55 protein-coding genes (1 of these 55 only partly in view) are annotated in these 55,440 nt (G+C 72.8%); 32 read left to right on the top strand and 23 right to left on the bottom strand.

Annotation, left to right across the window (positions count from 1 at the left end):
• Positions 1-558, top strand: partial view of an ATP-dependent Clp protease ATP-binding subunit gene (locus tag ACEZDG_RS15335; protein ID WP_380508730.1) — the end only. Its footprint begins 1,959 nt before the window's first position; the window shows 558 of its 2,517 coding nt (coding positions 1,960-2,517); the start codon falls outside the window, past its left edge; it ends in the stop codon at positions 556-558.
• Positions 559-648: 90 nt separating this feature from the next.
• Here ACEZDG_RS15335 and ACEZDG_RS15330 read toward each other — a convergent pair whose 3' ends face one another.
• Both ACEZDG_RS15330 and ACEZDG_RS15325 read right to left on the bottom strand, forming a co-directional pair.
• Positions 649-3,891, bottom strand: a complete 3,243-nt coding sequence (locus ACEZDG_RS15330; RefSeq protein ID WP_380508727.1) for an NACHT domain-containing protein — start codon at positions 3,889-3,891, stop codon at positions 649-651.
• A 10-nt stretch (positions 3,892-3,901) separates the two neighbouring features.
• Positions 3,902-4,243, bottom strand: coding sequence for a trypco2 family protein (locus ACEZDG_RS15325; protein WP_380508724.1), 342 nt, complete (start codon positions 4,241-4,243; stop codon positions 3,902-3,904).
• A 118-nt stretch (positions 4,244-4,361) separates the two neighbouring features.
• On the opposite strand from ACEZDG_RS15325, the gene ACEZDG_RS15320 reads away from it, so the two are divergent.
• On the top strand, positions 4,362-4,823 hold the full coding sequence (locus ACEZDG_RS15320; RefSeq protein WP_380508721.1) for a GNAT family N-acetyltransferase: 462 nt from the start codon (positions 4,362-4,364) through the stop codon (positions 4,821-4,823).
• Here ACEZDG_RS15320 and ACEZDG_RS15315 read toward each other — a convergent pair.
• The 3 genes from ACEZDG_RS15315 to ACEZDG_RS15305 all read right to left on the bottom strand — a co-directional run bounded on the left by ACEZDG_RS15315 (position 4,789) and on the right by ACEZDG_RS15305 (position 8,572).
• On the bottom strand, positions 4,789-5,736 hold the full coding sequence (locus ACEZDG_RS15315) for a type IV toxin-antitoxin system AbiEi family antitoxin domain-containing protein (RefSeq protein WP_380508717.1): 948 nt from the start codon (positions 5,734-5,736) through the stop codon (positions 4,789-4,791). The genes ACEZDG_RS15320 and ACEZDG_RS15315 overlap by 35 nt on opposite strands.
• Before the next feature lie 76 nt (positions 5,737-5,812).
• A complete protein-coding gene (locus ACEZDG_RS15310) occupies positions 5,813-6,925 on the bottom strand; it encodes a ferritin-like domain-containing protein (protein ID WP_380508714.1) in 1,113 nt (370 codons plus the stop codon).
• A gap of 99 nt (positions 6,926-7,024) precedes the next feature.
• Positions 7,025-8,572 carry an aldehyde dehydrogenase family protein gene (locus tag ACEZDG_RS15305; RefSeq protein WP_380508711.1) on the bottom strand — a complete coding sequence of 516 codons (1,548 nt, stop codon included), beginning with the start codon at positions 8,570-8,572 and terminating at the stop codon, positions 7,025-7,027.
• Positions 8,573-8,964: 392 nt separating this feature from the next.
• Here ACEZDG_RS15305 and ACEZDG_RS15300 point away from each other — a divergent pair, with 392 nt between their 5' ends.
• Complete coding sequence (locus ACEZDG_RS15300; RefSeq protein ID WP_380508708.1) at positions 8,965-9,732, top strand: M23 family metallopeptidase; 768 nt, start codon at positions 8,965-8,967, stop codon at positions 9,730-9,732.
• A gap of 24 nt (positions 9,733-9,756) precedes the next feature.
• On the opposite strand, the gene ACEZDG_RS15295 is transcribed toward ACEZDG_RS15300, so the two are convergent.
• On the bottom strand, positions 9,757-10,362 hold the full coding sequence (locus tag ACEZDG_RS15295) for a TetR/AcrR family transcriptional regulator (RefSeq protein ID WP_380508705.1): 606 nt from the start codon (positions 10,360-10,362) through the stop codon (positions 9,757-9,759).
• 196 nt (positions 10,363-10,558) lie between these two features.
• On the opposite strand from ACEZDG_RS15295, the gene ACEZDG_RS15290 reads away from it, so the two are divergent.
• Positions 10,559-12,184: an MDR family MFS transporter gene (locus tag ACEZDG_RS15290; protein ID WP_380508702.1), complete on the top strand. Its 1,626-nt coding sequence runs from the start codon at positions 10,559-10,561 to the stop codon at positions 12,182-12,184.
• A 2-nt stretch (positions 12,185-12,186) separates the two neighbouring features.
• Here ACEZDG_RS15290 and ACEZDG_RS15285 read toward each other — a convergent pair whose 3' ends face one another.
• Positions 12,187-13,071 carry an A/G-specific adenine glycosylase gene (locus ACEZDG_RS15285; RefSeq protein WP_380508698.1) on the bottom strand — a complete coding sequence of 295 codons (885 nt, stop codon included), beginning with the start codon at positions 13,069-13,071 and terminating at the stop codon, positions 12,187-12,189.
• A gap of 160 nt (positions 13,072-13,231) precedes the next feature.
• Between ACEZDG_RS15285 and ACEZDG_RS15280 the strand changes: the two genes are divergently transcribed.
• Positions 13,232-14,122 carry a hypothetical protein gene (locus tag ACEZDG_RS15280; RefSeq protein WP_380508696.1) on the top strand — a complete coding sequence of 297 codons (891 nt, stop codon included), beginning with the start codon at positions 13,232-13,234 and terminating at the stop codon, positions 14,120-14,122.
• Positions 14,123-14,124: 2 nt separating this feature from the next.
• Here ACEZDG_RS15280 and disA read toward each other — a convergent pair whose 3' ends face one another.
• Both disA and radA read right to left on the bottom strand, forming a co-directional pair.
• Positions 14,125-15,231 (bottom strand): DNA integrity scanning diadenylate cyclase DisA, encoded by a 1,107-nt coding sequence (gene disA / locus ACEZDG_RS15275; RefSeq protein WP_380508693.1) that lies wholly within the window; start codon positions 15,229-15,231, stop codon positions 14,125-14,127.
• A gap of 98 nt (positions 15,232-15,329) precedes the next feature.
• Positions 15,330-16,859, bottom strand: a complete 1,530-nt coding sequence (gene radA, locus ACEZDG_RS15270; RefSeq protein WP_380508690.1) for a DNA repair protein RadA — start codon at positions 16,857-16,859, stop codon at positions 15,330-15,332.
• Between the two features lie 108 nt (positions 16,860-16,967).
• On the opposite strand from radA, the gene ACEZDG_RS15265 reads away from it, so the two are divergent.
• The 3 genes from ACEZDG_RS15265 (at position 16,968) to ACEZDG_RS15255 (ending at position 20,270) form a co-directional block, all read left to right on the top strand.
• A complete protein-coding gene (locus ACEZDG_RS15265) occupies positions 16,968-18,716 on the top strand; it encodes a BACON domain-containing protein (RefSeq protein WP_380508687.1) in 1,749 nt (582 codons plus the stop codon).
• A gap of 103 nt (positions 18,717-18,819) precedes the next feature.
• A complete protein-coding gene (locus ACEZDG_RS15260) occupies positions 18,820-19,377 on the top strand; it encodes a SigE family RNA polymerase sigma factor (protein ID WP_380508684.1) in 558 nt (185 codons plus the stop codon).
• Positions 19,374-20,270: a hypothetical protein gene (locus tag ACEZDG_RS15255; protein ID WP_380508681.1), complete on the top strand. Its 897-nt coding sequence runs from the start codon at positions 19,374-19,376 to the stop codon at positions 20,268-20,270. The genes ACEZDG_RS15260 and ACEZDG_RS15255 overlap by 4 nt, the downstream gene beginning before the upstream one ends.
• Positions 20,271-20,277: 7 nt before the next feature.
• On the opposite strand, the gene ACEZDG_RS15250 is transcribed toward ACEZDG_RS15255, so the two are convergent.
• Together ACEZDG_RS15250 and ACEZDG_RS15245 are read right to left on the bottom strand one after the other, a co-directional pair.
• Positions 20,278-21,006, bottom strand: coding sequence for a hypothetical protein (locus ACEZDG_RS15250; protein ID WP_380509800.1), 729 nt, complete (start codon positions 21,004-21,006; stop codon positions 20,278-20,280).
• Positions 21,007-21,142: 136 nt separating this feature from the next.
• Positions 21,143-21,952 carry an AIM24 family protein gene (locus ACEZDG_RS15245; RefSeq protein WP_380508678.1) on the bottom strand — a complete coding sequence of 270 codons (810 nt, stop codon included), beginning with the start codon at positions 21,950-21,952 and terminating at the stop codon, positions 21,143-21,145.
• Between the two features lie 111 nt (positions 21,953-22,063).
• Between ACEZDG_RS15245 and ACEZDG_RS15240 the strand changes: the two genes are divergently transcribed.
• From ACEZDG_RS15240 to ACEZDG_RS15220, 5 genes are all read left to right on the top strand, one after another.
• Positions 22,064-22,999: a Ppx/GppA phosphatase family protein gene (locus tag ACEZDG_RS15240; RefSeq protein ID WP_380508675.1), complete on the top strand. Its 936-nt coding sequence runs from the start codon at positions 22,064-22,066 to the stop codon at positions 22,997-22,999.
• A gap of 260 nt (positions 23,000-23,259) precedes the next feature.
• Positions 23,260-24,075: a sugar phosphate isomerase/epimerase family protein gene (locus tag ACEZDG_RS15235; RefSeq protein WP_380509797.1), complete on the top strand. Its 816-nt coding sequence runs from the start codon at positions 23,260-23,262 to the stop codon at positions 24,073-24,075.
• Between the two features lie 32 nt (positions 24,076-24,107).
• On the top strand, positions 24,108-24,869 hold the full coding sequence (locus ACEZDG_RS15230; RefSeq protein WP_380508672.1) for a class I SAM-dependent methyltransferase: 762 nt from the start codon (positions 24,108-24,110) through the stop codon (positions 24,867-24,869).
• Between the two features lie 102 nt (positions 24,870-24,971).
• Positions 24,972-26,816 (top strand): dihydroxy-acid dehydratase, encoded by a 1,845-nt coding sequence (gene ilvD / locus ACEZDG_RS15225; RefSeq protein WP_380508669.1) that lies wholly within the window; start codon positions 24,972-24,974, stop codon positions 26,814-26,816.
• 99 nt (positions 26,817-26,915) lie between these two features.
• Complete coding sequence (locus ACEZDG_RS15220) at positions 26,916-27,413, top strand: hypothetical protein (RefSeq protein ID WP_380508666.1); 498 nt, start codon at positions 26,916-26,918, stop codon at positions 27,411-27,413.
• Between the two features lie 7 nt (positions 27,414-27,420).
• Here ACEZDG_RS15220 and ACEZDG_RS15215 read toward each other — a convergent pair whose 3' ends face one another.
• Both ACEZDG_RS15215 and ACEZDG_RS15210 read right to left on the bottom strand, forming a co-directional pair.
• Positions 27,421-28,617, bottom strand: a complete 1,197-nt coding sequence (locus tag ACEZDG_RS15215; protein WP_380508663.1) for an SCO2583/SCO2584 N-terminal domain-containing protein — start codon at positions 28,615-28,617, stop codon at positions 27,421-27,423.
• A 58-nt stretch (positions 28,618-28,675) separates the two neighbouring features.
• Complete coding sequence (locus tag ACEZDG_RS15210) at positions 28,676-29,131, bottom strand: hypothetical protein (RefSeq protein ID WP_380508660.1); 456 nt, start codon at positions 29,129-29,131, stop codon at positions 28,676-28,678.
• Positions 29,132-29,241: 110 nt separating this feature from the next.
• Here ACEZDG_RS15210 and ACEZDG_RS15205 point away from each other — a divergent pair, with 110 nt between their 5' ends.
• From ACEZDG_RS15205 to ACEZDG_RS15195, 3 genes are all read left to right on the top strand, one after another.
• Positions 29,242-30,168: a proline dehydrogenase family protein gene (locus tag ACEZDG_RS15205; RefSeq protein ID WP_380509795.1), complete on the top strand. Its 927-nt coding sequence runs from the start codon at positions 29,242-29,244 to the stop codon at positions 30,166-30,168.
• Between the two features lie 102 nt (positions 30,169-30,270).
• Positions 30,271-31,080: a pyrroline-5-carboxylate reductase gene (gene proC, locus ACEZDG_RS15200; protein ID WP_380508657.1), complete on the top strand. Its 810-nt coding sequence runs from the start codon at positions 30,271-30,273 to the stop codon at positions 31,078-31,080.
• A gap of 27 nt (positions 31,081-31,107) precedes the next feature.
• Entirely contained in the window at positions 31,108-31,758 is a 651-nt protein-coding gene (locus ACEZDG_RS15195; protein WP_380508654.1) for an HAD family hydrolase, read from the top strand.
• An 18-nt stretch (positions 31,759-31,776) separates the two neighbouring features.
• On the opposite strand, the gene ACEZDG_RS15190 is transcribed toward ACEZDG_RS15195, so the two are convergent.
• Entirely contained in the window at positions 31,777-33,933 is a 2,157-nt protein-coding gene (locus ACEZDG_RS15190; RefSeq protein ID WP_380508651.1) for a peptidoglycan DD-metalloendopeptidase family protein, read from the bottom strand.
• 174 nt (positions 33,934-34,107) lie between these two features.
• Here ACEZDG_RS15190 and ACEZDG_RS15185 point away from each other — a divergent pair, with 174 nt between their 5' ends.
• The 7 genes from ACEZDG_RS15185 to ACEZDG_RS15155 all read left to right on the top strand — a co-directional run bounded on the left by ACEZDG_RS15185 (position 34,108) and on the right by ACEZDG_RS15155 (position 40,437).
• On the top strand, positions 34,108-35,319 hold the full coding sequence (locus ACEZDG_RS15185; protein WP_380508648.1) for an MFS transporter: 1,212 nt from the start codon (positions 34,108-34,110) through the stop codon (positions 35,317-35,319).
• The gene (locus ACEZDG_RS15180) at positions 35,316-36,494 is read left to right on the top strand and encodes an acetoin utilization protein AcuC (RefSeq protein ID WP_380508645.1); all 1,179 of its coding nucleotides are present in this window, start codon (positions 35,316-35,318) and stop codon (positions 36,492-36,494) included. The genes ACEZDG_RS15185 and ACEZDG_RS15180 overlap by 4 nt, the downstream gene beginning before the upstream one ends.
• Positions 36,495-36,567: 73 nt before the next feature.
• On the top strand, positions 36,568-37,428 hold the full coding sequence (locus ACEZDG_RS15175) for a phosphatase (protein ID WP_380508642.1): 861 nt from the start codon (positions 36,568-36,570) through the stop codon (positions 37,426-37,428).
• 125 nt (positions 37,429-37,553) lie between these two features.
• Positions 37,554-37,763, top strand: a complete 210-nt coding sequence (locus ACEZDG_RS15170) for a helix-turn-helix domain-containing protein (RefSeq protein ID WP_030261033.1) — start codon at positions 37,554-37,556, stop codon at positions 37,761-37,763.
• A 218-nt stretch (positions 37,764-37,981) separates the two neighbouring features.
• On the top strand, positions 37,982-38,080 hold the full coding sequence (locus tag ACEZDG_RS15165; protein WP_003948845.1) for a 30S ribosomal protein bS22: 99 nt from the start codon (positions 37,982-37,984) through the stop codon (positions 38,078-38,080).
• A 141-nt stretch (positions 38,081-38,221) separates the two neighbouring features.
• On the top strand, positions 38,222-39,295 hold the full coding sequence (locus ACEZDG_RS15160; protein ID WP_380508636.1) for an NAD-dependent epimerase/dehydratase family protein: 1,074 nt from the start codon (positions 38,222-38,224) through the stop codon (positions 39,293-39,295).
• Positions 39,292-40,437 (top strand): lysophospholipid acyltransferase family protein, encoded by a 1,146-nt coding sequence (locus ACEZDG_RS15155; RefSeq protein WP_380508633.1) that lies wholly within the window; start codon positions 39,292-39,294, stop codon positions 40,435-40,437. Before ACEZDG_RS15160 ends, ACEZDG_RS15155 begins: the two co-directional genes overlap by 4 nt.
• Positions 40,438-40,493: 56 nt before the next feature.
• Here ACEZDG_RS15155 and ACEZDG_RS15150 read toward each other — a convergent pair whose 3' ends face one another.
• From ACEZDG_RS15150 to ACEZDG_RS15140, 3 genes are all read right to left on the bottom strand, one after another.
• Positions 40,494-41,696, bottom strand: coding sequence for a DUF5667 domain-containing protein (locus ACEZDG_RS15150; RefSeq protein ID WP_380508631.1), 1,203 nt, complete (start codon positions 41,694-41,696; stop codon positions 40,494-40,496).
• 191 nt (positions 41,697-41,887) lie between these two features.
• Positions 41,888-42,697 (bottom strand): ECF subfamily RNA polymerase sigma factor, BldN family, encoded by an 810-nt coding sequence (locus tag ACEZDG_RS15145; protein WP_380508628.1) that lies wholly within the window; start codon positions 42,695-42,697, stop codon positions 41,888-41,890.
• A gap of 334 nt (positions 42,698-43,031) precedes the next feature.
• Positions 43,032-43,928: an HAD family hydrolase gene (locus tag ACEZDG_RS15140; RefSeq protein ID WP_380508625.1), complete on the bottom strand. Its 897-nt coding sequence runs from the start codon at positions 43,926-43,928 to the stop codon at positions 43,032-43,034.
• 61 nt (positions 43,929-43,989) lie between these two features.
• On the opposite strand from ACEZDG_RS15140, the gene ACEZDG_RS15135 reads away from it, so the two are divergent.
• The 7 genes from ACEZDG_RS15135 to hemB all read left to right on the top strand — a co-directional run bounded on the left by ACEZDG_RS15135 (position 43,990) and on the right by hemB (position 51,627).
• A complete protein-coding gene (locus tag ACEZDG_RS15135; protein ID WP_380508622.1) occupies positions 43,990-44,268 on the top strand; it encodes a glutaredoxin family protein in 279 nt (92 codons plus the stop codon).
• Between the two features lie 170 nt (positions 44,269-44,438).
• Entirely contained in the window at positions 44,439-45,161 is a 723-nt protein-coding gene (locus tag ACEZDG_RS15130) for a 3'-5' exonuclease (protein WP_380508619.1), read from the top strand.
• A 194-nt stretch (positions 45,162-45,355) separates the two neighbouring features.
• Positions 45,356-46,222 carry a redox-sensing transcriptional repressor Rex gene (locus tag ACEZDG_RS15125; RefSeq protein WP_380508616.1) on the top strand — a complete coding sequence of 289 codons (867 nt, stop codon included), beginning with the start codon at positions 45,356-45,358 and terminating at the stop codon, positions 46,220-46,222.
• A 40-nt stretch (positions 46,223-46,262) separates the two neighbouring features.
• A complete protein-coding gene (locus ACEZDG_RS15120) occupies positions 46,263-47,624 on the top strand; it encodes a glutamyl-tRNA reductase (RefSeq protein WP_380508613.1) in 1,362 nt (453 codons plus the stop codon).
• Between the two features lie 170 nt (positions 47,625-47,794).
• Positions 47,795-48,826 carry a hydroxymethylbilane synthase gene (hemC, locus tag ACEZDG_RS15115; RefSeq protein ID WP_380508610.1) on the top strand — a complete coding sequence of 344 codons (1,032 nt, stop codon included), beginning with the start codon at positions 47,795-47,797 and terminating at the stop codon, positions 48,824-48,826.
• Positions 48,823-50,499 (top strand): bifunctional uroporphyrinogen-III C-methyltransferase/uroporphyrinogen-III synthase, encoded by a 1,677-nt coding sequence (locus ACEZDG_RS15110; RefSeq protein WP_380508606.1) that lies wholly within the window; start codon positions 48,823-48,825, stop codon positions 50,497-50,499. Before hemC ends, ACEZDG_RS15110 begins: the two co-directional genes overlap by 4 nt.
• 144 nt (positions 50,500-50,643) lie before the next feature.
• The gene (gene hemB, locus ACEZDG_RS15105; protein WP_380508604.1) at positions 50,644-51,627 is read left to right on the top strand and encodes a porphobilinogen synthase; all 984 of its coding nucleotides are present in this window, start codon (positions 50,644-50,646) and stop codon (positions 51,625-51,627) included.
• 108 nt (positions 51,628-51,735) lie between these two features.
• Here hemB and ACEZDG_RS15100 read toward each other — a convergent pair whose 3' ends face one another.
• From ACEZDG_RS15100 to ACEZDG_RS15090, 3 genes are read right to left on the bottom strand one after another with little or no spacing between them, the layout of a single operon-like run.
• Complete coding sequence (locus ACEZDG_RS15100) at positions 51,736-52,074, bottom strand: rodlet layer protein (protein WP_380508601.1); 339 nt, start codon at positions 52,072-52,074, stop codon at positions 51,736-51,738.
• Positions 52,075-52,112: 38 nt separating this feature from the next.
• Positions 52,113-52,451 (bottom strand): rodlet layer protein, encoded by a 339-nt coding sequence (locus tag ACEZDG_RS15095; RefSeq protein WP_380508598.1) that lies wholly within the window; start codon positions 52,449-52,451, stop codon positions 52,113-52,115.
• Positions 52,452-52,492: 41 nt separating this feature from the next.
• Entirely contained in the window at positions 52,493-52,831 is a 339-nt protein-coding gene (locus tag ACEZDG_RS15090; protein WP_380508595.1) for a rodlet layer protein, read from the bottom strand.
• Positions 52,832-53,128: 297 nt separating this feature from the next.
• On the opposite strand from ACEZDG_RS15090, the gene ACEZDG_RS15085 reads away from it, so the two are divergent.
• Positions 53,129-53,767 carry a hypothetical protein gene (locus ACEZDG_RS15085; protein WP_380508592.1) on the top strand — a complete coding sequence of 213 codons (639 nt, stop codon included), beginning with the start codon at positions 53,129-53,131 and terminating at the stop codon, positions 53,765-53,767.
• 74 nt (positions 53,768-53,841) lie between these two features.
• Here ACEZDG_RS15085 and ACEZDG_RS15080 read toward each other — a convergent pair whose 3' ends face one another.
• The 3 genes from ACEZDG_RS15080 to ACEZDG_RS15070 form a co-directional block, all read right to left on the bottom strand.
• A complete protein-coding gene (locus tag ACEZDG_RS15080; RefSeq protein ID WP_380508589.1) occupies positions 53,842-54,231 on the bottom strand; it encodes a hypothetical protein in 390 nt (129 codons plus the stop codon).
• 121 nt (positions 54,232-54,352) lie between these two features.
• A complete protein-coding gene (locus tag ACEZDG_RS15075; RefSeq protein WP_380508586.1) occupies positions 54,353-54,601 on the bottom strand; it encodes a chaplin in 249 nt (82 codons plus the stop codon).
• Positions 54,602-54,661: 60 nt separating this feature from the next.
• Complete coding sequence (locus ACEZDG_RS15070; protein ID WP_380509793.1) at positions 54,662-54,892, bottom strand: chaplin; 231 nt, start codon at positions 54,890-54,892, stop codon at positions 54,662-54,664.
• Positions 54,893-55,128: 236 nt separating this feature from the next.
• Between ACEZDG_RS15070 and ACEZDG_RS15065 the strand changes: the two genes are divergently transcribed.
• On the top strand, positions 55,129-55,371 hold the full coding sequence (locus tag ACEZDG_RS15065; protein WP_380508583.1) for a chaplin: 243 nt from the start codon (positions 55,129-55,131) through the stop codon (positions 55,369-55,371).
• Positions 55,372-55,440: the final 69 nt, after the last annotated feature.

Below are 55,440 nucleotides of genomic sequence, written 5' to 3'. Positions count from 1 at the left end.
GACTTCAAGAACACGGTCATCATCATGACCACCAACCTCGGCACCCGTGACATCTCCAAGGGCTTCAACCTGGGCTTCTCGGCCCAGGGCGACCTGGCGAGCGGGTACGAGCGGATGAAGACCAAGGTCGGCGAGGAGCTCAAGCAGCACTTCCGCCCCGAGTTCCTCAACCGCGTCGACGACATCGTCGTCTTCCACCAGCTGCCCGAGGAGGACATCCTCCAGATCGTCGACCTCATGGCGGCGAAGGTGGACGGCCGGCTGCAGGACCGCGACATGGGTCTGGAACTGACCCCGGCCGCCAAGTCGCTGCTGGCCAAGCGCGGCTACGACCCGATCCTGGGCGCCCGTCCGCTGCGTCGGACCATCCAGCGGGAGATCGAGGACGTGCTGTCCGAGAAGATCCTCTTCGGCGAGCTGCGCAGCGGCCACATCGTGGTCGTGGACGTCGAGGGCGACGGCAAGTCGGCGAAGTTCACCTTCACCGGCAACGACAAGGTCGCGGTGGCGGACGCTCCGCCGGTCGCGGCCTCCGGCCCGGACCTCAGCAAGGGCTGACGCCGTACCGAGCGAGTGAAGGGCCCGGTCTCCCGCCAGGGAGGCCGGGCCCTTTCGGCGTACCGGTCGGGGGCAGGGCCGGGGTCAGGGTCAGGGGATGCCGAAGCCGGTGACGACGGGGCGGTGGCTCTTGCCGATCCCGAAGATGTTGGGGGTCACCGGGGCGTGGTGGCGGTGGATCCTGACCTCGCAGCCGTGCAGCCCGGCCAGCTGCTCCAGGACCTGCTCCTCGACGCCGTCAAGCCCCGGCGCCTCGATCCGCAGGGTGCGTAGGCCCGGATAGGCCCGGGCCACCTCGCGCAGCGCGCCGAGTCCGTCCGGGAGCAGCAGCTGCAGCTCGGTGACCTGGGGCAGCGGCTGCTGGTCGCGCAGGTCGTCGAGGTGCTCGTTGATGGTCCTGACCGTGCGCAGCCGGGCCAGGCCCTCCAGCGCGCCGCGCCAGACCACGGGGAGCCGCCGGGCGTCGAAGGAGAGCAGCTCCAGGGCGGTGACCGTGCCCAGCAGCCCGGCCAGCCTCGGCCGGGAGGCCTCGAACTGGCCGATGTGCAGCTCCCGCAGCCCGGCCGGGAGGCGCAGTCCGGGCAGCGACGACTCCGGGGTGGTGGCCGCCGCGAAGGTGCGCAGGCCCTGCGCGTCCGCGAGCGCCTCCGGGTGGGTCAGCTGCGGATTCCAGTGCAGGTACAGCTGCTCCACTGCGGTCCCGGCGAGCGGGGCCAGGCTGACCACCTCGTGGCAGTTGCTGATCCACAGCTCGGCGGGCGACGAGCGGCGCAGCAGCGGACCCAGGTCGAACGGGTAGGGGTTGTCGTGGATCCGCAGCTCGACGAGGCCGGGGGGCAGCGTGAGCAGGTCGTCGGCGGTCAGCGGCCCGGAGACCTGCAGCCGGGAACGGCCGCCGAGGGCGGTGAGGAAGTCCAGCTGCTCGCGTGACTGGGCGACGAAGTGCAGCGAGTCCCCGTGGGTGAGCCGGGCGATCACCTGCTCGCCGTACTCGCGCAGGTCGAAGCGGTCCCAGGCCCAGGCGAGCTGGTCCCGGACGCCGACCGAGGCGTGGTCGGTGTACTGCCGGAGCAGCGGGACCGCCCGGCTGTCGGCCAGCGTGGTCGCGGTGATCACCACGGCCCTGGCGGTGGCGTCGTCGAGGCCCTCCGGCCCGGGGAGCAGGTCCAGCACCACGGGACCGGCGGTGGCCAGCTCCTTGGCGTCTTCGTCGTTCCGGGGCGGGACCAGCCGGGCGGCGGCCGAGGTCACCTCCTGACGGACCACCGGGTCCAGCTCGGTGGCGTGCTCCAGCGAGGCGGCGGCCAGCAGCCAGAGCCGGGCCCGGTGGGCCGGCTCCTGCTCGGCCTGGGCGAGCAGGGCGCGCAGCAGCTGGGCGCGCTCGCGCGGGCGGCCGTGGCCGACCGCCATCCGCAGCACGTCCTCCCACTGGTCGTCATGGGCGTTGCGGGCCAGCAGTCCCAGGCTCTCGTCCTCGACCGCGGCCTTGGCCGCCAGGTAGTCCTGGAAGGTCCGGTGCACGAAGTCGACGGTCTCGGTGGTCGGTCGGCGGAGCAGCCCGCTGCGGACCAGCAGGTGGTGCAGCACCTCCTCGGGGGTGCCGGTGACGGCCGGCATGGCCGGCAGGACGGTGCCGAGGATCTTCACCGCGAGCTCGTGCCCGATCTCGGCCCGGCCGTTGGTGGCCAGCCAGTAGGCCAGCCGCTGCAGCAGCTGGATCTGCTGCTCGGCCGACAGGTCCAGGCCGTCGGGACCGGTGATCCCGCGCTCGCGGTCCCGGCGGACCAGCAGCATCTCCAGCGCCGCCGCGTACAGCTCCATCCGGCCCTCGGGCAGGTAGCCGCGGCGGTCCCGGTTCAGGGCGCAGATCAGCCCGCACATCAGCGGGCTGGTGGCCAGCCGTCCCAGGTCCTGCTTGCTGACCACGGCCGCGGTGAGCAGCTCCCGCCACTGCGCGTACTGCTCGCCGGACCCGGCGGCGGTGTGCCAGCGGGCGATGAACGCGGCCACGTCGGCCCGGCTCATCGGCAGCAGCTCCAGCTCGGTGAAGCCCGCCCGCGCCAACCAGCCCTCGCGGACCGCGGAGGGACGGGTGGTGACCACGTAGCGGACGTCGGGGTAGGCGTCCATCAGCTCGGTGAGCCAGGCACGGGTCCGTTCCCGGTCGGCCTCGGGGACCTCGTCCACGCCGTCCACCAGCAGCAGGATCCGGCCGCGCTCCATCTGCTCGGTCACCCAGCCGGCGGCCCTGGCGTGCCCGGCCAGTGGTTTGGCGACCGCGGCCAGGAACTCCTCGGGCGAGGGCAGCTCCTCGCGCCGGGCGACGGCCCGCAGCCGGATCAGCAGCGGGACGCAGTCGGCCAGGTCCGCCAGGGACTCCGGCAGCTCCCGCCGGGCGGCGGCGGTCGCCAGCCACTGCAGCAGGGTGGTCTTCCCGGATCCGGCGGAGCCGCGGACCAGGATCCGCCGGTGGCCGGACAGCGCCTGTTCGGCCCGCTGGGCGACCGGGGCGAGGGCGTCCGCGTCCTGGGCCGGGACGCCGCCGAGCAGTTCCAGACTGAGGTAGCCGGCGTCCAGCGACCAGGACTCGGCGTCCTCGCCGCCCCGGTTCAGGCCGATGATCTGCAGCGTGCCGAGCTGCGCGACCAGGTAGGAGCGCAGCCGCTCCTCGAAGCCGTCGCCGTGCGGGGACGCGGCGACGGCCGAGCCGAGCGGGCCGCAGGCACGGACGAAGTCGGCGGAGGCCAGCAGCGCGGCGGAGGGGGTGAGCGCCACCCGACCGTGCTGCCACTGGGTCGGGTCGGACCGGACGACGCCGACGATCCGCCCCTCCAGGAACACCGCGGCGCCGGAGAACCCGGCCCAGGGGGAGCCGCCGTCGGAGCGGGCCGGTGGCGGCTGGTGCTGGCTGTCCAGCACCTGACGGCCGGTCAGCACGCCGGTTCCGGGTTTGAGGGTGCCGCTCAGCTGCTCGCTGTCCAGCTCACCCGCCGCGTCCCGCTGGACCTGCGGATAGCCGATGGCGAAGGCGCCCGGCCTGGGCGCCAGGTCGGCCAGCTCCAGCCAGCCCGGTCCGGGGCCGCCGTCCGGCAAGCCGGTCGGGGACCCGGTCAGCGGCTGCTCCGGCCGCAGCAGGGCCGCGTCGACGGCGTCGTCATGGCGGGACCACAGCACCTGGCAGCGGACCCGGCCGTGGCCGCCGGGGACCACGACCTCGGGCGGCTCGTCCCCCAGCAGGTGGGCCGCGGTCAGCACCAGGCTGCCGGAGAGCAGGTAGCCGCTGCCCTGGCTCCGGCCGAAGACGGCGGCTATGCGTTCACGCCGGGGATGCACACCCCGCATCTCAGCTGCCCGCGCCCGCGGCGCCGAAGTGGGCGGTGCCGCCGTCCGGGGTGTTGCCGATCTCCAGGTCGTGGCCGGTGGCGCCGTCCTTGGGGGTCAGCGTGAAGGAGACCCGGTGGGTCGTGCCCCGGGACGCCTTCGCCTCGGCGTCGGCGCTGACCACCCAGGCCTTCACTCCGCCCTTGACCCCGGCCTCGCGGTGGATCTCCACCGCGAAGTCCATCTGGATCGGGCCGACCTGGAAGCGGACCGGCGATCCGGCTCCCTCCGCGGCGGCCAGCGCGAGCTGCTCGCGCACCGCGCGCACCGCGGCTGAGAGTTCGATCTCCTCGAAGTCGGACATGCGGGTTCGCTCCCATGGGTGTGGCGGGTCTGGCCGGTCGGGTCACAGCTGATCCGAAGGTACGACAGCTGCCAAGCTGATGAGCAGTCATCCGGGGAAAGAGGGAAGGGGATTCACCATGATCAGGATCAGCCGGGCCGGCACGGTCGCCGAGGTCGTCGCCGCCGAGGGGCTCTACGACGGACCGGCCCGCAAGGACGCGGCCGAGCGCTTTCTGGCGTCGGACGACCACCACCTCCTGCTCGCCCATGACGAGGACGAGGAGGACGAGGACGATGGCGGCGGCAGTCCGAAACCGGTGGGGTTCGTGAGCGGAGTGGAGGTGACCCACCCCGACAAGGGCACCGAGATGTTCCTCTACGAACTGGCGGTCGACCCCGCCCACCACCGCCGGGGAATCGGCCGCGCCCTGGTCGCCGCGCTGGCCGAACTGGCCCGCGAGCGGGGCCTGTACGGCATGTGGGTGCTGACCGACCGGGGCAATCCCGCGGCGCTGGCGACCTACCGCTCGGCCGGGGCCGAGGCCGAGGAGGACTGTGTGATGCTCACCTGGACCTGGCCGGCCGCGGACGGATCCTGAGCTCCTCCAGCGCGGTGCGGACCAGGCCGGCCACCCGGCCCGGCTCGCTGGCGTCGGCCCAGGTGAAGCGCAGCAGCCGGTAGTCGCCCGGCGGCAGCCGCCGTCCGCCGCTGCTGCCCCCGCCGCCGCGTCCGTCCGCGTCGCCGAGCAGCGGTCGGCGCAGCCCCCGGTGCCAGCAGAAGTCGGTACGCGCCAGCTGCCGCCCGCGCCCGTCCAGCAGCCGGTACTTGAGGTCGTCCGGTGGGACCCCGCCGCGGATGCAGTCCAGCCGGGAGACCGACTCCAGCGCGGACGCCGCCCGGCCGTCGGCGAGCGGCAGCAGGCAGCGGGCCCGGTCGGCGCCGGGCCGGTAGCGGACCGCCCGGTCCACCTCGGCGAGGTCGGGCAGCACGCCCTGGTGCAGCGCGGAGTCCAGCAGGCTGAGCGCCTGGTCCTCCGGGATCCGCAGCAGCAGGTCGGCCAGGGTGCGGGCGGGAGCGGTGACCGGGAGCCCGCGCAGCCGGACCACCTCGCCCGGGGCGAGCGCGGCGATGTGCAGCCGCAGCCGCAGGTCCGGCCGGGGATGCCGGCCGCGCGGGAGCAGCACGTCCACATACGGCATCTCCGGGGGCAGACCGGCCAGGCGCTGCACCCGGGCGGCGGCGCCCAGGGCGATGACGCTGCTGGGACCGCAGCGCAGATGCGCAGCCCAGAGCCGGGCGAGCAGCGGTGGCGGCCGGTCCGGGGCGAAGCCGCCGGTGAGGTAGACGCCCTGGTGCAGGGCCTGCCAGCGGCCCCGCTGGACCAGGCCGCGGACCTGGTCCCGGGTCAGCCCGGCCTGCTGGGCCTGGCGTCGGAGCACGACCCCGCCCTGGCGGCGGGCGAGTGCGGTGAGAGTGGTGCTGGTGCTGTTGCTGGTGCAGGAGGAGTTCATGGGTCGAGCCTGCCCTCAGCCGTCCAGAACCGCACCCGCGGCCTGTGGATAACTGATGAGCAGTCATATCAACGTACTAAGACTCCTCTTGCTCCCCGGCCGCGATGGCCTGCTCCACCTCGGCGATCCGGGCCGCCTCCTCGGCGGCGAACCGCTGGGCGTCCAACTGCTCGGCTATCTCCTCGTCCTGGTGCATCAGCAGGTCGAGGTTGGAGTCGCCCAGTTCGAGCACGCCCATGTCCACGTACGCCTGCTGCAGCTTGGGGCCCCAGAGGCCGATGTCCTTGACGCAGGGGACGATCCGGGAGAACAGCAGCTTGCGGAAGAACTGCAGGTACTCGCTCTGCTCGCTCAGCTCCTCGGCGTCGGCCAGCGGGATGCCGAAGTTGGTCAGCACCTCGACCCCGCGCAGCCGGTCGCGCATCAGGTAGCAGCCCTCGATCACGAACTCCTCCCGCTCCGCGAGCTCGGCCGAGGAGAGCTGCGCGTAGTAGTCGCGCAGCGCCATCCGTCCGAAGGCCACGTGCCGGGCCTCGTCCTGCATCACATAGGCGAGCAGCTGCTTGGGCAGCGGCTTGCTGGTGGTGTCCCGGAGCAGCCCGAAGGCGGCCAGCGCCAGTCCCTCGATCAGCACCTGCATGCCGAGGTAGGGCATGTCCCAGCGCGGGTCGCGCAGGGTGTCGCCGAGCAGCGACTGCAGGTTGTCGTTGATCGGGTAGAGCATCCCGATCTTCTCGTGCAGGAAGCGGGAGTAGAGCTCGGCGTGCCGGGCCTCGTCCATGGTCTGGGTGGCCGAGTAGAACTTGGCGTCCAGGTCCGGGACGGACTCCACGATCCGGGCGGCGCAGACCATCGCGCCCTGCTCGCCGTGCAGGAACTGGCTGAACTGCCAGGAGGCGTAGTGGCGGCGCAGGTCGGCCCGGTTGGCCTGGCTGAACTTGGCCCAGTACGGGCTGCCGTAGATCGACAGGGCCTCGTCCGGCAGCCCCAGCGGGTCGTAGGGGTCGACCTCCAGCGACCAGTCGATCCGCTTCACCGCGTCCCACTGCTTGTCCTTGCCCTTCTGGTAGAGGGCGAGCAGGCGGTCCCGCCCGTCGTCGTACTCCCAGTTGAAGCGGGCGGAGCCGGTGGCGGGGACGGTCCAGACCCCCTCGGCGACGGGCGTGGTGTAGCGGTCGTGAGTCGACATGGAGGCGCTCCTCGTCGTGTGCGTTGCGGGGTGGTGCAAGGACACGAGAGGAGCGTCACACGAAGTTACTGACGGGTCAACAGGCTCTGGGCGGAGGACTCAGCGCGAGGGGTAGAGGGAGTAGCCGGGGAAGTTGCCGTACAGCTTCTCGTCCGCGCCGTCCGCCCCGTAGCTGACCGCCTGGACCAGGAGGTCACCGCCGACGAACGCACCCTTCCAGGAGGCGCCGAGGCCGCCGAAGACCTCCTCGCGGTCCCCGCGCGAGCGGGGGGCGTTGACGCCGACCTTGAAGGCCATCAGGTCCGGGGCGATCCTGGCCGCGAACGCCGGGTCGTCGGTGGCGATGCTGGCGACCAGGGAGCCGTTGCCGGCGTTCATCGCCGCCAGCAGCTCCGACTCGGTGTCCACCAGGATCACCGAGTCCAGCGGGCCGAAGGGCTCCGCGTGGTGCAGCGACCAGTTGGGCGGCGGGCTGAGCACGGACGCGGGCGCGATGTAGGCGCCGAGGTCCTGGTCCGGCAGGAAGGCGCCGTCGTCCAGGCTGCCCCGGTGCAGCGGCACGGCGCGGGCGACCACCGCGTCGTCGAAGTGGCGGGCCAGTTCGGCGGCCTTGGCGGCGTGGATGACCGGGCCGAAGTCCAGCTCGGGCAGCGGCGCCTCGGGGTCGTGCACGGCCAGCGGGTGCCCGAAGCGCAGATTGCCGAGGACCGCGAGGTAGGTCTCCAGGAAGGCCGGGAACAGCCGCCGCTGGACCACGTAGCGCGGGTAGGCGGTGCAGCGCTGCTTGGCGTACTCGAAGCCCTTGCGCAGGTGCGCGCCCAGTGCGGCCCAGTCGCTGTAGTCCCAGACGCCCCAGGTGTTCAGCCCCTCCTGCTCCAGGAAGTGGCGGCGGCCGAGGTCGGCCAGCGAGGTCGCGGCGCGGCGGCCGTTGGCGCGTCCGCCGACGAAGGCCAGCGCGCCGAGGCCGGGGGAGCGGATCAGGGCGTCGGCGATCTGCGAGCCCATCCCGGAGAGCAGGGTGACCGGCAGCCCGGCCCGCAGCATCAGCGCGTGCGCCAGGGTGAGGCAGTGGAAGCCGCCCTGCGAGGGGGTCTTGGCGATCACCGCGTTGCCGGCCAGCAGCTGTACCAGCTCGGCGTGCACCTGGACGCTCATCGGGTAGTTCCAGCTGGCGATGTTGGACACCGGGCCGGGCAGCGGCACCCGCCCGTTGAGCTGGCGTTCGATGTTGTCGAGGTACCAGCGCACCCCGTCCAGGGCCCGGTCCACGTCGGCGCAGGCCAGCCGCCAGGGCTTGCCGATCTCCCAGACCAGCAGCATCGCCAGCAGGTCGCGGTGCTCGGCCAGGGCGTCGACGGCGGCGGAGACCCGGGCCTTGCGCTCGTCGAGCGGGGTGCGGGACCAGGCGCCGTGCTGGGAGACGGCGAAGTCCACGGCCGCGCCTGCCTCGGCGATGTCGATCCGGGGCGGGCCGGGGATCGGCGTTCCGTCCACCGGGGTGGTGTGCTCGCCGGGGGTGCCGACGGCATGCCACTCGCCGCGGACCAGGTTGAGCAGGCGGTCGGGGGCGAACGCCTCCGGGGCGGCGGCGAGGCAGCGGGCGTAGGTGTCGTCCCAGGAAGTTCCGGGCTTCAGCTGCAGGGTCACGGTGGCGCTCCTGTCGAAGGGGAGGAGGTGCACGTACCGGGGCAAAGAGCTCGCGGGGGATGCGGAGCGAAGCGAGGTGCGCACAGCCTGGCACGGTCCGCGAAACGGCGGTACGGGGCCACCGCGCGGTGTGGCCCTTCTCACGGGGGTCGGCCGGCTCTGCTAGCGGCAGTAGTAGTTGAAAGCTGGACCGGACCTCGGCGGGGCCCGGGCGGCCCGGGCCGGGGGCGACGCAAGGGGACCAAGGGCCCGAGTTGTCCAACTACGGGCGATCGTCGTGCAAATCTTTGGGGTGGTTTGGAGTGGTGCGCCCCGATTGGTTACAACCGAAGATCTGGCCGAGTGGCCGCACCCGAATCACCCCCGAGGACCAGGACGAGGTCGAACCGTTGATGCATTGCGCCCATCGTAGGCACGCCCGAAGCTCTCGGCATGCCCAGCCGAACGCCCCGCTCGCCGTCTGCAGGCGCTGCGGCACGCGGCTGGCGCTGGCCGGTGCGGCGGCCACCGTGCTGCTGGCGGCCGGGGTCCCGGCCTCGGCCTCGGCGGGTACGCCCCAGCCCGCGGCGCAGGCCGGAGCCGGTGCCGCGGGCGGCGCGGCCTCGGTGGCACGGGCCGGGGCACCCGCCGCGGCCGACCGGGGGATCGCCAAGCGGATCGCCCTGCCGAAGGCCGGTGCCAAGCCGGCGGCGAAGGCCGCAGCCAAGCCGAAGGCGGCGCCGAAGCCCGTCGTCGCCAAGCCCAAGCCCATCGCCTGGGACGCGCCGATCCCCGGCGCCCCGATGAGCGAGGCGTACGGCGTCACCGACAGCGGCTACGCGGCCGGCTACCACACCGGTACCGACTTCGCGGTGGACGTCGGCACCCCGGTCGACGCCATCGGCGCGGGCACCGTGGTCTCGGCCGGCTGGCAGACCAGCTACGGCAACGCCGTGGTGCTCAAGCTGTCCGGCGGCGACTACGCCCTCTACGCCCACCTCTCCGCGTTCAAGGTCTCCGCGGGCGAGCACGTCAGCGCGGGCCAGCGGATCGCACTGTCCGGCAACACCGGCAACTCCACCGGGCCGCACCTGCACTTCGAGGTGCGGACCAGCAATGTGTACGGCGCCGACACCAACCCGCTGGCGTTCCTGCGCGCGCACGGGGTCGGCGACTTCTGAGGCAGCGTCCGTTCGGCTGACCGGTCAGCCGGTGGGGGGCTTGCCGATCCGCTCGGCGATGTCCAGCGCCACCTTCAGCGCGATCTCCCGGCGGCCTGCCTCGTCGGGCAGGTCGGTGCCGATCAGCGTGGAATCCCCGGCGCAGGCCTCGGCGATGAACGCGGTGACATTGATCGTCATCAGCGAGATCGACGCCCGGACCCGGTCCTCGAAGGTCGGATCCGGGCCCTGCATCAGCCGGGTGAGGGCGAACATCCGCTCCTTGAAGCGGCTGCCGACCGCCAGTTCGCGGATGGTCGGCTGGTTCTCGTGGAAGAAACGCAGCAGCGGCAGCCGCCCGGACATGCCCTCGGCGAAGCGGCGGATGATCTCGTCCCGCAGGCCCGGGCTGTAGTCCTGCTGCTCACCCCAGGCGATGGCGTCCTCGATGGGCGCGGCCATGCTCTCCACGATCCCCGCGAGGATGTCCTCCTTGGTGCGGAAGTGGTAGTACAGCGCTGCCTTGGTGACGCCGAGTCGGTCCGCGATCTCGCGCAACGAGGTCTTCTCGTACCCGTGTTCGGCGAACAGTTCCATGGCGATGTCGAGGATGCGCGCCCGGGTGTCGCCGCGAGGTGTCTGGGTGGTCATCGCTCCGCCTGAGTGCCTGTCCGGTGAGAATCCTGCTCGATGGTGCGCGCTGCCGTCCGGTACCGCCGGCCGATTTTCGCAGGTCCGCCGGGGGTGGCGGAAATCGGGTTGACGGTCCTTGACAACTGAGCTTACCGTGCGGCTGTCAAGGGTACTAGCCGGGCGGCAGGTAAGTTCGCGTGTGGGGAGAGCTCGAATGGCTCAGGACCGGATTCCGCAGCAGGATCGGGCGACGGCCGAGGGGGTGGAACCCGATCCCGACGCACAGGTGGTCCGTACCCCTCGGGAGATCCGGATCGTGCTCAGCGGGCTGCTGATCGCCATGCTGCTGGCGATGCTGGACAACATGATCGTCGGTACCGCGATGCCCACCATCGTCGGCGACCTGGGCGGGGTGAACCACCTCTCCTGGGTGGTGACCTCGTACATCCTGGCGACCACCGCGTCCACGCCGATCTGGGGCAAGCTCGGCGACCTCTACGGTCGCAAGGGCATCTTCATGGCCTCGATCGTGATCTTCCTCGCGGGCTCGGCGCTGTCCGGGATCTCGCAGAACATGAACGAGCTGATCGGCTCGCGGGCGATCCAGGGCCTGGGCGCCGGCGGACTGATCGTCGGAGTGATGTCGATCATGGGCGCGCTGGTGCCGCCGCGCGAACGCGGCAAGTACCAGGGCATGTTCGCCGCGGTGATGGCGGTCGCCATGATCGGCGGGCCGCTGGTCGGCGGGACCATCACCGACCACCTCAACTGGCACTGGATCTTCTTCATCAACCTGCCGCTGGGCGCGCTCGCCCTGGTCGTGATCGCGATCACGCTGCACCTGCCGAAGCGGCGCTCGAAGGCGAAGATCGACTACTTGGGTGCGGCGCTGCTCACCGTCGGCATCGTCGCCCTGGTGCTGGTCACCACCTGGGGCGGCCAGACCTACACCTGGGGCTCCTGGCAGATCGCCGGGACACTGGCGCTCGCGGCGGTCGCGCTGGCCGGGTTCTTCCAGGTGGAGCAGCGGGTGGCGCAGCGCGGCGAGGAGCCGGTGCTGCCGCTGCATGTGTTCCGCGACCGCAACTTCAGCCTGGTCTGCGGGCTGGGCTTCGTGGTCGGCTTTGTGATGTTCGGCGCGATCACCTTCCTGCCGCTCTACCAGCAGAGCGTCCAGGGCGCCTCGGCGACCAACTCCGGGCTGCTGCTGATGCCGATGATGCTGGGAATGCTGGTGGTCTCCCTGGTCGTCGGGCAGGCGGTGACCAGGACCGGCCGCTACAAGATCTACCCGGTGGTCGGCACCCTGGTGATGACGGCCGGGATGCTGCTGCTCTCGCAGCTGGACGTCCACACGAGCAGGACCACCTCCGCCCTGTTCATGGTGGTGCTGGGGGCCGGGATGGGCTTCCTGATGCAGATCACCATGCTGGTGGCGCAGAACAGCGTCCCGCTCAGGGACATCGGCGTCGCGTCCAGCAGCTCCACCTTCTTCCGCAGCATCGGCGGCTCGTTCGGGGTCTCGCTGTTCGGCGCGCTGTTCAGTTCACGGGTGACCAGCACCATGGCGCAGCGCCTCGGCGCGAGCGGCAGCCAGGCCGTGGACGGGCACGCCCAGCTGTCCCCGGCGATGCTGGGCCGGCTGCCGGCCCCGGTGCGGGACGCCTACGACCACGCGGTCGCCGGCGGGGTGCACAGCATCTTCCTGTGGGGCGCGCTGTTCAGCGTGGCGGGGATCGTGGTGGCGGTGTTCCTGGAGGAGGTCCCGCTGCGGGCCACCCCCGGGGCGGCGGCCGAGACCGCCGGAGCGGTGCAGTCCGCGGTGGCAGCGGAGGCCTGAGCTCAGCCCGGCAGCCGGTAGACGCCGGGCGCGACCGGCTGCACCAGGCCGTCCGCGACCAGGCCGTCCAGGGCCCGGGCGCGCTGGACCGGATCCGGCCAGACCGCGTCCAGCGCGGCCTGCGGGACGTCGGCGTGGTGGTCGGCGGCCCGCAGCACCGCGAGCAGCCGGCCGCGGACCTGACGGTCCGTCCCCTCGTAGCTCTGGCCCCGGCGCGGCGGCCCCTGGTACGCGGGGCTGCCCGCGAGCCGCCAGGCGCAGTCGGCCGCCACCGGGCAGTGCGCGCAGTCCGGGGTGCGGGCGGTGCAGACCAGCGCGCCCAGCTCCATCACCGCGACCGCCCAGGTCGCGGCGGTCTCCGGCTGCTCCGGCAGCAGCTCGTTCGCGGTACGGCGCTCGGCCGCGGTGGTGGCCGTCGGCGGGTACTCATTTCCGTCCACCAGCCGGGCGAAGACCCGGCGGACATTGGTGTCCAGCACCGCGTGCCGCTGCCGGTGCGCGAAGGAGGCCACCGCGGCGGCGGTGTACTCGCCGACCCCCGGCAGCGCCAGCAGTTCCGCGTGGTCGGTGGGGACCTCGCCGCCGTGCTGCTCGGTGATCGCCGTCGCCGCCGCGTGCAGCCGCAGCGCCCGGCGCGGGTAGCCGAGCCGTCCCCAGGCGCGGACGGCCTCGCCGGAGGGCGCGGCGGCCAGCGCGGCCGGGGTCGGCCAGCGCTCCATCCACTGCGCGTACATCGGCAGCACCCGCTTCACCGGGGTCTGCTGGAGCATGAACTCACTGACCATCACCGCCCAGGGGCCGGCCTCCGGCTCGCGCCACGGGAGCTCCCGGGCGTGGGCGGCGTACCAGCCGAGGACGGTGCGGTGGAGTGCGGTGTGGTCAGTCATGGCGCTGTCGATCCTCGCACACGCGGGGTCACGGCCGGGGCACCGGAGTGAGGGCGGAAATACCATCCGAACGGACTATCAACACGATCATGTGAAAGAAGGGACCACTGGTACGGCGGTGTTGTGCAGACCGGGGGTTGATCTCTCGTAAGGTTTGCTCGTGCCTTCTCTGCGCAATCCCGTCGGACCGCTGCCCTCGTCCATCTACTGGCGGCGCCGTCTCGTCGTCCTCGTGGTCCTCGCCGCGGTGCTCGTGCTGATCCTGTGGCTGCTGCTGTCCGGCGGCGGAGGCACAAAACCCGGCGCGGGCGGACCGGCCTCCTCCTCGCACCCGGTCGGCTCGATCACGCCCGGCACCAGCGCCCCCAGCGGCTCCAACGGCGGCTCCAGCGACGGGTCGAAGGCGGGCGGGACCAGCGGCACGCCGTCCGGCCCCTCCGGTGGCGCCTCGGCGACCACTCCGGCCGGGACCAGCGGCGGCATCGTGCTGGGCGGCAGCGGCGGCTCCAGCGCGGGCTCCAGCGGCGGGTCCGGCAGCTCCGGCGGGTCCAGCGGCTCGAGCGGCAGCGGCGGTGCCAGCGGCGGTTCGGGCGGCGGCGGTGTCTCGCCGCCCAACGCGGCCGGCACGATGAACCTGCCGGTCTGCGCGGCGGCCGATGTCGAGCTGGCGCTGACCAGTACCGAGCAGACCTATGACTCCAGCCAGTGGCCGACCTTCCAACTGGCCATCACCAACACCACCAGTGCGGCCTGCCGGGTCGACCTGGGCGCCAAGTCGGCGGTGCTGACCGTCTCCAGCGGCAGCAGCAACCACGTCTGGTCCTCCGGCGACTGCCCCAGGGTCACCAGCGCGCAGTGGTACGCCGCGCCGCCCTCGGGCAGCCCGCTGACCGCCCAGTTCCAGTGGAGCCGGACCACCTCCGCGCCGGGCTGCGTCCCCGGCGGTGGCGGCGGCGCGGTCGGCGCCGGCAGCTATGTGGCCAGCATCAGCGTGAGCGGGGTGCCGACCCGTCCGGTACACCAGTTCCGGCTCGCACCGATCGGCAGCTGAGCTCAGACGTAGCGCTCGAGGATGGAGGACTCGGCGAGCCGCGACAGCCCCTCGCGCACCGAGCGGGCCCGCGACTCGCCGACGCCCTCGACGGCCTGCAGTTCGTCGATGCTGGCGGAGAGCAGCTTCTGCAGGCTGCCGAAGTGCTCGACCAGGCGCTCGATGACGGTGTTGGGCAGCCGCGGGATCTTCGCCAGCAGCCGGTAGCCGTGCGGGCTGACGGCCGAGTCCAGCGCCTCCGGGGTGCCGGGGAAGCCCAGCGCCTTGGCGACCGTCTGCAGGTCCAGCAGATCGCTGTGGGTCAGCCCCTCCAGGTCCGCCAGGACGTCCTGGACCGAGCGTCCGCGCTTGGCGGCGCGCTCCGGGAAGTAGTCGCGGGCGACCAGTTCGCGTTCCGGCTCGACCCCGGCGATCAGCTCGTCCAGTTGGAGCGACAGCAGCCGGCCGTCGGTGCCCAGCTCGATCACATAACCGGCGATCTCCCGGTTGATCAGCCGGACCATCTCCAGCCGCTGGGCCACGGCGGTGACATCACGGACCGTCACCAGATCCTCGATCTCCAGCGCGGAGAGGGTGCCGGCCACCTCGTCAAGCCGGAGCTTGTAGCGCTCCAGGGTGGCCAGCGCCTGGTTGGCGCGGGAGAGGATCGCGGCGGAGTCCTCGATCACCCGGCGCACCCCGTTGACGTACAGGGCGATCAGCCGCATCGACTGGCTGACCGAGACCACCGGGAAGCCGGTCTGCTTGTTGACCCGCTCGGCGGTGCGGTGCCGGGTGCCGGTCTCCTCGGTGGGGATGGAGGCGTCCGGGACCAACTGGACCCCGGCCCTGACGATCCTGGTGATGTCCTTGTCGATGACCACGGCGCCGTCGAGCTTGCACAGCTCGCGCAGCCGGGTCGCCGAGAACTCGACGTCGAGGACGAAGCCGCCGGTGCTGAGCGACTCCACGGTCTTGTCGAACCCGACGACGATCAGGCCGCCGGTACGGCCGCGCAGGACGCGCTCCAGGCCGTCGCGCAGTGGGGTGCCGGGGGCTACGGCGCTGAGCGAGGCCCGCATCAGGGCCTCCTCGCGGGAGGAGCGATCCGCCCGGTCGTTGGCTGCCACGGGACGACTCCTCCGGTGGGGGTGCGGTATACCGTCGTGAGTTTACCGTCGGGCGCGGCAGCCTGTGTCCGGTTATTGACGGGGAACCCCTCGAAGCGCTAGTCCGGGTCGACCGGGTCCCATCCGTCCATCAGCTCCAGGCCGTCCGCCGGTACCGTCGACAGCGGCGAGCCAACGCCGTTGGAACGGGCCTGGACTGGGCTCTGACCTGCGCGGTCGTCCGCCCCGGCGGCATTGCGCCGACTGTTGCGGGGACGGCTGCCACGCCCGGGGATCGCGGCCAGCGCCTCGCTGATATTCGCCACCTCGGTCACCCGCATTCCGGCTGGGATCTTTCCGGGATCCGGGGGAACCAGGGCGTGGGTGAAGCCGAGCCGGGCCACTTCGGCCAGCCGCCGCTCCACCCCGGTGACCCGGCGGACCTCGCCGGCCAGGCCGACCTCGCCGATCGCCACCATGTTCGGCGGCAGCGGCGTGTCGGCGGCGGAACTGGCCACCGACAGCGCGATGGCCAGGTCGGCGGCCGGTTCGGTGAGCTTCACCCCGCCGACGGTGGCGGTGTAGATGTCCAGCTTGCCGAGCCGGACCCCGCCGTGCCGCTCCACCACGGCCAGCACCATGGCGATCCGCGGCGACTCCAGGCCCGAGGTGGTCCGCCGGGGGGAGGGGATCTGCGAGTCCACCATCAGTGCCTGCACCTCGGCGACCAGCGGACGGCGGCCCTCCAGGGTGACGGTCAGACAGGTTCCCGGCACCGGCTTGTCACGTTTCGTCAGGAACAGGCCGGACGGGTCGGCCACCCCGCTGATCCCCTTGTCGTGCAGCTCGAAGCAGCCGACCTCGTCGGTCGCCCCGTAGCGGTTCTTGACGCCGCGGATGATCCGCAGCCGGGCGTGCCGGTCGCCCTCGAAGTGCAGCACCACGTCCACCAGGTGCTCCAGCAGCCGCGGGCCCGCGATCGAGCCGTCCTTGGTGACATGGCCCACCAGCAGGGTGGACATCGCCCGGGACTTGGACACCCGGATCAGCGCCGCGGTCACCTCGCGGATCTGGGCCGGGCCGCCGGGCGCGCTCTCCAACTGGGCCGAGGCGATGGTCTGCACCGAGTCCAGGATCAGCAGCGAGGGCTGGACCTGCTCGATGTGGCCGAGCACCGCCCCGAGGTCGGTCTCGGCCGCGAGGTAGAGGTGCGGGGAGAGCGCGCCGATCCGGTCCGCCCGCAGCCGGACCTGGCTCGCCGACTCCTCGCCGGTGATGTAGAGGGTGCGGTGCTGCTCGCTGGCGGCCTTGGCGGCGACGTCCAGCAGCAGGGTCGACTTGCCGACCCCGGGCTCGCCCGCGAGCAGCGCGACCGCGCCCGGGACCAGGCCCCCGCCGAGCACCCGGTCCAGCTCACCGATATTGGTCGGACGGGAGGCGGCCACCCGCGCGTCGACCTGTCCGATCGGGACCGCGGCGCTGGTCACCGGACCGGCCGCGGTGGTGCGGACCGGGACCGCGCCGGTCTCCTCGACGGTGCCCCAGGCGTTGCACTCGGTGCACCGGCCGGTCCACTTGGGCGGCGTGAAGCCGCACTCGGTGCACCGGTACGAGGAGCGGGCGGGCTTGGAGCTGGTTCGGGCTGCCATGCGGTGAACGCTACAGCCGACCGCCGACAAGGCTGATCAGTCACCCGTTAGGAGTATCCGCACGGCAAGTTCCCCTACGTACGGCCTTCCGGCCCTAACGTCGGTGGTGTGACCACAGACCTGCAGGCCACAGCCTCTGCCCCGCTGCCCCCGGCGCCGCCGCCCCCGGTCGGCCCGGGCGGCGCGCGGGTCGGCGCCGGGCGGGCGACCGGCGCGCGCGCCCTGGACGAGGCCTGGGACCGGCTCGGCGACGGCCTGTTCACCTACTGCCTGTCGGTGCTCTGCGACCAGGCCGAGGCGGTGGCCGCGGTCCGCGAGGTGCGGCAGTTGTCGGTGCGGCACCGGCGCCGGCTGCGCCGTCCCGAGCTGCTGCGTGCCTGGCTGTACGCGCTGGCCCGGCATGTCTGCCTGGTCCGGATGGAGGAGGCGGACCCGGTCGGCACGCCGCCGCGCCCGGCCGGGCGGCACAGCGCCGAGCACGGCCGCCTCGCCGTGCTCGGCTGGCCCGAGGCCGCCGGGGTCACCCCGGTCCAGCGGGAGGCGCTGGAGCTGGCCGGCCGGCACGGCCTGCGGCCCGCGGAGCTGGGCGCCGTCCTCGACCTGCGGACCGAGCAGGCCGGGGCGCTGCTGGCGCAGGCGGTCTGCGAGCTGGAGCGGACGGCGGCGGCGCTGGCGGTGCTGTCCGCCGAGGCCTGCCCCGAGTTGGGCCGGATCGGCCGGGGCCGGGGCCCGGTGCTGGGCACGGCCCTGCGCGGCGAGCTGGTCCGCCATGTCGACGCCTGCCCCACCTGCCGCGGCACGGCGGAGCGCGCGGCCGCACAGGGCCCCTGGCCCGGGACGCTGCGGGCGCCCGGGTCGCCGGCCCTGGTCACCGCGCCGCCGGAGGCCCGCAGGGCGCCGGCCGGCGAGGGCTTCTTCGCCGCGCTCGGCGCGGGTCGTGGCGAGGGCAGGGGCGAGGGCCGGGAGGAGAACCGGGATCCGCGGTTCGACCGCCGCGGCTTCCCGGTGCACCGGACGGCCCGGGCGGTGCGGGCGACCATGCTGCGGCAGCGTGCGGTGGCGAGCACGGTGATCGCGCTGGTGGTGGCCGCGCCGGTGATGGCGCTGTGGGTGAGCCACCAGGGCTCGGCCCCGGCGGAGGATCCGGTGTCCTCGGTGCGGGTGGACTCGGCGACCCCGGTGCTCGACCCGGCGCCGACGGACGGCGGGGCCCGGTCGGCGACGCCCTCGCTGCAGGCTCCGGCGCCCGGCGCGGCGGCTCCGGCGCCGGCCCCGGCCCCGGCGGTGCCGCCGCCGTCCGCGGTCACCGGGGATCCCGGCGCCGGATCTGCCGCCGCCGCACCGGCAACGCTCACCGTCACCGCGAGCGAGCAGGGCGGCCGTACCGTGGTCACCCTGGTCAACAGCGGTACCGCGGCCGTGTCCTGGCGGGCGGCCGGTACCGCCGACTGGCTGCGGCTGAGCCGGGACAGCGGGACGCTGCAGCCGGGGCAGCGGTTCACCCTGCTGGTGACCATCGATCAGGCGGCCCTGCCCGAGGGCCCGTGGACGGCGCAGGTGGCGGTCGCCCCCTCCGGCTCGGTGGTCGTCCTGCACGGTCCGGGCCGGGACGGGGGCCGGCGCGGGATGCCGCCGCCGTCCCCCGCGCCCTCGTCCTCGACCGGCACCCCGGCTCCGCCGGCGTCGCAGGGGCCCACGCCCACCCCGACGCCCACCCCGGACCCGACGGTGACGCCGACTCAGACCCCGCCCCCGACCCCGACCGCCTCCACGTCCGCCTCCACCTCCGCCACGCCCGACCCGACCGGGTCCGTACCCGCGCCCCGGGGCCGGCACCGGGGGCCGTCGGCCCGCTGACCCGCATCACGGTCGGATAACGGGTGTCCGCCCGGTGCAGCAGTCCGGCCCTTCGCTCCGTCTGTCCTGGTGCAAGAACAACGGGGCACAGGGGGAGGAAGCGATGCGGGTCGCTGACGAAGCGGCGTTCGCCGAGTTCGTACAGTCCAGATCGCCGTCACTGTTCCGGACCGCGCTACTGCTGACAGGCGGTCGGGATCCGGCGGACGATCTGGTGCAGTCCACGCTGGAACGGGTCTGGCAGCAGTGGGGCCGGGTCCGCAGGGCCGACTCCCCGGACGCGTACGCGCGCCGGATCCTGGTCAACCTGGCCAACGACCGCTGGCGCCGCCGCCGCGGACGCAGCGAGGTGCCGCTGCTGGACAGCGACACCAACACCGAGGCGCAGGCGTCCACCGGGGATCCGTACCGGCAGGTGGTGCTGCGGGACGAGCTGATCCGGGTGCTGCACACCCTGCCCTTGAAGATGCGGACGGTGCTGGTGCTGCGCTACTTCGACGACCTCTCCGACGAGGGCATCGCGGACCTGATGCAGGTCTCCGCCTCCACCGTGCGCTCCCAGGCCTCCCGAGGGCTGGCCAAGCTGCGCGAGGTGGTCCCCGCCGACGAGGGCACCGGCACCAGGTGCGCGCACGAGTACGAGCAAGGAGGCGCCCAGTGAGCAGGTTCAGCGAGGACCAGGACATCGAGAGCGAGTTGGTCGCAGCCATGAACGACTTCACCGACAGCACCCCGGTCCCGGCCTACGACCCGGCCGCGCTGATCGCCGCGCGGCGTCGTCGCCGTCCGCAGCTGTGGGCGCTGGCCGCGGCGGTCGTCGCGGTGGCGGCGGTGGGCACCGGGGTGGCCCTGGCGACCGGCGGGGACAGCCCCACGCCGCTCCCGCCCGCGAGCCCCTCGGTTTCGGCGGCGAGCCACGCCCCGAGCCCGAGCGCCTCGGCGACCCCGTCCACGGTTCCGCCCGGGGCCGCCAACATCGATCCGATGACCGCGCAGATGGACGCCCTCCGTACGGTCACCGTCGCCGCCGAGATGTACGAGAACCCGGCCACCCGCGGCCAGGTGAAGCTGGACGCCGTCGCCGCGCGGTTCACCAGCCCGGCCGCCTTCACCAAGGCCTGGGGCAACGGCGGTCTCGGGGTGACCTGCGGTCAGGTCGCCAACGGCGCACTGGGCGGCGGCGCCGACCTGCTGCTCTTCAAGGGCACCCACCAGCTGAGCCGGATGCCGCAGTTCGGCTACGACCCCGAGAGCACCAAGCTGACCGGTGTGACCTGCGTCGACGCCGGCCGGCAGTACGGGGACCCGGTGCTGACCGGGGTCTACGGAAAGCTGGTGTCCGGGGCGCAGCCGGCCAAGGGCATGATCGGCCCCAAGGTCCCCTCGGCGACCTGCGGCCGGAACCCGGCCAGGACCTGGTACGCCGACGACCCCGGCTCCGGGACCCTGGTCGAGGGCTGGAAGCTGCGGCTGGACGGCTACGGGCCGATCGACGTCGGCATCGACCCCAACAAGGGCCCCGGGCAGGTGTTCTCGGTGACCTGCCCGAAGTGACGGCCGGTCAGTCCGCCGGGTGCGGTGCCACCGGGGCGCCGTCCCCGGCGAGCCGCCGCTCGCACATCCCGGCCAGCAGGGCGTAGCCGCCCGCGCCCATCAGCTCCACCAGCTCCGGGCGGTAGCTGACGTACACCGGCTCGGCCCCGACATGGGCGTCCGGGCTGCCGGTGCACCACCACTGCAGGTCGTGGCCGCCGGGACCCCAGCCCCTGCGGTCGTACTCGCCGATGGTGACCTGGAGGTAGCGGGTGTCGTCCGGGCGGTCGATCCAGTCGTAGGTGCGGCGGACCGGGAGCTGCCAGCAGACGTCGGGCTTGGTCTCCAGCGGCTCCTTGCCCTCGGCCAGGGCCAGGGTGTGCAGCGAGCAGCCCTCGCCGCCGGGGAAGCCGGGGCGGTTCAGGAAGATGCAGGCGCCGTCGACCCGGCGGGTGCGCTGGTCGCCGTCCTCGTCGGGCTCGCTGATGCCCTTGGGGCCGGTGCCCTGCTTGTGGAACTGCCAGGTCTCCGGGGTGAGCCTGGCGGCGTGGCCGAGCACCCGCTGCTGGTCGTCCTCGTCCGACCAGTGCGCGCCGAGGGTGCAGCAGCCGTCGCTGGCGCGGCCCGGGCGGATGCCGTGGCAGCCGCGGCCGAAGACGCAGGTCCACCGGGAGGTGAGCCAGGTCAGGTCGCAGCGGAAGACCTGCTCAGGATCCTCCGGGTCGGCGAACTCGACCCAGGCCCGGGCGAAGTCCAGCGGGACCTCGCGCTTGCGGGCAGCCGCGGCGGCCTTCTTCGCAGCCTTCTCGACTGCCTTGCGATCGGTGAGCGTCACATCTACGGCTGGCACACCGCAAGCCTATGGCCTGCGGCGGGGCGGACGCGGCAGGCGCCTACTGGACCCTGGTCCCGAACAGGCCGCCGGTCACGCCCTCCTTGTCGCCGCCCTGGGCCTTGCGCAGGGCGTTGGCGAGGCCCTCCAGCGTCATCGACTGCAGGATCACCTTGCCCTGGCCCTCCAGCGTCGCCAGCGACAGGCCCTCGCCGCCGAAGACGGCGTTCATCACGCCCTGCCGGTTCATCCGGCCGACCCGCTCGACCCCGTACCTGACGGTCTCCTCGAAGGCGACGATGCAGCCGGTGTCGACCTGCAGCTTGCCGCCGAACTCGGCCAGGTCCAGGTCGATGAAGTTGCCGGCGCCGGCGATGATCACGGTGCCCTGGCCGGTGAACTTCTCCAGGATGAAGCCCTCGCCGCCGGCCATGCCGCTGCGCAGCCCGGAGAAGGCGATGCCGAAGTTCACCCCGCTCTCGGCGGCCACGAAGGCGTCCTTCTCGGCCATCCAGGCCCGGCCCGGAGTGATCTCCAGGGCCCGCATCTCGCCCGGCAGGGTCCCGGCGAAGCCGAGCGTGCCCTCACTGCCCTGGGCGGTGAAGTACTGGAACGCGATGCTCTCGCCGGCCAGCATCCGCTGTCCGGCCTGCATCGCCGTGCCCATGGCCTGGCGCAGCATCCCGCCCATGCCGCCGCCGCCCCCGCCGCCCTGCTGGTTGTTGTTGGGGCCGGAGATCCGGGTGTCCATGCTCACGTTCACGGTCTTGAACAGGAACTTGCCCGCCTCGCAGTAGACGGTCTGCCCCGGCTGGAGCTGGACCACGGCCATCTGCATGGCGTTGCCGACGATCTGGAGTTGCAGGGCCACGGTGTTTCCCCTCCGGAGACAGAGCACTACCCACCGCTAACGAGTCCGCTGCCCCTTCCGGTTCCGGTACCGAGGTGATCGGTCCGGCGCGCTCGCGTACCGTGACCGTTTATGCGACTCGGAGTACTCGACGTGGGATCCAACACCGTCCACTTCCTGGTGGTGGACGCGCACCCCGGTGCTGCCCCGGTGCCCGCGTACTCGCACAAGATCGAACTGCGGCTGGCCGAGCTGCTGGACGCCGACGGCGCGATCAGCGACGAGGGCGTGGAACAGCTGGTCGAGATGGTCGCCTCCTCGATGCGGGTCGCCGAGGACAAGGGCGTCGAAGAGGTGCTGCCCTTCGCCACCTCCGCGGTCCGCGAGGCCGCCAACGGCGAGGAGGTGCTGAAGCGGGTCCAGCGGGAGACCGAGGTCGGCCTGCGGGTGCTGTCCGGCGGCGACGAGGCCCGGCTCACCTTCCTGGCCGCCCGCCGCTGGTACGGCTGGTCGGCCGGACGGCTGCTGCTGCTGGACATCGGCGGGGGCTCGCTGGAGATCGCCTGCGGCCTGGACGAGCAGCCCGACTCCGCGGTCTCGCTGCCGCTGGGCGCGGGTCGGCTCACTGCGGCCTGGCTGCCCGGCGACCCGCCCGACCCGGAGGACGTCCGCCGGCTGCGCCGCCACGTCCGGGCAGAGATCGCCCGCACCGTCGCCGAGGTGTCGCGGCTGGGCACGCCGGACCGGGTGGTCGGCACCTCCAAGACCTTCAAGCAGCTGGCCCGGATAACCGGTGCCGCGCGCGAGGCCGACGGCCCGTACCTGCCACGGAAACTGACCCGGGGTTCGCTGGCCGCCTGGATGCCCAGGCTGGCGGCGATGACCACCCAGCAGCGCGCCCTGCTGCCGGGCGTCTCGCCCGGACGGGCCCGGCAGCTGCTCGCGGGCGCGCTGGTGGCGGACGGGGCGATGGACCTGTTCGGCGTGGACTCCCTGGACATCTGCCCCTGGGCGCTGCGCGAGGGCCTGATCCTGCGCCGCCTGGACCAGATGGAGGCCGAGCACTAGCTCCGGGAGCCGACGCGCATACGCTGTGTTCTGTGGCGGATCCAACGGACGAACATCCGAATTCCAGCACCGGTGCCGCGAAGAGGGCAGGCCCGGGGAAGAAGGGTGCGGCGAAGAAGACCGGGGCCAAGAAGGGCGCGGTCAAGAAGGGCGCGGCGAAGAAGCAGGCGGCGAAGAAGTCCGCCGCCCCCACGCCCCGGCTGCTGGCGCAGCCGCGCACCCCGGCCGTCCCGCCGTCCGCGGCCCGGGCCGGCCTGCCGCTGCTGGTGCCGGACGCCAAGGTGGCCCTCTCCACCGCCTCGGTCTACCCGGAGAACACCGCCGCCGCCTTCGAGATCGCCGGGCGGCTCGGCTACGACGGGGTCGAGGTGATGGTGTGGACCGACCCGGTCAGCCAGGACCTGGACGCGCTGCGCCGGCTCTCCGACTACCACGGCGTGCCGATCCTCGCGGTGCACGCGCCCTGCCTGCTGATCACCCAGCGGGTCTGGGGCACCGACCCGTGGACCAAGCTGGTCCGGGCCCGCACGGCGGCGGAGAAGCTGGGCGCGTCCGCGGTGGTGGTGCACCCGCCGTTCCGCTGGCAGCGGCAGTACGCGCGGGACTTCGTCCAGGGGATCTGGCAGATGGCCGGGGAGACGGACGTCCGCTTCGCGGTCGAGAACATGTACCCCTGGCGCTACCGCGACCGCGAGGTCGCCGCGTACGCGCCGGACTGGGACCCCACCACCGAGGACTACCGGCACTTCACCGTGGACCTCTCCCATGTCTCCACCTCCCGCACCGACGCGCTGGCGATGGTCGACCGGATGGGCGACCGGCTCGCCCACGTCCACCTCGCCGACGGCTCCGGCTCCGCGAAGGACGAGCACCTGATCCCCGGCCGCGGCAACCAGCCCTGCGCCGAGCTGCTGGACCGGCTGGCCCGCACCGGCTTCGACGGCCATGTGGTGCTGGAGGTCAACACCCGCCGCTCCCCTGGCCCCGTCGAACGCGAGGCCGACCTGGCCGAGGCGCTGGCCTTCACCCGGCTGCACCTGGCCAGCGCGGCCCGGTTAGGGTCGATGAAAAGATGATCTGAAGGTCCAGACGGTAGGGACGCACACTGATGACCTCACTGCACGGTTCCGATCTCTCCAGTTCCTTCGGGGCCGTCGCCGCCGACTACCAGGCGGCCCGGCCCAGCTACCCGCAGGCCCTGTTCGACGCGATCGAGGAGCTGACGGGGCGTCCGCTGAAGGGCGCCCGGGTGCTCGACGTCGGCGCCGGGACCGGCATCTCCACCCGGCTGCTGCGCGACCGCGGGGCCGACGTCGTCGCCGTGGAGCCCACCCCCGGCATGGCCGCGCAGTTCCGGGCGAACAGCCCGGACATCCCGCTGGTGAGCGCGGACGGCCACGCGCTGCCGTTCCCGGACGGTTCGGCCGACCTGGTCAGCTACGCCCAGGCGTTCCACTGGACCACCCCGGAGCAGTCCGTGCCGGAGGCCCGCCGGGTGCTGCGCCCGGACGGGGCGCTCGCCCTGTGGTGGAACATCAAGGACCGCAGCCGGGGCTGGCCGCTGGAGCAGCGGCAGCGGATGATCGCCGCCTGCCCGCAGTACCACGGCGACTCGGCGACCTACACGGCCGTACCGACCCTGGAACGGCTCGGGATGCGCACCGGCCAGGCCCTGCTGCACTGGAGCCGCAGCATTTCGGTGGACACCGCGCTGGCCGACCTGCTCTCCCGCTCCTATGTCGCGGTCCTCGACCCCGCGCGCCGCGCGGAGCTGCTGGCCGCGGAGCGCGAGGCCCTGCTCGCGGTCTTCCCGGACGGCGTCGTCGTCGACGATTTCAACCTCCACCTGACCGTCGGCTTCAACGCGTAGCCCGCACCGCGCGGCACCCGCCGTACCGTATTTCGGACGGCTTGTCCACGGCGCAAGACCTCGGCGTAGGCTCGATGGTCAACGACGAAGGAGTTGAGGATTGTGCCCCAGCTGAGGTCTCGTACGGTCACCCACGGTCGCAACATGGCTGGTGCGCGCGCCCTGCTCCGGGCCGCGGGCGTAGCCCGTGAGGACTTCGGCAAGCCGATCATCGCCGTCGCGAACAGCTTCACCGAGTTCGTGCCGGGGCACACCCACCTCCAGCCGGTCGGCCGGATCGTGTCCGAGGCGATCCAGGCCGCCGGCGGCATCCCGCGCGAGTTCAACACCATCGCGGTGGACGACGGCATCGCCATGGGCCACGCCGGCATGCTGTACTCGCTGCCCTCCCGGGACCTGATCGCCGACTCGGTCGAGTACATGGTCGAGGCGCACTGCGCGGACGCGCTGGTCTGCATCTCCAACTGCGACAAGATCACCCCCGGCATGCTGATGGCGGCGCTGCGGCTGAACATCCCGGTGGTCTTCGTCTCCGGCGGCCCGATGGAGGCCGGCAAGGCCACCCTGGTCGACGGCACCGTCCGCAAGCTGGACCTGGTCAACGCGATCTCGGACGCGGTCAACGAGAACGTCTCGGACGAGGACATCGCCCGGATCGAGGAGAACGCCTGTCCGACCTGTGGGTCCTGTTCCGGCATGTTCACCGCGAACTCGATGAACTGCCTGGCCGAGGCGATCGGCCTGGCGCTGCCCGGCAACGGCTCGGTGCTGGCCACCCACACCGCCCGCAAGGCGCTGTACCAGGACGCCGGACGCACCATCGTCGAGATCACCAACCGGCACTACGGCCAGAACGACGACAGCGTGCTGCCGCGCAACATCGCCACCCGCGCCGCGTTCGAGAACGCCGTCGCGCTGGACATCGCGATGGGCGGCTCCACCAACACCATCCTGCACCTGCTCGCCGCCGCCCAGGAGGCCGAGCTGGACTTCGACATGGCGGACATCGACGCGCTGTCGCGTCGGCTGCCCTGCCTGTCCAAGGTCGCCCCCAACGGTTCGTACTACATGGAGGACGTGCACCGCGCGGGCGGCATCCCGGCCATCCTCGGCGAGCTCTACCGGGGCGGGCTGCTGAACGAGGACGTGCACACCGTGCACAGCCCGTCGATGGCGGACTGGCTGAAGAACTGGGACATCCGCGGCGGCTCCCCGTCCGCCGAGGCGGTCGAGCTGTTCCACGCCGCGCCCGGCTGCGTCCGCTCCGCCAGCGCCTTCTCGCAGTCCGAGCGCTGGGACACGCTGGACACCGACGCGGCCGGCGGCTGCATCCGCGACGTCGAGCACGCCTACTCCAAGGAGGGCGGCCTGGCCATCCTCTACGGCAACCTGGCCGTGGACGGCTGCGTGGTGAAGACGGCCGGCGTGGACGAGTCGCTGTGGACCTTCCAGGGCCCGGCCGTGGTGGTCGAGTCGCAGGAGGACGCGGTCGAGGCGATCCTCACCAAGCGGATCAAGGAGGGCGACGTCGTCGTCATCCGCTACGAGGGCCCCAAGGGCGGCCCCGGCATGCAGGAGATGCTCTACCCGACCTCGTACCTCAAGGGCCGCGGCCTGGGCAAGGCCTGCGCGCTGATCACCGACGGCCGCTTCTCCGGCGGCACCTCGGGCCTCTCCATCGGCCACGCCTCGCCCGAGGCGGCCTCCGGCGGCGCGATCGCGCTGGTCGAGGACGGCGACCTGGTCACCATCGACATCCCCGGCCGCTCGATCCGGCTGGAGGTCTCCGACGAGGAGCTGGCCGCCCGCCGGGCCGTGGTCGAGGCCGGGCACGGCTACCGCCCGAAGAACCGGGAGCGCAAGATCTCGGCCGCGCTGCGGGCCTACGCGGCGATGGCGACCAGCGCCGACAAGGGCGCGGTCCGGGACGTCTCCCGGCTGGGCTGAGCGCGGGCGGGCCCAGCACTGGGCCGAGCGAGTTGTCGTTGCGGCGGGCCGCCGGTCGGATACCACCTGACCGGCGGCCCGCCGTCGCACAATCGACCCGTGTCCGAGAGAGCAGAACGCCCCGCGCCCGAGCCGGAACCCGTCCGCTTCTTCGGCACCGGCTGGGTCGACCGCGGCACCGGCTACTGGCTGCGGCGGGTCGGCGTGGGCCTCGGCGCGCTGCTGGCGGCGGCCCTCGGCGCGGTGCTGATGCGGCTGGGCGTGCAGGGGGTGTTCATCTCCGCCGCCGGTGCGCTGGTCGACACCCTGCTGGTGGTCGCCGTCGCGGTCTGCACCTGCGTCGCCGCGATCCGCACCTGGAACCTGCTCAGCCGGGGCCGGTCCGCGCTCACCGGCTGGATGGCGGACGACAGGTCGGTCGCCCCGATGCTGGTGATCGGCTGTGTCGGCGTGCTGGTCGCGTACTTCCTGCGGAGCCTGCTGGAGGCCCCGGGCGAGGGCGAGAAGCGGGCCCGCTACGAACTCGCCGTCGCCGCCCACGCCCGCCGCCGCACCCCCGTCGCCACGGGCACCGGCGCGCGGCGCAGGCGGCGCTGACCTCCCGTCAGGTGCGGGAGGTCGGCGCGCAGGTGCCGGGGGCCCCCATCTCCGGCAGCTTGCTGCGGTCGTAGGGGTCGATCGCGGGGCCGCTCGCCGACGGCTCGCCGCCGTCGCCCGGGTCGGCGGCGTCGGGGAACTGCGGGTTGATCCAGCCGTTGGCCAGGCCGCAGGCGGTGTTGCCGGTGAAGTGGTCCAGCTTGTGCAGCCAGAGGGTGCCCCGGGTGTGCACGAAGTGCGCCGGGTCGGGGATGTCGACGTCGATGATCCGCCGCACGATGCTCCGGGCCACGTCGGTGTCGTCCCCGGCGAGCCGCCAGCTCGCGGGCGCGGCGCTGGTCGGCGCGCTGCCGGGGACGGTCACGTCCGGATGCGGGCCCGGGCGCAGCGGGTAGACGAAGGTGTAGTCGGCGTGGATCGCCAGGCCGCCGCTGCCGTCACCCCGGTAGGTCATCTCGCCCTTGACCTTGATCACGCTCCCGTCGATCACCGCCTGGTCCGGGTTGAAGCGCGAGAACAGGTCGGTCGCGTCCCACGCCTTCGTGGAATGGGCCAGCGACTTCTTCAGCGAGGCGACGGTGCTGGTCTCCCGGGGGTCGACCAGCGCCAGCGCGGCCGAGGGGTAGCCGCCGGCCAGCACCTTGGGGTCGAGGTTGCTGTCGATCAGCAGGCTCCTGGTGGCCCGCAGGTACGCGGCGACGTCGGCGGTGTCGTAGGAGCCCACCGTGTGGGCCTTCGGCACGACGATCGCCTTGGCGCCCTCCGGCCACGTCTCGGCCGGCGAACCGGCGAAGGGGTGGGCGACGCTGGCGAGGGCCGTCACCGCGGGCGTGGTGGGCGGCGCGGTCGGCAGTGCGGTCTCCGGCGCCTCCAGCGAGGGCGCGGCAGCCGGGGCGGCGGCGCCGTTGTCGAGCTTGCGGCTCGCCCAGCTGTGGATGCCCTTGGCGTTCAGCAGGGCCGCGACCAGCGCCGCGGCCACACACACCATCAGCACGGGCTGCCAGGGGAACTTCCGCCGGGGCCTGCCGGGGGCCGGACGGAAGGAGGTGTCGCCCGGAGGCTCCCGCTTCCACTTCGCCGCGAGCCCCCGTGCCCTGGCCGAGCCCTCCGAGTACTGGGCGCTCTCGATGAAGTCGTCGTCGAGGACGAGCCCCTCGAAGGGGTCGGCGGGGGCGGGGGGCTCAAGATCTTCGGGCGTCGGCACGCGAACAGTATGGCGAGGCCCAAACATCCGCTGGGCAAGGATCTGATGAGAATGCGGCTCAGTAGCCGCTGTTCTTGCGGCGGGTCGACGCGACCGAGCTGACGACGCCGACGATGGCGCCGAGGATCGCCGCGTGCCACAGACCGGTCCAGATGCTGAAGAAGATGCCGTCACCGCTCAGCAGGTACTGGGTGACGGTGTTGGTGACGAACAGGCCGACGGCGGGGACCGCCGCGGTCTGCCACGGGTGCTCGGACGCCCAGCGGCGCAGCCTGCGGTCGCCGCCCTTGCCCACCGCCGAGCCGACCCCGCCGACCAGGAAGAGCAGGAACAGGCCGACGCTGGCGGGCCAGGCGAGCATGCCGAGCGACCAGTGCAGGGTGATCAGCTCAAGGCCGAGGGTGGCACCGCCGCCGACGATGCCGACCACGCCCGCGGAGCGCCAGGGCCCGTGCGTGGCCGAGGCGACGGCGAGCTGGCTGGATTCACGGGACGAGACATCACTGCTACTCATGCCTCAACGGTGCGCCCTCGGGGACCCGAACGCCATAGGGGACAACCCTGAGTTTTGGCGGCGCCGCGGATCACTGTCCGGCCCGGGCCAGGTCGTAACCTGGGCCCATGGTGACCCGTCAGCTCCTGCTCGCCGCCGCACGCAGCTCCGCAGCTCGCAGGGCCGTACTGGCGGCGCCGATGGGCCGGGCGGTGGTGCGCCGCTTCATCGCCGGGGAAACCCGGGAGGACGCGGTGCGGGCCGTCGACCAGCTGATCGTCCGCGGGCTCCACGTCACCGTGGACCACCTGGGCGAGGACACCACCGATCCGGCCCGGGCCGACGCGGTCAGGGACGAGTACACCGCGCTGCTGGCCCGCCTCGGGACGGCGGGGATCGGCGGGCGGGCCGAGGTCTCGGTCAAGCTGTCCGCGCTGGGCTCCGCGCTCCGGCCGGACGGCCACCGCCGCGCGCTGGAGCGGGCCCGTGCGGTGTGCGCCGCCGCCGAGGCGGCCGGGACCACGGTGACCCTCGATATGGAGGACCACACCGCCACCGACGACACCCTCGCCGCCGCCGCCGAGCTGCGCGCCGACTTCCCCCGGGTCGGCGTGGTGCTGCAGTCCTGTCTGCGCCGGACCGAGGCCGACTGCCGCGAGCTGGTGCACACCGGGTCGCGGGTCCGGCTGGTCAAGGGCGCCTACGCGGAGCCCAGCTGGGCGGCCTTCCGAAGCCGGGGCGAGGTGGACCGCTCCTACGTCCGCTGCCTGCGGCTGCTGATGGAGGGCAACGGCTACCCCATGGTCGCCACCCACGACCCCCGGCTGATCGAGATCGCCGGAACGCTGGCGGTCCGGGCCGGACGGCCGCAGGACAGCTATGAGTTCCAGATGCTCTACGGCATCAGGGAGGACGAGCAGCGGCGGCTGGCCGCCGCCGGCGAGACGGTGCGGGTGTACGTCCCCTACGGCGGCGACTGGTACGGCTACTTCATGCGGCGGCTGGCGGAGCGCCCGGCGAACCTGGGCTTCTTCCTGCGGGCCCTCGGCCACGGCTGACCGCGGGTTGACCGCAGGTCGGACGGGCGAAGCGGCTTTCCCGCCGCCGGTGCGAGGATGAGCGGCAGCAGCACCGCGCGCACGTCCCGCAGGAGGAACCCCATGACCCAACGCGTCGCCGTCCTCGGTACCGGCAAGATCGGCGAGGCCCTGGTCTCCGGGCTGCTGCGGGCCGGAAAGCCCCCGGCGGAGGTCCTGGTGACCGCGCGCCGCCCGGAGCGGGCCGCCGAGCTGCGCGAGCGCTACGGCGTGGAGACGGTGGACAACGCGGAGGCGGCCAAGGCCGCCGACACCCTGATCCTCACCGTGAAGCCGCAGGACATGGGCACGCTGCTGGAGGAACTGGCGCCGCATGTGTCGGCGGACCGGCTGGTGATCTCCGGCGCGGCCGGGGTGCCCACCGCCTGGTTCGAGGAGCGGCTCGCGCCGGGGACCCCGGTGGTCCGGGTGATGACCAACACCCCGGTGCTGGTCGACGAGGCGATGAGCGTCATCTCGGCCGGGTCGCACGCGACGGAGGCGCACCTGCTGCGCACCGAGGAGATCTTCAAGCCGGTCGGCAGGACGCTGCGGGTGCCCGAGTCGCAGCAGGACGCGGCCACCGCGCTGTCCGGCTCGGGACCGGCCTACTTCTTCTTCCTGGTCGAGGCGATGACCGACGCCGGCATCCTGCTCGGGCTGCCGCGGGCGGTCGCCGCCGAGATGATCGTGCAGGCGGCGGTGGGCGCGTCGGTGATGCTGCGGGACTCCGGCGAGCACCCGGTGAAGCTGCGCGAGGCGGTCACCTCCCCGGCCGGGACCACCATCGCGGCGATCCGCGAGCTGGAGAACCACGGGGTCAGGGCGGCGATGCTGTCCGCGCTCGAGGCGGCCCGCAACCGCTCCCAGGAGCTGGCCTCCGGCGGGAAGTAGCGGCCGGGCAGACCCTAGGGTGGGGACATGCGCTACGACCTGGTGATCTTCGACAATGACGGTGTGCTGGTGGACAGCGAGCCGATCTCCAACCGGCTGCTGGCCGACTACCTGACCGAGCTGGGCTTCCCCACCACCGTCGAGGACTCCTACCGCGACTTCATGGGCGCGGCGGCGCACACCGTCCACGACACCATCGCCGAGCGCTACGACGGCGCGAGGCTGCACGACAGCTTCGACGAGGACTTCCACGCCCGGGTCTTCGCCGCGTTCCGGGAGCAGCTCGCGGCGGTGCCGGGGGCGGCGGAACTGCTGAAGCAGGTACGGGAGTCGGGGGTGCGCTACTGCGTGGCCTCCTCGGCGCACCACGCGTGGATCCGCGCGGCGCTCGGCACCTGCGGGCTCTCCGGCTTCTTCACCGACGAGCAGCTGTTCAGCGCCCAGGACGTGGCCAGGGGCAAGCCCGCGCCCGACCTGTTCCTGCACGCCGCCAGGACCATGGGCGTGCCGCCCGAGCGCTGCGTGGTGCTGGAGGACAGCCCGCTCGGCGTGGCCGCCGCCCGCGCGGCCGGCATGGACGTCTACGGCTACACGGCCCTCACCCCGCGCGAACGCCTCGCCGCGGCGACCGGCCTCTACCAGGACCCGGCCGAGGTCCCGGCGCTGCTGGGGATCTGACGGTCGGACAGCAGGGCCTCAGTCCGGGAGGCGGAGCCGGCGTCCCCGGAGCGGGGTGCCGCGGAGGCCGCTGAGCCGGAACGGCAGGCCGAGTCCGCTGCCGGGGGTCGGTTGCGAGGTACGGGTCTCGGCGCGGAGGTGCAGCGCGGGCTCGCTGCCGTCGCCGGAGTCGCCGACCGCCCCGACCGGGGTGCCCACGGTGAGGTGCTGGCCCCTGCGCACCCGGACGCTGTCCTGGCGCAGCCAGGACAGGACCACCAGGGCCCTGCCTGTGTCGATGGCGACGTGGTTGCCCTCCGGGTGGTCCACGGCGGGGGCGTAGGGGTCGTGGTCCGGCAGGCCGTCCACCGCGGCGACCACCACGCCGTCGCAGGGGCTGAGCACCGGGTGGCCGAAGATCGCATAACGCTGGTTGCCGGCCGGGGCCAGGCCGAGGGCGCGGCGTCCGCGCCACTGCGGCCCGTCGCCGAGCTGGACCAGGTCCATGGCGTAGCGGCGGTGGCGGCTCGCGCCGGGGGTCAGCGAGTCCTGCGCGTAGCGGTTCACCGCGGGGCCGCCCGCCTCGGTGAAGCTGAAGCAGCCGCCGCGCAGCGGGGAGGCGAGGACCAGCGGGTGCGCGCTGGGCGACGGCTGGATCGGGCGGGTGCGCCGCCAGGTCCAGCCGGCGAGGCCGGTCCCGGCGGCGAACAGCAGCAGTTCGGGGATGCCCGGCATGGTCCAGGGCAGGCCGGGACCGAAGGCCGGCAGGGCCCGGAGCCCGGCCAGGACGGCGAGGGCGACGGCGGCGAGGGGGAGCGCGCGGAACCACGGGGGGAGCGCGTGGGTGGGGCCGGTACGCAGGGCGTACCAGGCCAGCGCGGGCGCGGTGGCGACCAGCAGGAGCCAGCCGGTGGCGGTCGCGGTGAGGTAGGGGATCACCGCGGTCGCCACGGCAGCGGCGAGGTAACTGAGCGTCAGCCGCGTCAGCGCCGTCGCGCTGGGAGAAGCCACCCGCAGCGCGGTCGCCCCCCGCGCGGGGGCAGGCCCAGGCACGGAGCTGACGCCCCGAACCCCACCCGCACCATGCACCGGGGCGGCGCCGGCCGCTGCGGGGGCGCCCGGCCCGGGGGCAGCACCCACCGCCGGGGCAGCGCCCCGGACCCCGCCCGTACCAGCCACCTGGGCGGTGCCTGCCGCCGTGGCGGCACCCGGCCCGGGGCCTGTTGTGCCCGAGACTGCGTCGGCGCCCACCGCGGGGGTGTGCCCCTGCACGGGAGCGGTGCTCGAGACTGCGTCGGCGCCCACCGCGGGGGTGCGCCCCTGCACGGGAGCGGTGCTCGAGACTGCGTCGGCGCCCACCGCGGGGGTGCGCCCCTGCACCACGGCGGCACCCGCTGCGCGGGTGGATCCCGGCACCGTCTCGGTGCCCTGCGCGTGGGCGGAGCCCGGCATCTGAGCAGAGCCCGGCACCTGGGCGGAGCCCGTTACCTGGGCGGAGCCCCGCCTCGCGGCGGTGCCCAGCGTCGGAGGCACACTCGGCATGGGCGGGGCGCCCGGGACCGTCACCGACCCTGACCCCGCCGCGCGGCCCGCCGCAGGCGTGGACCCCGCCACCGGGGCCGAGCCCACCAGGCCGGAGCCCGCCCCCTGGGCGGAGCCCGGCACCGTTGCGGCGACCTCCGCCCCGGCTGAGCCCTGTGTGTGCTCGGGTTCCGGCGCCCGGGCGGAGCCCGGCTGCGGAGCCACCCCCACCCCCGCGTCGACCCCTGCCCCCGCCCCCGCGTCCGCGTCGGCCCCTGCGGTCGCCACTGCGTCAGCGGCCAGGACCGGGAGGTCGGTTCTGGACTGGGGCGGTAGCCCCCCGCTCTGGCGGGCGGTGAGGGCGCCGGGCCCGGTGACCAGGGTGGTCAGCCGGCCGTCGTCGGTCACCTGGGCCCAGACCAGCTCCGAGCCCGTTGCGAACTGGAGCTGGTACAGCTCCTGCCGCCGCCGCACCCCCCGCAGCGCGCCGTGGCGCTCGCGGAGGCCGTCCACGGTCGCCTGCAGCCGCTCCAGCGGAACACTGCGGAGCAGCCCCTCGCTGAACGCGGCCCGGTCCAGCGTCTCCGCGCCGAACACCGCGGTGAGGGCCTGGGTGACGGCATCCTGCGAGGGGAAACGGCGCAGCGGTGAGAGGAGTCGGTCGCGCGGGCTCATAAGGTCTTCCTGTCTGCAGTCGTGCTCTCACGGTAAGTAACGAGCGGTGCGCTGAGCGGGAGCGACGTGGGTTGCGGCTTGCGATCTTTTCCCTGGAGGGGCTTCCCGGCGCGGGCAAAGGTCCGTACGCTCGCGCCAATCGTTCGAGTACTGGTGAGTAAGGGCGTGCGGCAGATGTCGGCAGGGGTCGCGGAGGTTCCGGCGCGGTTGCGCCAGGCGCGGGTGGCGCTGCTGGTCAGCTACCTGGCCCAGGGGACGGTGTTCGCCCTGCTGGTGACCCGGATCCCGGCGATCCAGAAGCAGTACGGGATGTCGGACGGCGTTCTGACGATCTTTCTGGCGGCGGTGCCGATCCTGGCCGGGGTCGGCAGCATCTCGATGGAGTGGGTGGTCAAGCGGACCTCCCCGCGCGCGGTGCTCCGCATCGTGCAGCCGCTGACCTGCCTGACCCTGGTCGGGGTCGGGGCCGGCGACCAGAAGTGGCAGGCCGCGGTCGCGATGGCGGCCTTCGGCCTCTGCGTGGGCGGGCTGGACGCGAGCCAGGCCATGTCCGGGGTGGCGCTGCAGCACCGCAACCACGGCCGCAGCATCATGCAGGGCTTCTACGCCGCCTACAGCCTCGGCGGCATCATCGGCGCCTCGCTGGCCTGGTCGGGGGCGCACTGGCACCTCGGTCTGCTGCTGCTGTTCGGGACCACCGCGGCGGTGGTGATCCCGGTGGTGATCGTCGCCAGCGTGTACTACGCGGGTCCGGCCGAGCTGGGCCACGCGGTGGAGGAGGCGGCCGAGGCCGCCGCCCGCTCGATCCCCTGGAAGCCGCTGCTGCCGCTCTGCCTGGCCATGTGCGTGGCCTACATCGGCGACGCCACGGTCTCCAACTGGAGCGCCAAGTACCTCCAGGACGGGCTGCACAGCTCGGACCAGATGTCGACGCTGCCGTACAACGCCTACATGGTGGTGATGCTGCTCGGCCGGCTGTTCGGCGACGGGCGGATCCAGCGCTGGGGCAGCGTCCGTACCGTGCAGCTGGGCACGGCGGTCTGCGCGCTGGGCTTCCTGCTGGTCGCGGTCGCGCCCGGCGACTGGACCGCGGTGGTGGCGTTCGGCCTGGTCGGCCTGGGGATCAGCGTGGTGGTGCCGCAGGTGTTCGCGGCCGGCGGCCGGCTGTTCCCGGGCGCGTCGGACGCCGCGGTGGCCCGGCTGAACATCTTCAACTACGTGGGCTTCCTGGTGGGGTCCCCGCTGGTGGGGGCGCTCGCGGGGGGTCTGAGCTACCGGATCGCGATGCTGGTGCCGATGGTGCTGGTGCTGCTGATCCTGCTGGTGGCCAAGTCCTTCGGGGCTCCGGCGGTGGCGCTGGCGAAGGCCGATACCGTGGCGGTATGACACCGCAGCCGCAGCAGCTGGACCTGTTCTGGGACGAGGCCGTCACCCGCTACGACTTCGGCCGGGGCCACCCCATGGACCCGGTGCGGCTGGCGCTGACCATGTCGCTGGTCCGGGCGTTCGGGCTGGACCGGCTGCCCGAGGTCACCGTCCGGGCGGCCCCGGCGGCCGGGGACTCCACGCTGGCGCTGGTGCACGACCCGGAGTACGTGCGCGCCGTGCGCGAGGTCTCCGCGACCGGGGTCGCCGACCCGGCGCACGGTCTGGGGACCGAGGACAACCCCGCCTTCGCCGCCATGCACGAGGCGTCCGCGCTGATCGCGGGCCAGTCGGTGGCCGGCGCCGACGCGGTGTGGACCGGCGGCGGGCGGGCGGTGAACTTCGCCGGCGGGCTGCACCACGCCATGGCCGGCAGCGCCTCCGGCTTCTGCGTCTACAACGACGCCGCCCTCGCGGTGGCCCGGCTGCTGGAACTGGGCGCCGAGCGGGTCGCCTACGTGGACGTGGACGTGCACCACGGGGACGGGGTGGAGCGGGCGTTCTGGGACGACCCCCGGGTGCTGACCGTCTCGCTGCACGAGCACCCGCGCACCCTGTTCCCGCAGTCCGGCTGGTCCGAGGAGATCGGCGGCCCGTCCGCCGAGGGCGGCGCGGTCAACCTCCCGCTGCCGGCGGGCACCGGGGACGCCGGGTGGCTGCGGGCCTTCCACGCCGTGGTGCCGCCGCTGCTGGCGGCCTTCCGTCCGCAGGTGCTGGTCAGTCAGCACGGGGCGGACACCCACCTGGAGGACCCGCTGGCGCACCTCGCGGTCAGCCTGGACGCCCAGCGCGCGGTGGCCGCCGCCCTGGCCGGGCTGGCCGACGAGCACGCCGCCGGACGCTGGCTGGCCCTCGGCGGCGGCGGTTACGCGGTGGCCGACGTGGTCCCGCGGACCTGGACCCACCTGGTCGCCATCGCCGCCGGGCACCCGATCGCCCCGGAGACGGCGGTCCCGGAGGAGTGGCGGGCCGAGGTCTACCGCCGCACCGGGCAGCAGGGGCCGCGGCGGATGACCGACGGCATGTCGGCCGCCTGGAAGGACTTCGAATCCGGCTACGACCCGGCCGACCGGCTGGACCAGGCGGTGCTGGCCACCCGCAAGGCGGTGTTCCCGCACCACGGGCTGCTGCCCTGACCGTGCCCGACCGTGCGCCGGGGGTTTCCCTGACGGCTACTCAACCGGGCTCCGGCGCTGGGACACTGACCGGGTGATCAAAGCAGAGGAGCTGTACGACCATCTGGTCGAGCACCGTATCGCCGGACGGGTCGCCACCCCCCGGGAGAACAACCTCGGCAAGTACGCCCGCTTCGGCCGCCGCGATCCCGACGTCCTGTTCGGGCTCGACCCCGAGGGCGAGTGGACCGCCGCCGACGTGCTGGCGCTGATGGCGCGGCGCTGCGGGGTCTCGCCCGACCCCGAGCACCGGTACGGCCAGGACACCATCGACCCTCGGCTGACCGTCGAGGCCCTGGACCGGGTCGCCCTCGCGGTGGCCAGGACCGCGGCGAACCGGGGCTCGGTGCTGCTCGGCACCGGCCACCCGCAGCACCTGGCCGGATTCCACTCGGCGCTCGGCGAGGCGCTGCGCGCCGCCGGATGCGCTGTTCTCACTCCGGCGCACCCAAGTCACTTCCCGATGCACCACGCCCAGGAGGTGGAGTACTGCGCCTTGGAGTTCCGCCAGCGGGTGGGGGTCGTCAGGGTGTATGAAGGAGCACCTCCCGCAGCCGGGACGGCCTCCGCCGAGGAGGTCGCGGCTGCGCTGGGGGCGCTGTCCGAGCCGGTCCACACCCACTCCCCGCAGCCGGTCAGGATAGCCCTGGCAGCCCTCGCCGAAGCCGGTGAGGCCCTGCCTGACCTGGTCATCGGCGACCACGGCTGGGCCTGCGGGGCCGGCCGCCTGGGCGTTCCCGCGGTGGGTCTCGCGGACAGCAACGACCCCGCGGTGTTCGTCGGCGAGGCCGAGGGCGAGGTCGAGGTGGCCGTTCCGCTCGACGACGGCGTGCGACGGGACTGCTACGAACTACTGAGCGCCTACGTACTGCAACAGGCTGGTATGTCTCAGTAATCTCCGACCGCTCACCCCTCTTCCCACTAGTACCACCCGCACCTACTCTGGGTATACGCGTGTGCTGGCTGGAGTCACCGGAGGGGAAGCCGGTGCCCGTCACACGGATAAGGGTCGGTGTTGTCATGGCGTCTGGAGAGCGGCCTCTGAACGAGGTCAACTTCCTCACCGTGGCGGAAGTCGCCTCGGTGATGCGAGTGTCGAAGATGACGGTGTACCGCCTGGTGCACAGCAGTGAGCTGCCTGCGATCCGCGTAGGCCGCTCCTTCCGGGTTCCGGAGCAGGCGGTCCACGACTATCTTCGCGAGTCCTACGTGGGACGGGAGACCGCGTAGGTCGGACAGGGAGTCAGACTGACGAGAAGCGCAGCGCCACACACGGTCCGGCCGGGGTGTCCCATCCCCGGCCGGACCGCTTCGGTCCGGGGCCCGGCAGGGTCCCTCGGGGGCGGATTACTCCTCAGAGCCAGGGTTGGGTACGCTGGTGGCTTACGTCAGTCGTTTGGACTCTGACTCCCGCTCCTGCGGGTTTGTCCAGTGAGTGAGGGTTGTCAGTGGGTTCCGTAATTAAGAAGCGCCGCAAGCGTATGGCCAAGAAGAAGCACCGGAAGCTTCTCAAGCGCACGCGAGTTCAGCGTCGCAACAAGAAGTAAGGACCTCAGGGTCTCCGCCACTGCCCGCTCCGACGCTAATGTCGGAGCGGGCAGTGGCGTATCCGACGCTTTGTCCGACACGTTCAGGCAACAGGGGCGCGGTAGCCTCAACCCGGAGAGGTCTCGGGAAGGGACTGTCCATTGGGAAAAGTCGTGCTCGTCACCGGGGTCGCCCGGCATCTGGGCAGCCGCTTCGTCCAGGAGCTCCGCCGGGAGCCCGGCGTCGACCTGGTGGTCGGCGTGGACCTGCAGCCCTCCGCGCACGATCTCAGCGGACCCGAGGAAGACACCGAGCTGGCCGGCTACACCTTCGTCCGCGCCGACATCCGCCGGCCCACGGTGGCCCGGGTGATCGCGGAGCACGACGTCGACACCGTGGTGCACCTCAACGTCAGCACCACCATGCTCGGCTCCACCAGCCGGTCGACGGTCAAGGAGACCAACGTCATCGGCACCATGCAGCTGCTCGCCGCGGTGCAGAAGGCGCCGACGGTCAGCCGGCTCGTGGTGAAGTCGACCACCAGCGTGTACGGCTCCGCGCCACGCGACCCGGCGGTGTTCCACGAGCGGATGCAGCCCAAGGTGCTCCCCAGCGGCGGCTTCGCCAAGGACGCGGTGGAGGTCGAGGGCTATGTCCGCGGCTTCTCCCGGCGCCGCCCCGACGTCGCGGTGTCGGTGCTGCGCTTCGCCAACATCGTCGGCCCGCACGCCGACACGCCGCTGGCCGAGTACTTCGCGCTGCCGGTGCTGCCGACCGTGCTCGGCTACGACCCCCGGCTGCAGTTCATCCATGAGGACGACGCGGTGGAGGTGCTGCGGCTGGCCGCGATGGAGCCGCGGCGTGGCATGATCAACACCGGCACCTTCAACGTCGCCGGCGAGGGTGTGATGGTGCTGTCCCAGGCGGCGCGGCGGCTGGGCCGGCCCACCGTGCCGATGCTGCTGCCGGCGGTCAGCTGGGTGGCCGGACTGGCCCGGCAGACCCGGCTGCTGGATTTCTCGCCCGAGCAGATGCGGTTGCTGACGCACGGTCGGGTAGTCGACACCACACAGCTGCGGGAGACCTTCGGCTACCTCCCGCGCTACACGACCGAGCAGGCGCTGGCCGACATGGCCCGCGGCACCCGCTCGGGCCTGCTGCCGCCGGCCCAGGTGGCCGGCTGGACATCCCGGGTGGCGGAACTACTGCCGAACGGCGGAGGGAAGAAGCGATGAGCTCGGCAGGAGAGACGGCCGACGGTGTCGGCGAGGTCCGGGCGAAGGTGATCCCGATCGGTACCGGACGGAGCGGCGGCGGCTCCGGGGCGTCCAAGCGCAAGCACAGCGGCGGCAGCGGCAGCACCGAACCGGTCCAGCTGCACCCGGTGGTGGAGCCGGAGCCGGAGGCAGCACCGGAGGCCGGGCCCGAGGCCGCGGCGGAGGAGCCGTCGCCCGGCGGTTTCGCGGACGCGGTGGCCGGGGCGGTCGGCAAGGCCCTGGCCGGGCCGACCGGCGCCCTGGCCGGACGGCTCTTCGGCAAGGGCTGGGAGGACAAGGCGGCCGGCGGCCTCAACTTCCTCCGGCGCAGGCTCACCGGCGAGTACGAGGTCGACGAGTTCGGCTTCGACGCCGAGCTGACCGAGAAGGTGCTGCTCACCGCCGTCCGTCCGCTCGCGGACAAGTACTTCCGGCTGGAGGTGCGCGGCGCCGAGAACCTGCCCACCGAGGGCGGGGCGCTGGTGGTCGCCAACCACTCCGGGGTGCTGCCGCTGGACGCGCTGATGACCCAGGTCGCGATCCACGACCACACCGCCACCCAGCGCCATCTGCGGATGCTCGCCGCCGACCTGGTGTTTGTGCTGCCGGGCGTCAATGAGCTGGCCCGCAAGGCCGGTCACACCCTGGCCTGCAACGAGGACGCGCAGCGGCTGCTGGAGCTGGGCGAGATCGTCGGCGTCTGGCCGGAGGGCTTCAAGGGCATCGGCAAGCCCTTCGCCGACCGCTACAAGCTGCAGCGTTTCGGCCGGGGCGGCTTCGTCTCCTCGGCGCTGCAGGCCGGGGTGCCGATCATCCCCTGCTCGATCGTGGGCGCGGAGGAGATCTACCCGATGATCGGCAACGCCCGTACCCTGGCCCGGATCCTGGGCCTGCCGTATGTGCCGATCACCCCGACCTTCCCCTGGCTGGGGCCGCTGGGCGCGATCCCGCTGCCGACGAAGTGGACCATCCAGTTCGGCGAGCCGATCCCCACCGACAGCTACCCGCCGGAGGCGGCGGAGGACCCGATGCTGCTGTTCAACCTGACCGACCAGGTCAGGGAGACGGTGCAGCACACGCTCTACCAGCTGCTGGTGCAGCGCCGTTCGGTGTTCTTCTGAGCTGATGGCAGAAGGCCCGCAGCGGGGGAGACGCTGCGGGCCCTACCGCTGTGTGCTCAGCTGCCGGAGACGCCGAGGCCGAGGCCGGGCAGCAGTCCGGGCAGCAGCGGTGGGATGGTGACGCTGTTGCCGCTGGGCGCCGGCGTGGGGCCGCCGTCCGTCCCGCCGTTGCGGTCGGCCGCCGTGGGCGAGGCCGAGGGCGCGGGGTCGAGCAGGCCGCCGACACTGCCGACCAGTCCGCCGGTGCCCTGGGTGGTGGGCCCTGCGGTCGCGGTGGCGCCGCCGTGGCTGCCGGTGCCCTGGGTGGTGGCACCCTGCGGGGCGCCGGTGGCGCCCTGACGACCGCTGCTGACGGCCCGTCCGCTCTGGCCGGACCCGCCGGGAGCGGAACCGCCGCTGTCGCCCGGAGCGCCGGACCCGCCCTGGGTGGCGGCGAGGTGCAGCGGGGCGAGGTCCTCGCTTATTCCGCTGAGCAGGGTCTGCACCTTGCCGGTGACCGGGTCGAGCCGACCGTCGAGCTTGGGCTCGATCGCGGCCAGCCGCTGCTGCTGGGAGCCGGCGAAGTGGGCCAACTGCTGCATCGGGGCCAGCGAGTGGTTCTGGGCGTAGATCGCCTTCAGCAGGTCGCGGCCCTGGCTGCCCTCGGTGTTCATGTCGGTGAGGGCCCGGGACACCTCCGCCAGCAGGTGCGGGCTGAGGGTCTCGCCGGGGCGCTGGTGCGCGGTCAGCTTCTGCGCCTCGGTCATCCGCTGGGTGGCCTGGTCGAGCAGCAGCCTGCCGCGCTCGGCGTCCGAGCCGGCCAGGTTGAGCTGCCAGTCCTCCAGGCCGCGCTTCATCCCGTAGAGCGCGTCGCCGGGGACGGCGGAGGTGCTCGCGGCGGCGACCCCGCCGAAGGTGCCGAGGGCCACGCCCGCGGCGAGGCCGCCGACGACGAGCCTGCGGCCCCAGCGGGTGTTGGGACGGAACCGGCGGGCGGCCTCGGTGGCGCGGTGGGCCCCGCGGCTGCGCTGCTCGGGGACGACCGACGCGCCGCCGCCACCGGCGAAGGCGCGTTCGAACTCGGCCATCAGCAGCGCTCGCTGGTCACGCTTCACGGCGGGGTCCAGCACGGGTACGGGGGTGGCCCGCAGCTCCTGGACGGTCGCCACCATCTCGGTGAACTGACCCTCCTGCTGGCCTGCCGCCGTAGTGCTGGGGCGATCCTCCACAGCGTCGGCGAAGGCTCTCGCCCTACGGTGCTCAAGCACGTTGGCTGTCATGGGCAGCACCTCCTCTCGTCGATGTCGACAACTCGGCCGACCGGACGGTTGCGCAGTCGTGCCAGGAACCACCCCAAAGGGTGATGCGGGGCCCCAAGGGGCTTTGCACTCTGCGCAACGAGCCGTGGGGATGCTCGGTTACGCACGCATGATCACTCGGGTGACGTCTCATCAGTATGAGTGGATACCTGTCATCGTGCGTCGCTGGGAAGCAGTCGGGCGAGTGTTCGCACCGCCCGGTACTGGAGGGTCTTGATCGCGCCCTCGTTCTTGCCCATGATCCGCGCGGTCTCGGCCACGGACAGGCCCTGCAGGAAGCGCAGTCGGACGCACTCCTGCTGCTGCGGGTTGAGCCGGTGCACGGCGTCCAGCAGCGCGGCGTTGGACAGCGACTCCAGCACCGAGTCCTCCGGGCTGCGCTCGCACTCGTTGGAGTCGAGCATCTCGCCGGTGGTGACCTCCAGCCGGAAGCGGCTGGACTTGAAGTGGTCCGCGACCAGGTTGCGGGCGATGGTGACCAGCCAGGCCCCGAAGTCCCGGCCCTGCCAGGTGAAGGTGCCGATCCGGCGCAGCGCCCGGAGGAAGGTCTCGCTGGTCAGGTCCTCGGCCGTGGCCTTGCTGCCGACCCGGTAGTAGATGTACCGGTAGACCGTGTCGGAGTAGTGGTCGTAGAGCCGCCCGAACGCGTCGCTGTCGCCCTCCTGCGCCTTCTCGACCAGCTTCATGATCGGGTTGTCGGCGCTCGGCGCCACCTCGTCCTTGTCCCAGGTCCTGGTCCGGGAGGTGGCCGGGGAGGTGCGGGTGCGCAGCGCGACCGAGGTGCGCTGCGGCGGGGCGGTGCGTAGGTCCGCGCCGATGCCGGCGAGGACGGGTGCGGGGGCAGGCGTCAGCAGCGGGGACAGCTGTTCGCTTACCAGGGCGCGCAGCAGCCCCAGGCCGCCGGTGGTGCCGTCGGGGGCCAGGGAGGATGCAGGCGCGTCGTTCCGGACGTGTGGGTACACGGGACTCCCAGAGGCAGAACTGTTGCAGAACCTTTTTGTGCAATGCGGCAGTGCGGGCCCGCTCGCCCAGCGTGGGACACATGGGCTCCGGCGTGCGTCTGACGAGGATAACGCTTCGTGCAACAACCGCTACACCCTGTTGCTAAATTCGCCGCTTCAGTCACACCTGTCACCGGTTGGTGGCACAATGTGACCGACTATGCCAAGCGGAATCCGGCCTACTATGTCGATTTTTGACCGCATATCAGCGGTAAGTGAACGACCGACCCGGGATTCCCGCTGATCGGTCAGGCTGCTCCAGGAATTTTTGTCCGGTCGTACCGATCAGAAGCGATCAGCGCCGACGGTTGCGGTAGAGCGCCACCGCGGCGGCGGTTCCGCCGGCCGCCGCGCCCAGGCCCGCAGCTGCGGGGATGCCCACCCTGGCCGCCTTCCGCCCGGTCCTGAAATCGCGTACCCGCCACCCCTGCTCCCGGGCGTGGCGCCGCAGTTCCGCGTCCGGGTTGATCACATAGGGGTAGCCGACCAGGGACAGCAGCGGGATGTCGTTGGAGGAGTCGCTGTACGCGGCGCAGCGGTCCAGGTCCAGCCCCTCGCGCTGCGCCAGCGCCTTCACCGCCTCGGCCTTGGCGGGCCCGTGCAGGGTCTCGCCGACCAGGCGGCCGGTGTAGACACCGCCCAGCGCCTCGGCGACGGTGCCCAGCGCGCCGGTCATGCCGAGCCGGGCGGCGATCACCCTGGCCGCCTCCACCGGGGCCGCGGTCACCAGCCAGACCCGCTGGCCCGACTCCAGGTGCATCTTCACCAGGGCGCGGGTGCCCGGCCAGATCTTCTCGGCGATGTACTCCTCGAAGATCTCCTCGCAGATCGCCTCGAGGTCGGCGACCCGGTGGCCCTGCACGATGGAGAGCGCGCTCTCCTTGGCGTCCGCCATGTGCCCGGCGTGCTCCGCGCCGTGCAGCCGGAAGTACGCCTGCTGCCAGGCGAATCGCAGCAGCTCGCGGTGGCTGAAGAACTTGCGCTTGTAGAGCCCGCGGCCCAGGTAGAAGATCGCCGCGCCCTGGACGATGGTGTTGTCGCAGTCGAAGAAGGCAGCGGTGTTCGGCTCGGCCCCGAGCGGTGCGCCGGGCTCGTCGTCGACGACCGCGGCCTCCGCCGCCGCGGCTGCGGCGGAGCCGGCGAGTACGGCGGAGGAACGCTTCTCCTGGGAAAGCTTTCGCAGCCTGGGCATACCGCGAGCATAGCCAGCGGAGCGTTGCGAGCCGGTAACCGGTGGGAGGCAGAATGGGGGAGTGACTCCCCTGCTGCGTCGTGAACCGAAGAAGTCTCCTGCCGAGCATCTGATCACGCTGATCGGGAAGCCCGACTGCCATCTCTGCGAGGACGCCCGCGCGGTCGTCTCCCGGCTGGCGGACGAGCTGGGCTTCTCGGTGCAGGAGTTGAGCATCAACGACGATCCGGAGCTGTACCGGAAGTACTGGGAGCAGATCCCGGTCACCTTGATCGACGGCAGGCAGCACGACTTCTGGCGGGTGGACGAGGCCCGCCTGCGCAAGGCGCTCGGGGCGTAGGGCTTTCAGGCAGGGCCGCACAGGGCACGATGCGGTGACGAATGTCCCATGGTTCGGTCATCAGCTTGTGGGATCCGCTGTTTGTGCGCTTACCATCGAGACGTTTTGTGCCGAGGGGGGCGGTCCGGGTCACCACTGACACCGGTCCCTGAACCCTGAGGAGTGGAACCGTGCCCAGCCCGACCGCCCCGCCCCGGGGCCTCGCCGTGGTCGATGTCGAGGCCAGCGGACGGGTCCCCTGGCGGCACCGGGTGGTGGAGGTCGGCGTGGTGCTGCTGGACTACCCGCTGCTGCGGGTGGTGGGCGAGTTCAGCACCCTGGTCGACCCCGGCGGCCCGGTCGGTCCCAGTGAGGTGCACGGCATCGCCCAGCCGGACGTGGTCGGCGCCCCTTCCTTCCGCGAGCTCGCTCCCCAGTTGCTCACGCTGCTGCGCGGACGGTTGCTGGTCGGCCATCACGTCCGCTGCGACCAGGAGTTCATCCGGCGCGAGTTCGCCAGGACCGGGACGGTCCTGCCGGACGCCCCCTCGCTCTGCACCATGGCGCTGGCCGACCGGGTGCTGGGCCTCGGACCGAGGTCGCTGGGCGCCTGCTGCGAGGCGGCGGGCTTCCCGCTGGTCGACGCCCACACCGCGCTCGGCGACGCCAGGGCCGCCGCTGAGCTGCTGCGACGCTGCCTGGCGACCCCCGAGGGCGGGGCCGTGGCGCTGGGCCGACTGGTCGGGGCGGCGGCCGGAGTGCCCTGGCCGAGGCCCGCCCGCGGCACGGGCCGTACCGTCCCCGCCGCTGCCCGTGCCACCCCGCGCCCGGGTGCGCGCCCCGCGCTTCGCCCCGGCGTCCCCGCTGCCGCCGCCGCGGCGACCCGGGCGCGGGTTCTGACGGGGTGCGCGTGATGCGCGTCACTCCCCGTGGACAAATCGGACACCATCTTTGTGCACACGTTCACAAACGCATAGCCTGGCGTTCGCAGCCCAGCTTCACCCGGCTTCACCCCTCAGGGCTCGCGTGCCGGACCTCAGCCACCTGGGGTTCACGCGGGGGTACGGGGGGTCGCCCCCCGAGCAGTTGGAGCACCCACAGGAGCACCGTGGCAACTGGACGTACCACCCCAGCCTCTCCGTCCCCAGGAGGCGCCTCCCGGCGCACCCGGGCCCGGGGCATTCCTGATGCGACGGTCGCGCGGCTGCCGCTCTACCTGCGTGCCCTGACCGCGCTCTCCGAGCGCTCGGTGCCGACCGTCTCCTCCGAGGAACTGGCCACCGCGGCCGGGGTCAACTCGGCCAAGCTGCGCAAGGACTTCTCCTACCTGGGCTCCTACGGGACCCGCGGCGTCGGCTACGACGTCGAGTACCTCGTCTACCAGATCTCCCGCGAGCTGGGCCTGACCCAGGACTGGCCGGTCGTCATCGTCGGCATCGGGAACCTCGGCCACGCGCTGGCCAACTACGGCGGGTTCGCCTCCCGCGGGTTCCGGGTCGCGGCCCTGCTGGACGCCGATCCGGCGCTGGCCGGGCAGACCGCCGCGGGCCTGCCGGTCCGGCACATGGACGAGCTGGAGGAGATCATCCGGGCCGAGCACGTCTCGATCGGTGTGATCACCACCCCGCCCGGCGCCGCCCAGCAGGTCTGCGATCGGCTGGTCGCGGCCGGGGTGACCAGCATCCTCAACTTCGCCCCCACCGTGCTCTCGGTGCCGGAGGGCGTGGACGTGCGCAAGGTCGACCTGTCGATCGAACTGCAGATCCTCGCCTTCCACGAGCAGCGAAAGTCCGGTGAGGACCATCTCGCCGACGACGGTCCCGCAGTAGTCTCACGGCCTGGGGCAGGAGCGAAAGCAGTTGCCGCTGCGGCTGCCCGTGCTGTCTCCCGCGCTCGCGGCAAGGCCGCGGCTGCTGCCGCCGCCGAGCCCGGGGACGGCGACGACGGCGACCTGCCGGCGGTGATTCCGGCATGAGCGTTCAGCAGGGCACGAGCCTGGGAAGCGGGGCAGCAGCGTGAGCCTTCTGGTACTGGGCCTCAGCCACCGCACCGCGCCGGTGGGGCTGTTGGAGCGGGCCGCGCTGACCGGCGACGCCCCGCAGCGGCTGCTGCACGCCGCCGCCGCGGCGGCCCCGGTCGGCGAGGCCGCGCTGGTCGCCACCTGCAACCGGATCGAGCTGTACGCCGACGTGGACAAGTTCCACGCCGGGGTCGCCGACCTGTCCGTGCTGCTGGCCGAGCACAGCGGGGTCGACCTGGAGGAGCTGACCGCGCACCTCTATGTGCACTACGAGGACCGGGCCGTGCACCACCTGTTCTCGGTGGCCTGCGGCCTGGAGTCGATGGTGGTCGGCGAGGGGCAGATCCTCGGCCAGCTGCGGGACGCGCTGGGCCTGGCCCAGGAGCAGCACACCGCAGGACGCGGCCTCAACGAGCTGTTCCAGCAGGCGCTGCGGGTCGGCAAGCGGGCGCACAGCGAGACCGACATCGACAAGGCCGGGCAGTCGCTGGTCAGTTTCGGCCTGGAGCGGATCGCCGAGGGCACCGGACCGGTCGCGGGCAAGCGGGCGCTGGTTGTCGGCGCGGGCTCGATGAGCTCGCTGGCGGCGGCGACCCTGGCCCGGGCCGGAGTGGTCGAACTGGTCATCGCCAATCGGACGCACGATCGGGCCGAGCGGCTGGCGGCGACCCTGGGCGCCCGGGTGGTCCGGTTCGAGGAGGTGGCCTCGGCCATGGCCGAGGCCGACCTGGTGGTCTCCTGTACCGGGGCGGCCGGCATCGTCCTCGGGGCGGAGCAGATCGCCGCCGCCGTCGCCGGACGCGGTTCCGGATCGCCGCTCGGCGTCCTGGACCTGGCCCTGCCCCGGGACGTGGACGCCGCCGTACAGGCCCTGCCCGGGGTGCACCTGGTGGACCTGGAGACCCTGGCCGAGTCCGCGCAGGCTGCGAACGACTCGGGTGGGCATGCCGGCGCCCTCGACGTCGACGCGGTCCGCCGGATCGTCGCGGCCGAGGTCGACGCCTTCGGCGCGGCCCAGCGGGCGGCGGCGATCACCCCGACCGTGGTGGCGCTCCGGGCGATGGCCTCCGAGGTGGTCAGCTCCGAGCTGGAGCGGCTGGACGGACGGCTCCCGGAACTGGACCCGCGGGCCAGGGCCGAGCTGGCGCAGACCGTCCGCCGGGTGGTCGACAAGCTGCTGCACTCGCCGACAGTGCGGGTCAAGCAGCTGGCCGGGGAACCGGGCGGGGCCTCCTACGCCGAGGCGCTGCGCGAGCTGTTCGACCTCGACCCGGCCGCGGTACAGGCGGTGGCAGGCGCCCCGATCTCCCTGCCGGCAAGGCTTCCACTGCAGGTGGCGGGGGGTGAGCTGGGATGACGGACCGTCAGCCGCAGGTCGGCGGACGCGCGTCCGCCGACCCCGGGCGGACGTTCGGGGGCCTGCCCAGCACGCTAGCAGTGGCAGGGGGCAGCTCCATCGGCGGGGGCCGGTCGGAGCAGCGCAGTACACCGAACACCGATAACGAGCACGACCGGGATGATCATGTCATGAGTGGCCGACCCAACAGCCCCGAGCCGGATCCGGGCGGGCCTCCGCTGCGCCTCGGCACCCGCCGCAGCGCCCTGGCGACGGCCCAGTCCGGGCAGGTCGCCGAGGCGGTGTCCGCCGCCACCGGCCGCAGGGTCGAGCTGGTCGAGATCACCACCTACGGCGACACCTCCCGCGAGCAGTTGGCGCAGATCGGCGGCACCGGGGTCTTCGTCTCCGCGCTCCGCGACGCGCTGCTGGACGGTTCCATCGACTTCGCCGTGCACTCGCTGAAGGACCTGCCGACGGCCGCCCCGGACGGGCTCGCGCTGGCCGCGGTCCCGCTCCGCGAGGACCCCAGGGACGCCCTGGTCGCCAGGGACGGGCTGACCCTGGACGAGCTGGTCGGCAAGTGCGTCCAGGCCCCGGCCAGGATCGGCACCGGATCGCCCCGGCGGACGGCCCAGCTCAACGCCTGGGCCGCGGCGGCCGGGGTGCGGATCGAGACCGTGCCGATCCGCGGCAATGTCGACACCAGGATCGGCCTGGTGCACTCCGGCCGGCTCGACGCCGTGGTGCTGGCCGCCGCCGGACTGAGCCGGCTCGGCCGGCTCGGCGAGGCCACCCAGATCCTGGACGCCGACCTGATGCTGCCCGCCCCCGGACAGGGGGCGCTGGCCATCGAGTGCCGGGCCGGCGACACCGCCCTGACCGCCGCCCTCGGCGTGCTGGACGACCCGGTGACCCGGGCCGCGGTCACCGCCGAGCGCGCCCTGCTGGCCGCGCTGGAAGCCGGCTGCTCCGCCCCCGTGGGCGCCCTCGCCTCAGTACAGCGCCGTACTGACGGCCTCAGTGCTGACGCCGACACCGCCCTCGAACTGAGGGCGCTCGTCGGCACCGTTGACGGTTCGTCCGTCGTGCAGTTGTCCGTTACCGGCGCCTTCGGGCCCGAGGCGGCTTCCGAGCAGGCAGCAGCGGCCCTGGGCCGCGAGCTGGCGGCCCGGATGCTCGCCGCGGGCGCGGCCGGCCTGATGGGGGAGCGTGTCCAGTGAGCCCCACTAAGCATTCAGTCGTCCCGGCGGGCTCACGCCCGACCGGCCAGGTCACCTTCCTCGGCGCGGGGCCGGGTGATCCGGGTCTGCTGACGCTGCGCGCCGTGGAGGTGCTGTCGGCCGCGGACGTCCTGGTCGCCGACCCGCTCACCGCCGCGGCGGTCCGGCTGCACTGTCCCGCCGGAGTGGAGCTGCACGACGCCGGGTCGGACGGCTTCGCCCTGGACGGCGCCTTCGGCGGGGACGGGGCCGCGGCGATCACCCGGCTGTTCCCGGCCGTGCAGGCCGGACGGCATGTGGTCCGCACCGTGGACGGGGACCCGGGCCTGGACGGCCGGGCCGCCGAGGAGATGCTGGCCTGCGCGCAGGCCGGGATCCCGTTCCAGGTGGTGCCGGGCGTGGCCCAGTCGGTGGGCGTCCCGGCCTACGCCGGGGTGCCGCTGCGGGCCGGCGCGGGCACCGACGTCCGCTTCGTGGACGCCTCGCACTGCGCCCCCGACGCCTACGACTGGTCCAACCTGGGCGGCTGCGACGCCACCCTGGTGGTCCGGACCCGGCTCAGCTCGCTGCCGCTGTCGGCGACCGCGCTGGTCGCCTCGGGACGGAAGCCGGACACCCCGGTCTCGGTGACCCTGGAGGGCACCACCACCCGGCAGCGCACCTACACCGCCACGCTGGCCACGCTGGCCGCCGAGCTGAAGGCGGCCCGGGTGCTGCCCTCGCCGGTCTCGGCGCCGGTGAACCCGGCCAGCTGTGTGATAGCCGTCGTCGGTGAGCAGGTGACCAGCCGGCCCACCCTGTCCTGGTTCGAGACCAAGCCGCTGTTCGGCTGGAACATCCTGGTGCCGCGCACCAAGGACCAGGCCGGCGCGCTCTCCGAGCAGCTGCGCTCCTACGGCGCGGTGCCGTCCGAGGTGCCGACCATCGCGGTCGAGCCGCCGCGCACCCCGCAGCAGATGGAGCGGGCCATCAAGGGCCTGGTGACGGGTCGTTACGAGTGGATCGCCTTCACCTCGGTGAACGCGGTCAAGGCGGTCCGGGAGAAGTTCGAGGAGTACGGCCTCGACGCCCGTGCCTTCGCCGGGATCAAGGTCGCCGCGGTCGGCGAGACCACCTCGCAGGCCCTGGTCGACTTCGGCGTCAAGCCGGACCTGGTGCCGACCGGCGAGCAGTCCGCCGCCGGACTGCTGGAGGACTGGCCGCTGTACGACCCGGTGTTCGACCCGATCGACCGGGTGCTGCTGCCGCGGGCCGACATCGCGACCGAGACCCTGGTCGCCGGACTGGTCGAACTCGGCTGGGAGGTCGACGATGTGACGGCCTATCGGACGGTACGGGCCTCGCCGCCGCCGGCCGAGACCCGGGAGGCGATCAAGGGCGGCGGCTTCGACGCGGTGATCTTCACCTCGTCCTCCACCGTGCGCAACCTGGTCGGCATCGCCGGCAAGCCGCACAACGTGACCGTGATCGCCTGCATCGGACCGGCCACGGCCAAGACCGCCGAGGAGCACGGCCTCCGGGTCGACGTCCTCGCCCCCGCCCCGTCGGTGGCGGCGCTGGCCGAGGCCCTGGCAGACTTCGGCGCGGCGCGGCGCGACGCCGCCACCCAGGCCGGCGAACAGGTCTACCGCCCCAGCGAGCGGCGCCCCGGCTCCCGCCGCAAGGCCCGGTAGTAGCCAGAACTGAAGGCAGATGTCCGACCATGCACCCACCTAGGGGCGCGGGGAACTGCGCGACCAGCCATGCACCTCCGTGACGGTTGCTCGCGCAGTTCCCCGCGCCCCTAAGGTGATTGCAACTTGATCCAGGAGAGTGTGATGGACGTTCAGGTTCCTGTGGTGCGACCCCGACGGCTCCGTACAACCCCGGCGGTGCGGCGCCTGGTCGCAGAGACCCGGCTGCACCCGGCGGAGCTGATCCTCCCGCTGTTCGTCCGCGAGGGCATCACCCAACCGGTGCCGATCGGCGCCATGCCCGGCGTGGTCCAGCACACCAGGGACACCCTGCGGAAGGCGGCCGTGCAGGCGGCCGAGGCGGGCGTCGGCGGCCTGATGCTCTTCGGCATCCCGGAGGTGCAGGACGCGATCGGCTCCGAGGGCACCAACCCGGACGGCATCCTGCAGCAGGCCATCCGCGACGTGGTGGCCGAGGTCGGCGACCAGCTGGTGGTCATGTCCGACCTCTGCCTGGACGAGTACACCGACCACGGCCACTGCGGCGTGCTCGCCGCCGACGGGACGGTCGACAACGACGCGACGCTGGTCCGCTACGCGGAGATGGCCGTGGTCCAGGCCGAGGCAGGGGTCCACATGGTCGGCCCCTCCGGCATGATGGACGGTCAGATCGCGGTGGTGCGCGACGCGCTGGACGCGGCGGGCTTCCAGGACACGGCCGTCCTGGCCTACACCGCGAAGTACGCCTCGGCCTTCTTCGGCCCGTTCCGCGAGGCGGTCGGCTCGTCGCTCAGGGGCGACCGCAAGAGCTACCAGCAGGACCCGGCGAACGCCCGGGAGGCGCTGCGGGAGCTGGAGTTGGACCTGGCCGAGGGCGCGGACCTGGTGATGGTGAAGCCGGCCATGGCCTACCTGGACATCCTGCGCCAGGTCGCCGACGTCAGCCCGGTGCCGGTGGTCGCCTACCAGGTCTCCGGCGAGTACTCCATGGTGGAGGCCGCTGCGGCGAACGGCTGGATCGACCGGGAGCGGACGATCATGGAGACGCTGACCTCGATCCGCCGGGCCGGCGCCAACCAGGTGCTCACCTACTGGGCCGTCGAGGCCGCGGCGATGCTGCGCGGCTGACGGCGGTTGCCGACCGCATGACAAAGCGGTCGGTGCCGGGATCCGCCTGCCCCGGCACCGACCGCTTTCGACCCTTCTCGACCTGCTCGACCAGCTGAATTCGTAAGCTCAGCCGATCAGGTGGGAGAGTGCGCCGTCGCCCTCGCCCTGCGTGGTGTGGCCCACGTTGCAGATCTGGTGCTGCTGCTGGTTCAGGATCGGCACGTCCGCCTGGACCGGCACGAGGCCGACCTGCACGTGGTGGACCTCGGGCAGGCAGATGTTGGGGTTGTCCGCCGTGTGGAACGACGGGCTGTTGTTGCCCCAGGTGCCGGTGGCGTTGGTGCCGCCGTCGCCCTGCAGGGAGGTGGCGTTGCCGTCGGCGTTGCCGATCGCGGCGGCCGAGCCCATGGACACGGCGATGGCGGAGAGCGCCAGACCGGTGGTTGCGATGGCCTTCTTCAGCATGGTGGGACTCCTCTGTGGGTGTGGGGGGTGGAGCAGGATCAGCCGATGAGGTGCGAAGCCGCGCCGTCGCCCGTGCTCTGGGTGCCCTGGCCGACGTTGCAGGTCTGGTGCGACTGCTGGTTCAGGACCGGGACGTCGACCTGGACCGGGACGAGGCCGACCTGCACGTGGTGGATCTCCGGCAGGCAGATGTTCGGGTTGTCCAGGAAGTGGAAGTTCGGGCTGTTGTCGCCCCAGGTGCCGGTGGTGTTGGTGCCGCCGTTGCCCTGGAGGGAGGTGGCGGAGCCGTCCGAGTCGCCGATGGCGGCAGCGGAGCCGGCGGCCATGGCCAGCGCGGCGGCGGCGAGGGAGGTGACGGCGATTGCCTTCTTCAGCATGGTGCTACTCCTTGTGGCGTTGGGTGGGCGGGGTGGACAGCTCAGCCGATGAGGTGGGACAGCGCGCCGTCGCCGTTGCCCTGGGTGGCCTGGCCGACGTTGCAGGTCTGGTGCAGCTGCTGGTTGCCCACGGGGACGTCCGCCTGGACCGGGACGAGGCCGACCTGCACGTGGTGGATCTCCGGCAGGCAGATGTTCGGGTTGTCCAGGAAGTGGAAGTTCGGGCTGTTGTCGCCCCAGGTGCCGGTGGTGTTGGTGCCGCCGGCGCCCTGGAGGGAGGTGGTCGAGCCGTCCGAGTCGCCCAGGGCGGCAGCGGAGCCGGCGGCCATGGCCAGCGCGGCAGCGGCGAGGGAGGTGACGGCAATGGCCTTCTTGAGCACGGGAGATCCTTCGCTAGATGGGGATGACACACGTTCTGATCGAGCAGGGGGAGCGACCAGCGAAATGTGCGGGAGATGCGCGCTCACGACCGACTGCTCACTCGACCTAACGAACGGCCGCCGACCGGGGTCACCTTCTTCGTTATTTCCGCGCCGAGATTCACCCGTTCCGTGTACTTCTCCGCGTTTCGGCGTGGCGTTCAGGTGATCCCGCGCATTGTTTCGTTTCGTCGCTCGTTCACGCAGAATGTCAGGCCTCTTTCCTGGGCAGGAAAACTCCATACGAATGGGAAATATATGAAATTCAGTGCGCGAGCAGCCGTGGTCGCCCTCACCGCGTGCGCCGGCCTGGGGGCGGCTGTTCAGACCACTGCGGCGGCGGCTGTGAACCCGGACCGGCTGGAGGCGGCGGAGCAGGCGGCGGCTGCGACGCGAGTGCCCTTCGACCTGCCGCTGGGCAGCGCGGTGCAGTCGGTGACCGGTGACGCCTCGTCGGCCGGGCTGCACGGCTCCATGTCCGGCCTGCCGATCGTGCCGCCGTCCCCGGTGGTCAAGGAGAGCCACTCGTTGATCCCCGACCCCCTGCTGCCGGCCCTCGGCTCGCCCCCGGCCACCCCGGACCTGAACCTGGTCGCCCCGGTGGTGGGCGGGGACGGTTCGCTGCAGCCGGACGGGCTGGTGATGTCGCTTCCGCAGGCCCCGATGAAGGCGGTGGGAGCGGCGGCCTCGGTCGGGCAGCCGATCACCGCGACCGGCGGCGACGAGGTGGTCGACCTGACCCGGCTTCAGCCCTCGGTCACCAGCCCCCAGGTGGAGACCGCGCCCAGCGGGTTCATCAGCCTGGACCAGCGGACCATGAACCGGCCGCTGGACCGGACCGTGGACGAGTTCCTGACCACCGCGGCGGCGACGGCGCAGGTGCTCGCCCAGCGCTGAGCGGCGCGCCCGCGAACGGGAAAGGGGCCCGGCCACCGCAGTCGCGGCGGCCGGGCCCCTTTCCCGTCGGCGGGTCAGCCGCCGGGGAGCACCTTGGCCAGGCCGCCCACCAGCGGCAGGCTGTCCAGCCCGCCGCCCTGGCTGAGCGAGCCGGTCACCGCGGTGGTCGACAGCGGCTTGACGCCCGGCTGGTCCGGCTGCAGCGCCACGCCGTTGGAGAGCGGGTCGGCGGAGGACGCGGCCAGCGGGTCCAGCCGCAGCGTCTTGAGCGGCGCGGCCGCGTAGTCGGTGGCCCCGGTCAGGCCGGCCAGCGCGGGCCCCACCTGGGGCTGCTGGAGGGAGGTCACCGGCACGCTGCTCGCCGTCGGCTCCGCCGCCCAGGCGGCGGCAGGTTGCACGGCCAGCGCGCCGAGGACGAGGAACGCACCGGCGGCGAGACCGCTCGGCAGTGGTACTGCGCCCATGGAGGGTCCGATCTGTGCGGGCACCGCGGTGCCTGACCGCGGTACCTGGGTGAGCGGGGGAGCGGGGATGCCCCTCGACGCGGTCGCGTCGAGGGGCATCCGTCCTGACGGCGGGGGCCGATCAGCAGTTGGGCTCGTTGACGCAGGTGTTGCCGAAGGCCGGGTTCAGCGCGCCGATGACGTTGACGCTGTCGCCACAGACGTTGACCGGGACGTGGACCGGGACCTGGATCAGGTTGCCGGACAGCACGCCGGGGGAGTGCGCGGCCGCACCGGTGGCGGCGCTGTCGGCGGAGGCCGCTCCGGCGCCGGCCATGACGGTGCCGAAGACCGCGAGGGAGAGGACAGCGGCCTTCTTGATGTTCTGCATGGGGGGCTCCTAGTCACGCGAGTTGCAGACGGTGCGCATGCGCGCACCGGACGGGCTTGGTCAGCTGTTGCTGCAGGTGTTGCCGAAGGCCGGGTTCAGCAGCGCGATCACGTTGACGGTGTTGCCGCAGATGTTCACCGGGACGTGGACCGGAACCTGGATCAGGTTGCCGGAAAGGAAGCCGGGGGAGCCGGCGGCGGTGCCGATCGCACCCGCGTCGGCGACGGCGGAACCCGCACCGGTCAGGGCGAGGCCGGCCGCGACGGCGGAGAGAACCAGGGCCTGCTTCATCTTGCGCATGGAGGATCCTTTGTTTTCCGTCCGTCCCCTACGGATCGGACACTGTGCGAACGAAGGCAGGGGGTCCGGGGATACGCGCGGCCGGGAACATCCACTCGTGTAGCCGAGTATTACCGCATTCAGGTGAATTCTGTGTTCGACCCGAATCCGACAGCCCGGCAGGGGCGTTGAGCGGCATGTGCCTTCCTGTCGGGCACAGTCGTTTCGGACAAAATTATGGAGTAGTAATGAACAACGTCGTCAAGGGTGCCCTTGTCACCATCGCCGCGGCCGGTGTCATCACGGGCGGTGCCGGCGCTGCCTTCGCCAGCTCGCAGTCCGCGGGTGACGCGGTCGCCTCCCCCGGTGTCGCCTCCGGCAACAACGGCCAGGTCCCGGTTCACGTCCCGGTCAACGTCTCGGGCATCAGCGCCAATGTGATCGGCGCCCTGAACCCGGCCTTCGGCAACTCGGCCGCCAACGCCGGCTGACCTTGGGTACTTCCTGAAGCGGGCGGCAGACCATCCTTCCGGTGGTCGGCCGCTCTTCTCTGTCCCGGT

It is taken from the genome of Streptacidiphilus alkalitolerans, from assembly GCF_042511045.1.
Classification (GTDB): domain Bacteria; phylum Actinomycetota; class Actinomycetes; order Streptomycetales; family Streptomycetaceae; genus Streptacidiphilus; species Streptacidiphilus alkalitolerans.
Note: the sequence above shows the minus strand (reverse complement) of the source record. Positions and strands in the feature narration are given on the sequence as shown.

Coding starts and splice junctions, on each gene's coding strand:
- ACEZDG_RS15325 (WP_380508724.1), bottom strand. CDS start 4,243: ATGTCCGACTTCGAGGAGATCGAACTCTCAGCCGCGGTGCGCGCGGTG.
- ACEZDG_RS15320 (WP_380508721.1), top strand. CDS start 4,362: ATGATCAGGATCAGCCGGGCCGGCACGGTCGCCGAGGTCGTCGCCGCC.
- ACEZDG_RS15315 (WP_380508717.1), bottom strand. CDS start 5,736: ATGAACTCCTCCTGCACCAGCAACAGCACCAGCACCACTCTCACCGCA.
- ACEZDG_RS15310 (WP_380508714.1), bottom strand. CDS start 6,925: ATGTCGACTCACGACCGCTACACCACGCCCGTCGCCGAGGGGGTCTGG.
- ACEZDG_RS15300 (WP_380508708.1), top strand. CDS start 8,965: ATGCATTGCGCCCATCGTAGGCACGCCCGAAGCTCTCGGCATGCCCAG.
- ACEZDG_RS15295 (WP_380508705.1), bottom strand. CDS start 10,362: ATGACCACCCAGACACCTCGCGGCGACACCCGGGCGCGCATCCTCGAC.
- ACEZDG_RS15290 (WP_380508702.1), top strand. CDS start 10,559: ATGGCTCAGGACCGGATTCCGCAGCAGGATCGGGCGACGGCCGAGGGG.
- ACEZDG_RS15285 (WP_380508698.1), bottom strand. CDS start 13,071: ATGACTGACCACACCGCACTCCACCGCACCGTCCTCGGCTGGTACGCC.
- radA (WP_380508690.1), bottom strand. CDS start 16,859: ATGGCAGCCCGAACCAGCTCCAAGCCCGCCCGCTCCTCGTACCGGTGC.
- ACEZDG_RS15260 (WP_380508684.1), top strand. CDS start 18,820: ATGCGGGTCGCTGACGAAGCGGCGTTCGCCGAGTTCGTACAGTCCAGA.
- ACEZDG_RS15240 (WP_380508675.1), top strand. CDS start 22,064: ATGCGACTCGGAGTACTCGACGTGGGATCCAACACCGTCCACTTCCTG.
- ACEZDG_RS15230 (WP_380508672.1), top strand. CDS start 24,108: ATGACCTCACTGCACGGTTCCGATCTCTCCAGTTCCTTCGGGGCCGTC.
- ACEZDG_RS15210 (WP_380508660.1), bottom strand. CDS start 29,131: ATGAGTAGCAGTGATGTCTCGTCCCGTGAATCCAGCCAGCTCGCCGTC.
- proC (WP_380508657.1), top strand. CDS start 30,271: ATGACCCAACGCGTCGCCGTCCTCGGTACCGGCAAGATCGGCGAGGCC.
- ACEZDG_RS15195 (WP_380508654.1), top strand. CDS start 31,108: ATGCGCTACGACCTGGTGATCTTCGACAATGACGGTGTGCTGGTGGAC.
- ACEZDG_RS15190 (WP_380508651.1), bottom strand. CDS start 33,933: ATGAGCCCGCGCGACCGACTCCTCTCACCGCTGCGCCGTTTCCCCTCG.
- ACEZDG_RS15185 (WP_380508648.1), top strand. CDS start 34,108: ATGTCGGCAGGGGTCGCGGAGGTTCCGGCGCGGTTGCGCCAGGCGCGG.
- ACEZDG_RS15180 (WP_380508645.1), top strand. CDS start 35,316: ATGACACCGCAGCCGCAGCAGCTGGACCTGTTCTGGGACGAGGCCGTC.
- ACEZDG_RS15170 (WP_030261033.1), top strand. CDS start 37,554: ATGGCGTCTGGAGAGCGGCCTCTGAACGAGGTCAACTTCCTCACCGTG.
- ACEZDG_RS15155 (WP_380508633.1), top strand. CDS start 39,292: ATGAGCTCGGCAGGAGAGACGGCCGACGGTGTCGGCGAGGTCCGGGCG.
- ACEZDG_RS15150 (WP_380508631.1), bottom strand. CDS start 41,696: ATGACAGCCAACGTGCTTGAGCACCGTAGGGCGAGAGCCTTCGCCGAC.
- ACEZDG_RS15140 (WP_380508625.1), bottom strand. CDS start 43,928: ATGCCCAGGCTGCGAAAGCTTTCCCAGGAGAAGCGTTCCTCCGCCGTA.
- hemC (WP_380508610.1), top strand. CDS start 47,795: ATGAGTGGCCGACCCAACAGCCCCGAGCCGGATCCGGGCGGGCCTCCG.
- hemB (WP_380508604.1), top strand. CDS start 50,644: ATGGACGTTCAGGTTCCTGTGGTGCGACCCCGACGGCTCCGTACAACC.
- ACEZDG_RS15100 (WP_380508601.1), bottom strand. CDS start 52,074: ATGCTGAAGAAGGCCATCGCAACCACCGGTCTGGCGCTCTCCGCCATC.
- ACEZDG_RS15095 (WP_380508598.1), bottom strand. CDS start 52,451: ATGCTGAAGAAGGCAATCGCCGTCACCTCCCTCGCCGCCGCCGCGCTG.
- ACEZDG_RS15085 (WP_380508592.1), top strand. CDS start 53,129: ATGAAATTCAGTGCGCGAGCAGCCGTGGTCGCCCTCACCGCGTGCGCC.
- ACEZDG_RS15080 (WP_380508589.1), bottom strand. CDS start 54,231: ATGGGCGCAGTACCACTGCCGAGCGGTCTCGCCGCCGGTGCGTTCCTC.
- ACEZDG_RS15075 (WP_380508586.1), bottom strand. CDS start 54,601: ATGCAGAACATCAAGAAGGCCGCTGTCCTCTCCCTCGCGGTCTTCGGC.
- ACEZDG_RS15070 (WP_380509793.1), bottom strand. CDS start 54,892: ATGAAGCAGGCCCTGGTTCTCTCCGCCGTCGCGGCCGGCCTCGCCCTG.
- ACEZDG_RS15065 (WP_380508583.1), top strand. CDS start 55,129: ATGAACAACGTCGTCAAGGGTGCCCTTGTCACCATCGCCGCGGCCGGT.